This is a genomic window from Pseudomonas sp. D3 (genome assembly GCF_029320995.1).
GTDB classification, from domain to species: Bacteria; Pseudomonadota; Gammaproteobacteria; order Pseudomonadales; family Pseudomonadaceae; genus Aquipseudomonas; species Aquipseudomonas paraveronii.
Genome location: NZ_CP119772.1, coordinates 2,405,368 through 2,460,605, shown reverse-complemented (window position 1 = coordinate 2,460,605; position 55,238 = coordinate 2,405,368). Strand labels below are relative to the sequence as shown.

Below are 55,238 nucleotides of genomic sequence, written 5' to 3'. Positions count from 1 at the left end.
GCAAATGCACTAGTGCGGCTAGTGCGAATTCGCCTTATTGCATGTCGGTGTAATGCTTAACCTTCCGGAGGTGGACACAGGGTTTCGAGGCTGTGTCGTCCTACTCGACACCCGGAAGGAATTAGCATGTTTACCCTGTCTCAACTGCGAAATTGCATCGAAGAAGGCCTATCGCCGCTGACCTGCGAATTCACCTTGTGCCGCGACGCCTCGCTGACCCTCAAAGTCTTCGACGCCGAAACCGGCCGCGTCGACCTGGTAGTCACAGGGATCAGCAACAAACAGCTGCAGACCCCACAAGAAGTGGACAAGATGGTCGAAGAATTACGCTACGAGTTGCAAAGCAACCACCTGGGCAAACTCACCCTGGATGACTTGCCTTCAGCCTCGCACCCATGAAATAGAACACCCCGCCACCGATGATAAACGCCCCCAGCATGTAGAACATGAACGGAGCCGGCTGACTGGACAACACCAGCCCGCACAGCACCGGCCCCAGCGCGGCGCCGAGGTTGGACAGGTTCTGCGCCCCGTAATACATGCCACGCAGGTGGTCCGGGGCAATGCGGTCGATAAACATATACTCGGCCGGAAACACGACGATTTCCCCCACGGTAAACACCGCCATCGCCAGCACCCACCACAGCACGCTGGTGGACAGCGCAAAGCCGATCAACCCCAGCATGAACATGCTCAAGCCGAAGATCAGCCACTGGCTCAGATAACGGTGCGAGATGCGGCGACCGATCACGTATTGCAGGGCAATCACCAACACCGCGTTGGTCGTAAGCACGGCGCTGATGACCTTGTAGGTGTATTCAGCAGTGGTGGTGGTCACCAGGTATTGCGACAGATAAGCCGTGAACTGGCCGAACACCACCGCACTAAGCAAGCCGCCAACGGTGAAGCACACCAGCCGCCGATCCTTTAACAGCACGCGGCCGACGGCTAGGAACGACACCGGCTTTTGCGTGGTATCGACAGTGGCCAGCGCACGATCGCCCCAGCGCCAGTACACCAGGAAAAACCCCGCCCCCAACAGCGCCGAGAGCATAAACGGCAAGCTGATATCCAGCTTGGCCACCATCGCGCCAAAGAACGGTCCCAGCGCATAGCCGATATTGGTCAGGGTGTACTTGATGGAAAACACTTCACTGCGCCCGTCTTCCGGCAGGAGGCTGGCAAAGCCGGCTTTGATCGCAATATCGATGACCGCGTAAGCCAGGTTGATCAAGATCAGGCAGCCATAGAACGCCCAGATATTCTGCGCGAGCAGCGTGCCGATAAAGCCCACCACAAACAGCGCGCTCAAGCCCAGCAGCAACCGATAGCTGCTGATGCGATCGACGAGAAACCCGCCGTACACGCTGAGCAACGATCCGACGATCAGCGAACTGCCGATCACCAGGCCGACCTGGATGATGTCCAGGGCAAAGTGTCGGGTGAGGTAGATAACCAGGTACGGAAAGGTGATTGCCTTGGCCAGCGTCAGCATCAACGTGGCGGACAGCAACAGGTTCACGGTGCGGGGGTAGTGTCTTAGTGTGGCAAGCATCCTGCTCTCATTCCATTAAGGTAACGCGACCATTGCAGCCGGTTACCTTACCCCAGGAACCTGAAAAAAAGCAGGCGTTTCCAGCGGATTATTGCGTGACCGGGGTGATCTCGAGGATGGTGCCGTTGGTGGTTTTGAGCAGCACAAACCTATTGCCGACACGGGCCCATTGGCTGTCCTCTTCGGGCTGCTTCAAGCCGCGTTTTTTCCAGTCACTGACCGCCAACTCCTTGCGCATCAGCATATCCGGCGCACGGTCGCCCTCTTTCAAGTCACGGGCATTGATGTTGGAAGGCTGCACGGTTTCCTGCGGGGTATCACCGGCCTGCACGACAACGCTGGCGGTGGACAGGCTGGCAGCGACCAGCAGGCAGGCGACGAGGGATTTGGACTTCATGGGTGCTCCTTCAAGTAATGAGGCGTACCCAGGTTCCGACCGCAGGCGTGTGGAATCATTCAGCCCAAAGCCGACCTCTTGGCTTCCCCCGCACCCTGTGGCGAGGGCGCTTGCTCCCGCTGGGCTGCGCAGCAGCTCCAAAAGGCCCGACCCCGAACCACCCGGACAAACGCGATGAATGGATGAGGCCAGCTTCGCTGCCCAACGGGAGCAAGCTCCCTCGCCACAAGGTGTTCGCCGCAGCGCCTGCGCCAGTGCGAATAAATGCTGCCCAACGCCATCACCCATTGCCATCGTGAAAATATTCATGTAATTTTTCATGAAATTTAACGAAATAAATTTCATGAACCAGCAAGAAGAACTCGAAGCCCTCGCGATCCTGATCCACGACCTGCGCAAGTACAAGAAACTCACCCTCGCGCAATTGGCACAAAAGATCGAGCGTTCGGTGGGCTTCCTGTCTCAGGTCGAACGCGGCCTGTCACGCCCGACAGTGGCGGACCTGACCGCCATCAGCCACGCCCTTGACGTGCCCACCACCTACTTCTACAGCCTGAGCAAGCCCAAGGCCATCAACTGGGTGACGCGCCCCAACGAGCGGCGCACGGTGTATTACGCCAATGGCATCACCGACATCCTGGTCTCCCCCAGTATGAACGGCGCATTTTCGATGCTCGACAGCCTGTTGGCCCCCGGCGCCAACAGCGGTGAGCAGACCATGAGCGACCGCGCCGAGCAGGCCGGTTTTGTACTGGAGGGTGAGTTGACGCTGTGGCGGGAAGGTGAAGCCGATTCGGTCACCCTGCGCCAAGGCGACAGTTTCCACCTGGCCAGTTTCGCCCGCTGCCGCTACGCCAACCTGACCGAACTGCCCGCCCGCGTGCTGTGGGTTTACAACTAGGAGCTACACCCGTGAAAAGCCATTCCTCCACGCTGCTGGCCGAAGTACGGAGCTTTCGCCAGAACCACCCCGACGTGCGTTACGTTGACCTGATCGCCCTGGACATCCCCGGGCATTTCTACGGCAAGCGCTACCCGGTGGAGATGCTGGAAAAAGTCGCCGCTGGCGGCCCGTTGAAGCTGCCGCAGAACGCCGTGCTGCTGGGGGTTCAGGGCGGCTTGTTCAAGATCGGTGACTACTGCTTCAACGACGGCGACCCCGACGCCAACCGCCGCCTGGTGCCGGGCACGCTCACACCAGTGAGCTGGGAATCGCAGCCACTGGGCCAGATGCTGATCACCTCGGACGGCACGCAAGCGCCTATCGAATTCGAACCGCGAGAAGTGTTGGCCAAGGTCCTGGAACGCCTGCACCACAAGGGCATTCATCCGGTGGTGGCCTTCGAACTGGAGTTTTACCTGTTCGACAAGAAGCTCGACAACGGCCTGCCGCAATTCGCCCGCGACCCGTTGAGTGAGGACGCCGACGACCAGCCCAACCTGCATATCGAGCGACTGTCGCGCTTCAGCGAGGTACTCGACGATATGGCACAAACCGCCAAGGACCAAGGCATCGACATCACGGTGATCACCGCCGAACTCGGCCCCGGCCAGTTCGAGATCAACTTCGGCCACTTGGACGATGGCCTGCGCGCCGCCGACTGGGCCGCCCTGTTCTGCCGCAGCACCCGTGGCGTGGCGCTAAAACACGGCTACCGCGCCAGCTTCATGGCCAAGCCCTACCTGCAATTCCCCGGCAGCGGCATGCACGTGCATGTCAGCCTGTACGACGGCGCCGGCAACAACTTGCTCGCCGCCCATCAACAGCAGCCCCTGCGCCACGCCGTCGCCGGTTGCCTGGAGCTGCTGCCGCACTGCATGCCGATCTTCTCGCCGAACCACAACGCCTTCCGCCGCCTGGGTGGTACGGTCAACGCGGCCACCCGTGCGAGCTGGGGCTTTGAAGACCGCGATGCGTGCGTGCGCATCCCGGAATCCGACCCGCGCAACCTGCGCATCGAACACCGCCTGGCCAGCGCCGATGCCAACCCCTATCTGGTGTTGGCGGCGATTCTAGCGGGGTTGGAGCACGGGCTTGAAGCCCAGCGCGAACCCATCGCCCCACTCAATGATGACCGCAACAGCGGCAGCGACTTCCCCCTGGAAATGCTCGAGGCCGTGCGCGCCATGCAACATCAAGCGGTATTGCGCGATAAGCTGGGCGCAGAATTTGTCGACGTGTACTGCGAGAACAAACGCCAGGACCACTTGGCGTTTCAACAGGAGATCAACACGCGGGAATACCGCTGGTTTCTCTAACCCCCCATGGAATCACCGATGACCGACCAAAGCGCCCCGGCCCTCAAGGAAATCTTCAACCTCGAACGCCTGCAACACATCGCCACCGAGATGACGGCGGTGTACCCGGCGTTCGACGCCAATGGGTTTCTCAAGCACGCCAAGGCCGGGCTGGCCGAGTTGTCGGTGATGCAGCGCATGGCGCGGGTCAGCGACAGCCTGCATGCGGTGATCCCGCTGGACTACCCGCAGACCCTCAAGCTGCTCTATGCGCTCGCACCGCGCTTGAACAGCGGGTTTGTCAGCCTGTTCCTGCCGCACTACGTGGCGAGTCATGGCCGGGATGACTTCGAGCGTTCCATGGCTGCACTCAAATACTTCACGACCTTTGGTTCCTCCGAATTCGCGATCCGGCACTTCTTGCTGCACGACTTCCAACGCACCCTGGCAGTGATGCAAGAGTGGTCGCTGGATGACAACGACCACGTGCGCCGCCTCGCCAGCGAAGGCTCGCGACCGCGACTGCCGTGGTCATTTCGCCTGGCCGACGTGCAGGCCAACCCCGCGCTGTGCGCGTCGATCCTCGACAGCCTCAAGGCCGACAGCAGCCTGTATGTGCGCAAGTCCGTGGCCAACCACCTCAACGACATCACCAAGGACCACCCCGATTGGGTGCTCAGCCTGATCGAAGGCTGGTCGCTGGATAACCCGCACACTGCGTGGATCGCGCGCCATGCGCTGCGCAGCTTGATCAAGCAAGGCAACACCCGCGCGCTGACGATCATCGGCGCAGGAGCCAAGGCCGAGGTCAAGATTCATCACCTGCGCGTCACCCCGGCGGTGATCAAACTGGGGGAGCGGATCAACCTGACCTTCAGCCTCGAATCCACCGCCGCTGCGCCACAGAAACTGGTGGTGGACTACGCCATCGACTATGTAAAAAGCGCCGGCCACAGCGCGGCCAAAGTGTTCAAGCTCAAGGCCTTTACCCTTGGCGCAGGCGAGCACCAGCGCATCAGCCGCGAACAACATATCCGTGAACTGACCACGCGCAAGCACTACCCCGGCAAGCACGCGGTGCATGTGCTGGTGAATGGGGAACGGTTGGGCAGTGCGGAATTCGAACTGCGCGACTGACTCAGTTCAAGCAACACCACAGATCCAATGTGGGAGGGGGCTTGCCCCGATAGCGGTGATGAAGTCATGCATGTTTTGGCTGACACACTGCTATCGGGAGCAAGCCCCCTCGCACATTTTTGATCCGGTTTCTTCAGGTGGACTCGCCGAGCAACAGCGGCTGCTCACGCGCGCACAACTCCACTACGTAATCCCACAGCACCCGCAGCCGCACCGACTTGTGCAGTTCCCTGCGCGAGCTGATCCAATAACTGCGCTCAATCCCCTCCCCCGGCAGCAACGACACCAACTCCGTGTCACTGGCCGCCATAAAGCACGGCAACACAGCAATCCCCAGGCCGGAACGTGCTGCCTGGTGCTGGGCGATCACACTGGTGCTGTGGAACACCACCTTGGGGTTGCGACAGAAACTGCTGAGGAATTTCAGTTCCTGGCTGAACAGCAGGTCATCGACGTAATCGATCCAGGCATGGCCGGCGAGGTCTTCACGTTTTTCAATCGGCGGATTGCGCGCCAGATAAGCGCGGCTGGCGTAGAGCGCCAGGCGATAGTCGGTGAGTTTGCGCGTGACCAGTTGATCGACGCTGGGACGTTCGAGGTGGATGCTGATTTCGGCTTCGCGGTTGAGGATGCTGACGAAACGCGGCACGGCCACCAGCTCCACTTCCAACCCCGGATAGCGCTCAAACAACCCGCCCATGCGGCTGGCGAGAAACATCACGCCCAGCCCTTCGGCCACGCCCAGGCGGATCTTGCCCAGGGGTGCGGCGGTGTGGGTCAGTTCGTCTTCGGCCAGCAGCGCGACGTTTTCCATGGCTTCGGCATGTTTGAGCAGGGCCTCGCCGGACGGCGTCAACTCATAGCCGTGGGCGTGCTGCACGAACAACGCGGTGCCGAGGCTTTTCTCAATGGCCTCGATATGCCGCGCCACGGTGGCGTGGGTGGTTTTCAGGCGTTGCGCGGCGGTGAGCAGGCGGCCGCTGCGCTGCAACTCGAGAAAATACCGCAGGTCATTCCAGTCGAACATAGCGCCTCCAATCCGTGAGCCTGGGCCGCACTATTTAAAAACGCACAGCGGCTGGGTAAAAACTAACATTTTTAAGACGAAAACTAACAACTAGGATGGAGCCAATAAGAAAAACAAGCGAGACCTCAGATGCCCACTGCAACTGCTGAATACGATTACATCGTCGTAGGCGCCGGCCCCGCAGGCTGCCTGCTGGCCAATCGACTGTCCGCCAACCCCGCCCACCGTGTGCTGTTGCTTGAAGCCGGTGGACGCGACAACTACCCCTGGATTCATATCCCCGTCGGCTACCTGTTCTGCATCGGCAACCCACGCACCGATTGGTGCTTCAAGACTGAAGCCCAAGCCGGCCTGCAAGGCCGTGCCCTGAGTTACCCACGGGGCAAGGTGCTCGGCGGTTGTTCGTCGATCAACGGCATGATCTACATGCGCGGCCAGGCCCAGGATTACGACGGCTGGGCAGCCGAAGGTAACGCCGGCTGGGCGTGGAAAGACGTGCTGCCGCTGTTCAAGCAAAGCGAAAACCATTTTGCCGGCGGTTCGGAATTTCACAGCGACGGCGGCGAATGGCGGGTTGAACAACAACGGCTGTCGTGGCCGATTCTGGATGCCTTCCGTGAGGCTGCGGCCCAAAGCGGCATCGCCAACATCAGCGACTTCAACCAGGGCGATAACGAAGGCTGCGGTTACTTCCAGGTCAACCAGAAGGCCGGCGTGCGCTGGAATGCGGCCAAGGCGTTCCTCAAGCCGATCCGCCGGCGGCCGAACCTGACCGTGTTGACCGACGTGGAAGTCGACCGCGTATTGCTGGAGAACGGCCGCGCCTCGGCAGTGCTCGGGCGTCAGCACGGCCAACAGCTCAGTTGGAAGGCGCGCAAGGAAATCGTGTTGTGCGCAGGCGCGGTGGGTTCGCCTGGCATTCTGCAGCGCTCGGGGATTGGCCCGGCCAACGTGCTCAAACCGCTCGGCATTGATGTGTTGCATGAACTGCCGGGCGTCGGCGGCAACCTGCAGGACCACCTGCAACTGCGGCTGATCTACAAGCTGGAAAACGCGCGCACCCTGAACCAGATCGCGGGCTCCGTGTGGGGCAAGATGGGCATGGGCCTGCGCTACCTGTATGACCGCAGCGGCCCGCTGTCGATGGCGCCCAGCCAGCTCGGCGCGTTTGCCCGCTCGGGCCCGGAACACACCTCGGCCAACCTTGAATACCATGTGCAACCGCTGTCCCTGGAGCGCTTTGGCGAGCCGTTGCACGCGTTCCCGGCGTTTACCGCGTCGGTTTGCGACCTGCGCCCGCAAAGCCGTGGGCGTGTCGATATTCGCTCGGCCAACCCGGCGGATGCGCCGCTGATCCAGCCCAATTATCTCAGCCATCCGCAAGACCTGCGGGTGGCCGCCGATGCGATTCGCCTGACTCGACGCATCGTCGCCGCGCCGGCCCTGAGCCCGTTCAAACCGGTGGAATACTTGCCCGGCGATGCACTGCAAACCGAAGAGCAACTGCACGAAGCCGCAGCGCGCATCGGCACGACGATTTTCCATCCGGTGGGCACCTGCCGCATGGGCAGTGACCAGGACGCGGTGGTCGACGCGCAACTGCGGGTCCACGGCGTGCCGGGGCTGCGCATCGCCGATGCCTCGATCATGCCCCGCATCACGTCCGGCAATACCTGCTCACCCACGCTGATGATCGCGGAGAAAGCCGCGCAACTGATCCTTTCGCCGAACACAAGGAGCCTTGCCCCGGAGAGAGAACTGGTCCATGCAATCTGAATAGCGGCGCCACACCTGGCGCCGACAGTGGAACAACAATAAATAATCACTGTGAGGGATACCCGATGTCAGAACATGCTCAAACCCTGAGCTCGGCGGTCAGCGCGAGCACCGGTAGCGAATCGAGAAAAGTCATCTTCGCCTCGTCCTTGGGGACGGTGTTCGAGTGGTATGACTTTTTCCTCTATGGCGCCCTCGCGGCGGTGATCAGCAAACAATTCTTTGCCGGGGTCAACGACACCACGGCGTTTATCTTTGCCTTGATGGCCTTCGCGGCCGGCTTTGTGGTGCGCCCGTTCGGTGCACTGGTGTTTGGTCGCCTGGGCGACATGATCGGGCGCAAGTACACGTTCCTCGTGACCATCATCCTGATGGGCGTGGCGACGTTCTGTGTCGGCCTGTTGCCGACGTATGCCAGCATCGGTATTGCCGCGCCGGTCATTCTGATCGCCCTGCGCATGCTGCAAGGCCTGGCGCTGGGCGGTGAATACGGCGGCGCAGCCACCTACGTGGCCGAACACGCCCCCGCCGGCAAGCGCGGCCTGCACACCAGTTGGATTCAATCCACCGCTACCCTGGGGTTGCTGCTGTCATTGCTGGTGGTGCTGGCCTGCCGCTACTTCACCGGTGACCAGTTCGAAGTGTGGGGCTGGCGCATTCCGTTCCTGTTTTCCATCGTATTGCTGGGCATTTCCACCTGGATTCGCATGAGCCTGCATGAATCGCCGGCGTTCCTGAAAATGAAAGAGGAAGGCAAGGCCAGCAAGGCACCGATCCGCGAATCCTTCGGCAAGTGGGAAAACCTCAAGGTGGTGCTGATTGCGCTGTTCAGCATCAACGGCGGACAAGCGGTGACCTTTTACGCGGCACAGTTCTATGTGCTGTTCTTCCTCACGCAGTTCCTGAAGATGGACCCGGCCCTGGCCAATATGCTGCTCATCATCAGCGTGGTGATTGGGGCACCGTTCTTTATCTTCTTCGGCTGGCTGTCGGACAAGGTCGGGCGCAAGCCGGTGCTGATGCTCGGCCTGCTGCTGGCGACCGCGCTGTACTTCCCGATCTTCAAGGGCCTGGCGCACTACACCAACCCGGCGATGGACCAGGCCAGCCGCCAAGCGCCGATCACCGTGCTGGCCGACCCGGCCACCTGCACCTTCCAGTTCGACCCGGTGGGCAAGGCGCGTTTTGATAGCCCGTGCGACAAGGTCAAAACCTTCCTGGTCAAGCAAGGCCTGCCCTACAGCAGCGCCGCCGCCCCTGCGAGCAGCCCGGTGCAGGTGAGCGTGGGCGACGTGCGCATCGATGGCTTTGACGAGGCGGCCCTGCGCGCTGCCGTGACCCTGGCCGGCTACCCGACATCGGCGGATGTGGCCCAGGTCAACAAGGTGATGGTGGTGGTGCTGATCGTTGTGCTGATCCTGATCGCGGCCATGTGCTACGGCCCGCTGGCGGCGCTGATGGTTGAACTGTTCCCGACACGCATCCGCTACACCTCGATGTCCCTGCCCTACCACATCGGCAACGGCTGGTTTGGCGGGTTCCTGCCGACCGTGTCGTTTGCCCTGGTGGTGTACACCGGCGATATCTTCTACGGCTTGTGGTATCCGGTGGTGGTGACCGGGGTGAGCCTGATTGTCGGGATGTTCTGCCTCAAGGAAACGCGGCACGTGGATATCGATAACAACTGACCCGACCTCCTGAACACCGTAGGTCCCCTGTGGGAGGGGGCTTGCTCCCGATGGCTTCAGTTATCTTTGCATTGACTGATAGGTCGCCATCGGGAGCAAGCCCCCTCCCACATCTGTTCTGCGGCGCCACACAAATTGCTGTACATCCATACAGATAATGGTTGCTCAAATCCCTCGGACTCCGCATCCTGCAAGGCATCAACCCGATCTGATGTGATGACCATGCGGCTGTTCCTCTGTGAAAAACCCTCCCAGGCCAAGGATATTGCGGCCGTGCTCGGCGCCACTCGCCGTGGCGACGGTTGCTGGCTGGGCAACGGGGTGACCGTCACCTGGTGCATCGGCCACCTGCTGGAAACCGCCCCGCCCGATGCCTACGACGCCAAGTACAAGCGCTGGGTGCTCGCCGACCTGCCGATCATCCCGGACAAATGGAAGATGCGGGTCAAGCCCAAGACCGCCAGCCAGTTCAAGGCCGTCAAGCGCCTGCTGGGCGAAGCCCAGGAGCTGGTGATCGCCACCGACGCCGACCGTGAGGGTGAAATGATCGCCCGCGAGCTGGTGGAGCATTGCCGCTATCGCGGGCCGATCCAGCGGCTATGGCTGTCGGCGCTGGACGACGCTTCCATTCGCAAGGCCCTGGCTGCGCTCAAACCCGGCGCCGAAACCTTCAGCCTGTACCACTCGGCCCTGGGCCGTTCCCGCGCCGACTGGCTAATCGGCATGAACATGAGCCGCCTGTTTACCTTGCTAGGCCGTCAATCCGGTTACCAGGGCGTGCTGCCGGTGGGCCGCGTGCAAACCCCGACCCTGCGCCTGGTGGTGGACCGTGACCGCAGCATCGCCGATTTCGTACCGGTGGCCTACTGGGCCATCGATGTCGACCTGCGCCACGCGCACATGACCTTCACCGCCCAATGGCGCGCCACCGACGACGCCTGTGACGATCAAGGCCGCTGCCTCAACCCGCAACTCGCCCGAGACGCCGCCGACGCCATGACCCACGCTGCCAGCGCGCGACTGGTGAAGTTGCGCACCGAACGCATGCGCGAGGTCGCCCCGCTGCCCTTCGACCTGGGTACGCTGCAGGAAATCTGCTCGAAGAAGCTCGGCCTCGGCGCCCAGGAAACCCTGGACATCGCCCAATCGCTCTACGAAACCCACAAGGCCATCACCTACCCACGCAGCGATTGCGGCTACCTGCCCTTGAGTCAGCATGGCGACGCGGCGAAGATCCTTGCCGCGTTGGGCCGTGCCGACGCGGCGGTCAACGAACTGATGCCGCATATCGATCCCCAACGCCGCTCGCGGGCGTGGAACGACGCCAAGGTCAGCGCCCACCATGGCATCATTCCCACCGGCGCCGGCAAGGATGTCGGGCAGCTCACCGGCAAGCATCGGGCGGTCTACACACTGATTCGCGCGCGCTACCTGGCGCAGTTTCTGCCCAACCATGAATATGATCGCACCCAGGCGGATTTCGACTGTGCAGGCCAGGCGCTGCGCGCGGTGGGCAAAGTCGTCATCGAAGCGGGCTGGAAGCGCGCGCTGCCCGAAGCCCTTGCACCGGCCAAGGGCCGTGAGGCGCCGGCACCGCAAGCCCTGCCGGCACTGGTGCAGGGCCAGGATTACGCCGTCGCCAAGGTCAACCTCAAGGACCTGTGGACCCAGCCGCCCAAACCCTTCACCGAAGGCGACCTAATCAAGGCGATGAAAAACGTCGCCAAGCTGGTGGAAGATCCGCTGCTCAAGCAAAAGCTCAAGGACACCACCGGCATCGGCACCGAAGCCACCCGCGCCGGGATCATCCAGGGCCTGCTGGACCGGGGCTACCTGATGAAGAACGGCAAGGCACTCTCGGCCACCCCGGCGGCGTTCAGCCTGATCGATGCAGTGCCCCGCGCCATCGCCGACCCGGGCACCACCGCGATCTGGGAACAGGCGCTGGACATGGTGCAAAGCGGCGAAATGAGCCTGGAAGAGTTCGTCGCCAAACAAGCGGCCTGGATGAGCAAGCAAGTGGCCCGCTGCAACGGCATGCGCATGACCATTACCGGCCCTGCCAGCCCGGCAGGCCGCGGCGCCACACCGTGGAAAAAGAAGCGCACGGCCGCACCCCGCAAGACGGCGGCCAGCCCGAAGCGAGCGAAAAAGCCGACAAGTACCGGGTAAACCATGAATAAATCCGGGGTATGACGTTTTTTGACGGGTTTAACGCCGCTTTGGTCCTTGCTACCGCGCGGGCCGTCTAGGATTCTGTAGGGGATTGCAGACGTCCCAACAACAATACCGGAGTGGCCGCCATGAAAACCGTCTCAGAAGTACTCAAAGCCAAAGACAAGCAAAACCAGGAAGTCCACACCATTGAATGGGACCACACCGTATTCGAAGCGTTAGTGGTGATGTCATCGAAAAATGTCGGGGCCTTGCCGGTCGTCAAGCAGGGCGAGGTGGTTGGCATCATCAGCGAACGTGACTACGCACGAAAACTGATACTCAAAGGCCTCTCTTCAGTCACCACCAAAGTCCATGAGGTCATGAGTTCTCCAGTCATAACGGTTGATGCCCATAAAACGGTCGAAGAATGCATGAACATCATGACCGACAGTCACCTGCGCCACTTGCCGGTGGTCGTCGACGGAAAACTGCTGGGTTTGCTCTCCATCGGCGATCTGGTCAAGGAGGCCATTGCCGAACAAGCCAACCTGATCAAGCAACTGGAGCAATACATTCGCGGCGAATAGGAGACCCCATGCTCGACTTGCTCGAACATCAGGAAGACCACCTCGATATCCTGCACCGGACCATGGCCGAACGGCGTTTTCTGGTGCTGACCGGGGCGGGAATCAGCACGTCGTCGGGTATCCCGGACTACCGGGACAGCGAAGGCATACGCCGGGGCAAGGCGCCGATGATGTACCAGGAGTTCCTCGCCACCCCACAAGCGCGCCGCCGTTATTGGGCACGGGCGATGCTGGGCTGGCCACGGGTGCGCATTGCGCAGCCGAACCAGGCGCACTTGGCTCTGGCCGCCTTGCAACACCGCCAGCGTATCAGCGGGCTGATCACGCAAAACGTCGACACGTTGCATGACCAGGCCGGTAGCCAGGATGTGATCGAGCTGCACGGCAGCTTGCATCGCGTGCTATGCCTGGATTGCCAGCGGCCCAGCGCACGCAATGTGATCCAACGGTTGATGGAAACCGAGAACCCCTACCTGGCCGGCGTCGATGCCGTGCAGGCACCCGACGGCGATACCCTGCTCGATCCTGCTTTTGAACAACGCTTTCGCGTGCCCCGCTGCCCCCACTGCAACGGCGAACGGCTGAAACCGGACGTCGTGTTCTTCGGCGAGAACGTTGCCCAGGCCACCGCAGCCAGGGCAATGGCGGCGGTGGAGCAAGCCGAGGGTTTATTGGTGGTGGGGTCGTCGCTGATGGCCTACTCGGCGTTTCGCCTGTGCAAGGCGATGGTCGAGCAAGGCAAGCCGGTGATTGCCATCAATCTGGGCAAGACCCGTGGGGATGAGTTGTTGCAGATGAAGATCGCGGCGTCCTGCGAGCGGTTGTTGCCGCTATTGGCAGAGCGCCTGGGATAACCAGAACACTGCGCATCAAAAATGAGTGGGGAACCCGGCCAGGCTAACGAGCTCCGGCGACCCACCGCACAAAAAATGACGCCCAAGTCACACTTCCCCGCACGGCCCCGTCGCCACGACGATTTATGTAGTGATCAAAAATAATCACTACATAACCGTTGACGTAACCTTTTTGTCCTTGCATGATCTAGACGTCTCCCGGATCGGGAGCGTTGGTAACAAGCGTTTTGAACAAGCTCGTCTGACCGCCGAGCTGTTTTTTCCGGATGTGCACTGCCCACAAGGCAGATTGATGAAGCTGACCGACCCAAAGGGTTCGGTACAAGGAGCTCAAACGCTACTTGTCTTCGTTATGAAACCATTGCGTAGCAGTTCATCAGCAAGACTACATGCATCAGGTTCAAGACCCTGCCCGTATTCGGCAGACCGTCACTGACGCCCGGTTTTCGGAACCGGAGACAACTAAGCAGTTTTAACGAATCAATTGATAGATCGCCAACTGGTCAAGGGGCTTACACATGAATCTGAACAACCAACCAACTATCGAACAATTGGCTGAGATGTTCGCAGCGCAGAAAGACACACTCGACGACCATATCCTGTGGATTGGTAAATCGGGCAAAGTCCAAATTGACTGCCTGGCGCCCCATACCGAAGAAGCCGAGTTCGACAGAAATAACCGTGAACTGGCGGCGCGCCTGAAGGTGTACCGCCGTGGCCAGGGTTATGTTGGCAAGAAAGCTGCGGCCGATCGCAACTTTATCGAGCAGGTGTTCGACACACTTAACCACGCGTGGGTATCTTTCAAAGACAGCGCGCAAGTTAAAGTAATCGATCGCTACTCCTAAGTACAACTCAACTAATGTGGGAACTGGCTTGCCAGTTCCCACATTTTTTTATGCAACTTCAAAAGTTGGGGTAACGGCCTTTCCCCGCCTCATCGCGAAAAATATCAAACAACACCTGTGCCGCCGCCGACAGTTCATGCCCCGGTTTGGTCAACACACCAATCGGCCGCTCGATCACCGGATCGGTCAAGGTGATGCAATGGGCGCCCGCCTCCTGCATCTGCTGCGCACATAAGGCCGGCACGGCGCTGACGCCCAGGCCACTGGCAACCATCTTGCCCACCGTCGCCAATTGGTGACTCTCCAACGCCACCGGCAATTTCATCTGCAAGGCACCCAGGTGTTCCTCCAGCATTACCCGCACTGTAGAGGGTCGTTGCAAGGTAATGAACGGTTGCTCCAATAGGCTTTTCCATTCGATTTCAGCGCGCTGTGCCAAGGGTGAATCCGCAGGCACTACGGCAATAAAACGATCCAGGTATAACGGCGTAAACGCCAGCGACGAACCTTCGGACGGTTCGAACGCCACGCCCAACTCGACCTGGCGATCACGGACCATCTCCAGCACCTGTTCGTTGATCAGGTCATGCACCGTCACGTTCACATGGGGGTAACGCGCGCGGAATATCTTCAGGATCGGCGGCAACAGGTTGCCTGCAAACGACGGCATCGCTGCCACCGTCACCCGCCCGCGCTGCAGGGTGAAACGCTGGCGCAGTTCATCCTCGGCGTTGTCCCAATCGGCAATCAACCGACGCGCCAGCGGCAACAAGGATTCCCCTTCAGGGGTCAGCGCGACATTGCGGGTATTGCGGCTGAACAAGCGCCCGCCCAGCCCTTCTTCCAGGCCTTTGATGGTCAGGCTCAGTGCCGATTGAGAGAGGTGCAGCCGCTCGCAGGCAGCAGCAAAACTCAGGCTCTGTGCCACGGCCAGAAAGGCACGCATCTGTTTGACGGTCATGACGTTACTCCGGACGACGGCTCGACTATGCAGTTTTTTAAATCAATCAACCTTAAAAAACAACTTAACAAATCAATCCGTCAGCGCAACACTCGGAACATTGACTGGCCCACAAACAATAAAAGAGGTGCTATATGGCAGGTTTCGATAAACGCGTGGCGTCCTATGAAGAGGCACTGGCAGGCCTGGAAGACGGCATGACCGTGCTCGCCGGCGGCTTTGGCCTGTGCGGCATCCCGGAAAACCTCATCGCCGAGATCAAGCGCAAAGGCACCCGCGACCTGACGGTGGTTTCCAATAACTGCGGCGTCGACGGTTTTGGCCTGGGCGTGCTGTTGGAAGAAAAGCAGATCCGCAAAGTGATCGCGTCCTACGTGGGCGAAAACGCCCTGTTCGAGAAGCAACTGCTCAGCGGCGAGATCGAAGTGGTGCTCACCCCCCAAGGCACCCTGGCGGAAAAAATGCGCGCCGGCGGCGCCGGCATTCCGGCCTTCTTCACCGCCACCGGCGTCGGCACCCCGGTTGCCGAAGGCAAGGAAACCCGCGAATTCAACGGTCGCCCGTACCTGATGGAAGAATCCATCACCGGCGACTTCGCCATCGTCAAAGGCTGGAAAGCCGACCACTTCGGCAACGTCATCTACCGCCACACCGCCCAGAATTTCAACCCGCTGGCCGCCACCGCAGGCAAGATCACCGTGGTTGAAGTCGAGGAAATCGTCGAACCGGGCGAGCTGGAACCGTCGCAGATCCACACCCCTGGCATCTACGTCGACCGGATCATCTGCGGCACCTTCGAGAAGCGCATCGAACAGCGCACTGTCCGCAAATAATCCCTCCAGCCCGAAGAGAATAAGAGGAACAGCACCATGGCTCTCACCCGCGAACAAATGGCTCAACGCGTCGCCCGCGAAATGCAGGACGGTTTCTACGTCAACCTGGGCATCGGCATTCCGACCCTGGTGGCCAACTACATCCCCGAAGGCATGGAAGTGATGCTGCAATCGGAAAACGGCCTGCTCGGCATGGGCCCGTTTCCCACTGAAGAGACCATCGATGCCGACATGATAAACGCCGGCAAACAAACCGTGACCGCGCGCATCGGCGCCTCGATCTTCTCCTCCGCCGAATCCTTCGCGATGATTCGCGGTGGCCATGTCGACCTCACCGTGCTCGGCGCGTTTGAAGTGGACGTACAGGGCAACATCGCCTCATGGATGATCCCCGGCAAGCTGGTCAAGGGTATGGGCGGCGCCATGGACCTGGTGGCCGGCGCGGAAAACATCATCGTGATCATGACCCACGCGTCCAAGGACGGTGAGTCCAAGTTGCTCAGCCAATGCACCCTTCCGCTGACCGGTGCCCACTGCATCAAACGCGTACTGACGGACCTCGCATACCTGGAAATCGACAACGGCGCCTTTATCCTAAAGGAGCGTGCCCCTGGGGTCAGTATTGAAGAGATTGTCAGCAAGACAGCCGGTAAACTGATCGTCCCCGACCACGTTCCGGAAATGCAATTCCAGTGAGGACACATTCCATGCAAGACGTTGTGATTGTTGCTGCCACCCGTACTGCGGTAGGCAGCTTTCAAGGATCGCTCGCGGCCATCCCGGCACCGGAGTTGGGCGCTGCCGTGATCCGTCGCCTACTGGAGCAAACCGGCCTCGACCCGGCCCAGGTGGATGAAGTGATCCTCGGTCACGTGCTCACTGCGGGCTCAGGCCAGAACCCGGCGCGCCAGGCGTCGATCCTCGCTGGCTTGCCCCATGCCGTACCCGCGATGACCTTGAACAAGGTCTGCGGTTCGGGCCTCAAGGCCCTGCACCTGGGCGCCCAGGCCATCCGCTGTGGCGATGCCGACGTGATCATTGCCGGCGGCATGGAGAACATGAGCCTGGCCCCCTACGTATTGCCCGCCGCGCGCACCGGTTTGCGCATGGGCCACGCCAAGATGATCGACAGCATGATCACCGACGGCCTGTGGGATGCATTCAACGACTACCACATGGGCATCACCGCCGAGAACCTGGTGGACAAGTACGGCATCAGCCGTGAAGCCCAGGACGCCTTCGCCGCCGAGTCCCAGCAAAAAGCCGTCGCCGCCATCGAAGCCGGCCGCTTTGCCGATGAGATCACCCCGATTCTGATCCCGCAGCGCAAGGGCGACCCGGTGGCCTTCGCCGTGGATGAACAACCGCGCGCCGGCACCACCGCCGAGTCGTTGGCCAAGCTCAAACCCGCGTTCAAGAAAGACGGCAGCGTCACCGCCGGCAACGCGTCCAGCCTCAACGACGGTGCCGCCGCCGTGCTGCTGATGAGCGCCGACAAGGCCAAGGCCCTCGGCCTGCCCGTGCTGGCGCGTATTGCCAGCTACGCCAATGCCGGCGTCGACCCGGCCATCATGGGCATAGGCCCGGTCGCGGCCACCCGCCGTTGCCTGGAGAAAGCCGGCTGGAACGTGGCCGACCTGGATCTGGTCGAAGCCAACGAAGCCTTTGCCGCGCAATCCCTGGCGGTGGCCAAAGAGCTGGAATGGGACGCCGACAAGGTCAACGTCAACGGCGGCGCGATCGCCATTGGCCACCCGATCGGCGCGTCAGGCTGCCGCATTCTGGTGACCCTGCTGCACGAAATGATCAAACGCGACGCCAAGAAAGGCCTGGCGACGCTGTGCATCGGCGGCGGCCAAGGGGTAGCCCTGGCCCTTGAGCGCAGCTGATTCAAGAGCAACACACGAAAAGGCCCGGCTCCACGAAAAACCGGGCCTTTTTTTCGCCTTCAGTCCGCACGCGCCACCGCAAACACCGCGTTCGCCCGCGCCACGATTTTGTCCCCCACCTGCAGACTCACCGTGGCAAATGCCATTTGCCGGCCACGCTTGTGATGCTCCAGTCGTACCACCATCCACTCCCCCACTTGCACCGCGCCCAGGTAATCCACAGTCATGCTCGCGGTAAGCAACGGCAACGGCGGCTCACTGGAAAACGCCATCGCATAGCCCATGCCGATATCCGCCAAGGTTGCCAACACCCCGCCATGCACCGTGCCACGGCCATTGGCGTGACGGTTGTCGGCGCGCAGGCCGATTTCCAGTTGCAAGCCTTCACCCCGGCAATAGGCCGGGCCTAACAAGTCGAGGAGCGGGCTGCTGCGCGGCAATGAGACAAAACCTTCGGGCACGGCGTGAGCGATCATCGCGGGTTCTTCCTTGGAGTCAGCCATGAGGTGTACCCCAGGCCCCACACAGCGACCATTATCATCAACCGCGCATATCCTCTGCGATGCCTGGGGCTAATTCACCAACCCCGTTCAGGAATGACCTCAGCGCTTCATACAGCGCTGATAGCGCTCATCTACGCGCTGGGCGAACCAGGCGGTGGTCAGGTTGCGGGTGATCTTCGGGCTTTTGAGCACAATGCCCGGCAGGATCGCCCGTGGCAGCGGTTTGCCCGCCGCTGTCTCGGCCAGGGCAAACACGCGTTTGTAGAGCGTGGTCTGCTCAAAATCCAATTGCTCGCCCTGCTCCAACTGACTGCGGATGCTGGGGTTGCGCATGTCCAGCCTGGCGCCGAGGGAACGCACCGCCAATTCGGTGCTGCCGGGCAGCAGCGAGCCGTAGCGGATCAAATCCCCGTCCAGCGCCAACTCGGTGCCTGAGACGCGGCTGACGGCGGCCTGGAACGCAGCGTTGCGGCTGGCGTACCAGCCAGCGTTGAAGTCGGCAAAACGGTATAGCGTCCGGTCATAACTCACCGGGTAGCCGAGCAAATGGACGATGCCGAAGTACATACCGCCACGTCGGGTGAACACTTCCCGACGGATCGTGCCGTCCACCGTGTAGGGATAACCCCGCGACTGCTTCTGCGCAAACTCGATGCTCACTTGCATCGGGCCGGCGGTGTGTACCGGGTTGAAACCACCAAACAGCGTGTTGCCCAACGGCACCATGCTGATGAAGTCATCGAAGATCCCGCTCAAGTCCTTCTCCGTGCGTGCAGCGCTCAACCGATCGGCGTAGGACTTACCGGTGGGCGAACGCAGTTGCAGTGCAGTGCGGACCAACACCGCCGGCACATGCACCTTACCGGCACGGCGCAGGATTTCATCCTGGGCGATCTTGCCCATATTCGGCACGGGGGGATCGACCTGGTAAGTGGACTCTTGCTCGGTCACCGCCAGCACGGCGCAGATGTTTTCGGTACTGGGGTAGATGTGCTGGGTGTCGAAAGCGGTGTAGATATCCTGGGCCCAACCATTGCGATCGGCGACCTTGGCGGGCAGCAGGCGCACGATCTGCGCCTTGACCTCGGCTTCGCTGCGCTCCGGCTGTTGCGGGCCGCGTGAGGTCGCGCAACCGGCCAGTACCAGCAAGGGCGTGAGACACAGGATCAGGCGGCGTAGATGCATGGGGCTTCCTTGGAGGGCGATGGGCCGGGCATTGCAGATATCGACCGGTAAGTCTAACGCGGGTTCGCCCTATGCCTCCCCTCGCCAACACATTGCGAATATGACAGGATTTGTCATCGACCATTCGTACAAGGAGTTTGAATGCCATGCTCAGCATGAACTTTTTCATCACCTGTCTGATCGTCGTGCTGATCCCTGGCACCGGCGTGATCTTTACCGTGTCCACAGGCCTCACGGCCGGTAAGCGCGCCAGCGTGTTCGCCGCGCTGGGCTGCACCGCCGGGATCATCCCGCACTTGTTGGCATCCATCCTCGGCCTTTCCGCGCTGTTGCACACCAGCGCCTTGGCGTTCGAAGCACTGAAATTCGCCGGGGCCGCCTACTTGCTGTACCTGGCCTATGCCACCTGGCGCGATCGTTCGGCCTTTGCGATGAATGATGCGCCAACGACAACCACGGCGCGCAGCCTGATGCTGCGCGGTTTTTTGCTGAATATTCTGAACCCCAAGCTGACGATTTTCTTCCTGGCCTTCCTACCCCAGTTCGTCACACCGGCCAGCACGGCGCCGGCCTTGCAAATGCTGGTGCTAAGCGGCGTGTTCATGGCCATGACGTTTGCGGTGTTTGTGGTATATGGCCTGCTGGCCAATGTGTTTCGCCGCGCGGTGATCGAGTCACCACGGGTACAGAATTGGCTGCGGCGCAGTTTTGCGGCGGCCTTCGCGGGGTTGGGGTTGAACCTGGCGCTTGCACAGCGCTGAAAAACGCTACAACCCACTGTGGAAGCGGGGGTTGCCCGCTCCCACAAGTGGGGTGTTTTAGATGCCTGCCAGCGCCAGGTCCATGGCGAAGTAAGTGAAGATCAGGTCCGCGCCGGCGCGCTTGATCGAACCCAGGGTTTCCCGCACCACCCGGTCCTCATCGATCGCGCCCGCCTGGGCCCCGAACTTGATCATCGCGTACTCGCCGCTGACCTGATACGCCGCCACCGGCAGGCGCGAGGCTTCGCGGATGTCGCGGATGATGTCGAGGTAGGCACCGGCCGGTTTGACCATCAGCGCATCCGCGCCTTCCTGCTCGTCCAGCAGCGATTCACGCACGGCTTCGCGGCGGTTCATCGGGTTCATCTGGTAGCTTTTGCGGTCGCCCTTGAGCGCGCTACCACCCGCTTCACGGAACGGACCGTAAAGGGCCGAAGCGAATTTGGTGGAGTAGGCCATGATCGGAATATGCGTGAAACCGGCGTCATCCAACGCCCGGCGAATGGCCTGGACCTGGCCGTCCATCGCCGCCGAAGGCGCAATCACATCGGCACCGGCACGGGCAGCCGCCACGGCTTGCTTGCCGAGGTTAACCAACGTTGCGTCGTTGTCGACATGGGCGCCATGCATCACGCCGCAATGGCCGTGGTCGGTGTATTCGCAGAAACAGGTGTCGGACATCACGATCATTTCCGGCACGGCATCCTTGATGATCGAGGACATGCGCGAGACCAGGCCGCGCTCTTTCCAAGTGTCGCTACCACTGGCGTCCAGGTGGTGGGACACGCCAAAGGTCATCACCGATTTGATCCCGGCGCGAGCATAACGCTCGATTTCCCCGGCCAGCTTTTTCTCAGGGATGCGCAGCACACCCGGCATGCTGGTGATCGGCACGAAATCATCGATTTCTTCTTCGACGAAAATCGGCAGCACCAGATCGTTGAGGGTGAACTCCGTTTCCTGAAACAAGCTACGCAACTCCGGGGAGCGGCGCAGGCGGCGTGGGCGGGCTTGGGGGAACTGGCTGGTCATGGCTGTCCTGAATATGGCTAAAAACTTTGGGGCGAAAGCGTATGCCCCCCGCGCCCGGCAGCACAAACGCCAGGCAACCAATAGTTTATTGCAATGCACGCAACAATTGCATTGATCTAGAGCTGTAGACGTCCTTCGATACACACCGCGACGGCACCGCCGACCCAGATTTCATCGTCCTGGCGCTCGATGCGGATACGCCCCGCGCGCCCCATCGCCGTGCCCTGGCTGACCACGTAGCGGCTCGGCGCCAGGCCTTCGCCCAATAACCATTGGGCCACCCCGGCATTCAAGCTGCCGGTGGCCGGGTCTTCGGGGGCTCCGTCGCCGGCGATGAACGCGCGCACTTCAAAGTGCGCGTCTACAGCGTCGCGCGCTGGATCGCAGGGTGCAATCACGCCCACCGCCAGACCGAGCAATTGCGCATAATCGGGCTGCAGATCGAGCACCGCCTGGCGGTCGGACAGCATCACCGCCAGCCAACCCGCGCCGTTGTCGACCCACTGGCTGCGCACAATGGCCTCGGGCGCCAGGCCCAACCCCAGGCGCACGCGCTCCAGCAACGCGGCATCCAGCGGGCCCGAACGCAACAACGGCGGCGCGATAAACGCCAGCTCATCGCCTTGGCGACGGATACGCACCAGGCCGATTTCGCACTCCTGGATAATCTCCTCCCCTTGCGCACCCCCCCCCGCCTGCAGCCACGCGTGGCAACTGCCCAACGTCGGGTGCCCGGCGAACGGCAGCTCCTGCAAGGTGGTGAAGATTCTCACCCGGTAGTCAGCCCGTGGATCGCGGGGCGTGAGTAAAAACGTGGTTTCGCTGAGGTTGGTCCACTTGGCGAAGTCGGCCATCTGTTGCTCGCTGAGGCTGTCGGCGCCCAGCACTACCGCCAGCGGGTTGCCTTTGAGCGACACGCTGCTGAAGACATCCAGTTGTTTGAAATCGAAAGTCGGCATGGGCTCAGCTCGGAATGTTCAAGCCACGGATCACCGCCGGACGTGCGACAAAGCCGTCCAGCGCGCGCAGCACATTGGGGAAATCGGCGATGCCGACCAAGTCGCCGGATTCGTAGAAACCGATCAGGTTACGGATCCACGGAAACGTCGCGATGTCCGCGATGCTGTAGTCGTCGCCCATGATCCAAGTGCGGCCCAGCAGGCGTTTTTCCAACACGTCCAGCAAGCGCCGGGACTCGGCGACGTAGCGGTCACGCGGGCGCTTGTCTTCGTAGGCCTTGCCAGCGAACTTGTTGAAGAACCCCACCTGGCCAAACATCGGGCCGATGCCGGACATCTGGAACATCAGCCACTGAATGGTTTCATAACGTGTGGCTGGATCTTCGGAAAGCAACTGGCTGGTTTTTTCCGCCAGGTACAGCAGGATCGCACCGGACTCGAACAGCGCCAACGGCTGACCGCCGGGGCCGTTGGGGTCGATGATCGCGGGAATCTTGTTGTTCGGGTTCAGCGACAGGAACTCGGGCGACAGCTGGTCCTGGGTCTCGAAGCTGACCTTGTGCGCCTCGTAGGGCAGGCCAAGCTCTTCGAGCATGATCGAAACTTTTACCCCGTTGGGCGTGGGCAACGAATACAGTTGCAGACGCTCCGGATGCTGGGCGGGCCATTTGCGGTTGATCGGGAAAGCGGCGAGTGAGTTCATCGGGATATCCCTCGGCGGAAAGCCCCCATGATAATCATCTGCCCGGTATCCTGCATGGGTCATCATTACGCAACATCCCCTCGCTAATCTCCCCCACGGGCGAACCAAAGCGGCCTCGCGGACTCTTAAGTGCGCCTGAACGGTGAATGGAGGCACCTTGCTATAACACTAGGAGCACCGCAGGACGCAGCATGTGTCACTGGCGCCGGGCTTGTCCGCCTTAATCCAACGCACTGAAGACTCGAATCTAATGACAATAAAGCCTCTGTGCCTTACGCGACGCCTCAAACGATATTCATACATCATATTGCCTTTGTTGCTGGTGGGCGGCGTCCTCGGCCTGACCCTGCAATCGCGCATCAGCAGCGCCGAGCCGGTGGACGGCGTGCAAACCCTGGTGTTCCTGCGCCACGGTGAAAAACCCGCCGGCGGCCTGGGCCAGCTCAACTGCCAGGGCCTGAACCGTGCGATGAACCTGGCCACCGTGTTGCCGGAAAAGTTCGGCAAGGCCAACTTCGTCTTCGCCGCCAACCCGACGCGCAATGTCGAGGAAGGCGAAAAAGACAATTCCTACAGCTACATTCGCCCACTCATGACCATCAGCCCCAGCGCAATCAAGCTCGGCTTGCCGGTAAACATCAAGTTTTCGGCAAATGACACCAGCGCCCTCGCCGACGAACTGGTGGAAAATAAGTACCATAACGCCATCATCTACACTGCCTGGTCCCATGGTTATCTGCCGGAATTGATCAACAAGGTAGCCAGTGAAGCGGTGGGCGAAAAGCACACCATCACCGAAGACTGGTCCGGTAATGACTACGACACGCTGTATGTGCTGACACTCACCTGGCATAACGGCAAGGCATCGCTGCTGAGCCGCAACTACAAGCAGGGCCTGAACAACGGCGAACAAACCTGCCCACCGGCGACGCAGGTCAGCGCAGATATCTGAAGGCTAGGCGATAGGGGCGTATGATGCGCGGCTATTGACTCATCTACGGATCAACACCATGTCCAACCTCGCCTCCACCCAGCCCAACCGGGGCTGGTCGTTCTGGTGGAAACCAGCACTGTTCGTGCTGGTCGCCTGCATCGGCCTTTACTACGTGAAGTGGTCTCCCTACTACTTCAAGGCATTTGTCGCCGCCGACAACCACAGCATCGGCGCCTCGATTCTCAATGACCAGCAAACCTCGCCCCTGGCAGCAGCGCTGGCCTATGCCCAGGTGTATTTCCTGGCAATCTGGAAAGCCGCCGTTCTGGCGGTGATCCTCGGCTCGTTGCTGCAAGTGTTGATCCCCCGCGACTGGCTGCTGCGCCTGTTCGGTCGTGCCGGGCTGGGTTCGACCCTGCGCGGCGGGCTGTTCGCCTTGCCCGGAATGATGTGCAGTTGCTGCGCGGCACCGGTGGCGGCGGGCATGCGTCGGCAGCAGGTGTCGGTGGGCGCGGCGCTGGCGTTCTGGATCGCCAACCCGGTACTGAATCCGGCCACCTTGGTATTCATGGGGTTTGTGCTGGGTTGGGGCTTCACGGCGTTAAGGCTGGTGGCAGGGATTGTGCTGGTGGTCGGCGTGTCCCTGGTGGCCCAGCGTATCGCGCGCCCGGAGCAAGTACCGGAAGCGGCGCTGGGGGCGGTGGCCGAGGCCAGCGTGATCGAGTCGCAACCGTTTTTCAGCCGCTGGTTGCGCACCCTGTGGCAACTGTTCTGGAGCACGATCCCGGTCTATATCCTGGCGGTGCTGGTATTGGGCGCGGCGCGGGTCTGGTTGTTTCCCCATGTGGATGGGGCGATGAGCAACAGCCTGCTGTGGCTGGTGCCACTGGCGATTGTCGGCACGCTGTTCGTGATTCCGACCGCCGCGGAGATTCCTATCGTACAAACCATGATGACGCTGGGCATGGGCAGCGGCCCGGCCGTGGCCTTGTTGATGACCCTGCCGAGCGTGAGCCTGCCGTCACTGCTGATGTTGCGCAAGGATTTCGACGCGCGGGTGCTGGTCACGGTGGCCGGTTTGACCATGCTGCTGGGCGTGGTCTGCGGCTTGATTGGAGCGGCGATTCTGTAGGTGGCGGGCGGGGTTGAGGGCCTTATTGCAGGCAAGCATCAACCTCGCAACACACCACGCTCGCGCAAATACTCCAGCACCGCTGCCTGCTCCCCGACAAACTCGATGCGCGCGCCTTTGCTTTCACGCTGGAAGGCGTACATCGGGTCGTAGTACTCGCGCAGCAACCCTTCAATCCATACGCGGTGCAGGTCCACAGCGCCGCTGCGGGCCTGTTCCGCCAGGGCGTCCTGCAGAATCGCCTGCAATCGCTGGAAGCGCTCGCCGCCCAGGCGCTTGTGGATATTGGCCAGGCTCTGGGTCAGGCGCTCACCAAACAGTACGTAGCCGGTTTCGCCAAATACCGCGATGAATTCAGCGCAAAGGTCGACCACGTAATCGCGCAGGATACGTTCGACCCGGCCTTCGACAGTGTCTTCCAACCACACCATCGCGAAGGTCTGCATGCCCTTGTGCAACGGCAACGGCAGCGCACAACTGCCGATCATGCGGCTTTCATCCTCGACCACAAACTGCTCGATGCCGCCCGCGCGTTTTTTCAGCAGGTCCACCGCCAGGCGGTTCTCGAAGTCGATGTTGGACGGTTGCACCGTGGCCCGCTTGCCGAAGCTGGAACCGCGATGGTTGGCGTGGCCTTCCAGGTCCAGCGCATTGCGCAGTTGGCCAAGCACTTCGGTCTTGCCGGTGCCGGTCATGCCGCCCAGCAACACGAAGTCACACTCGGCGACCGCCTGTTCGACGGTGTCCAGCAAAAAGCTGCGCATGGCTTTGTAGCCGCCGCCGACGCGGGGGTACTCGATACCGGCTTCGGTTTTCAGCCATTGCTGCACGATCTGCGAACGCAGACCGCCACGAAAGCAGTACAGATAGCCGTCCGGATTGGCCTGGGCGAACCGCGCCCATTGCTCGATGCGCCCGGCCTTGATTGCTCCGGACACCAGCTCGTGTCCGAGCACGATAGCCGCTTGCTGGCCCTGCTGTTTGTAGCAAGTGCCGACCCGCTGACGCTCGTCATCGGTCATCAGTGGCAGGTTGACCACGCCTGGGAAGGCGCCCTTGGTGAACTCGACCGGCGCGCGGGTATCCATCATCGGGCGGTCGTTGAGGAAGATGTCGCGGTAGTCGGTGATGTCAGTCGCCATCAAAACACCTCTACCGCGTGGGTCTGTCGCTCAACTAATTCACCGATGGGCTCAAGGGTCAGGCCCAGTTCGCGGGCGATCGCATGAAACTCGGCGTCGCCCTCGGGCGTAACGGCGATCAACAGGCCGCCGCTGGTCTGCGGGTCACACAGCACGCGCTTGTGCAGCTCCTGCAGGCGCCCGAGTTTGCTCGCATAACTGTCGAAGTTGCGCAAGGTGCCGCCCGGCATGCAGCCCTGGTCCAGGTAGTCCTCGATCCCGGGCAGGCGTGGGACTTTGTTATATTCGATGCGTGCCGTCACGCCGCTGCCGTCAGCCATTTCCACCAAATGGCCCAAAAGACCGAAGCCGGTGACGTCAGTCATTGCCGTTACACCGGCCAATTTGCCGAAGCGGCTGCCAGGCTTGTTGAGGGTACACATCCAATCACGAGCCAGACCAATATCCGTATCACGTAATTTGCCTTTCTTTTCGGCGGTGGTCAGGATGCCGATGCCCAGGGGTTTGGTCAGGTACAAACGGCAGCCGACGGTGGCGGTGTCGTTGCGCTTCATATGGCGCTTTTGCACGATACCGGTCACGGCGAGGCCGAAAATGGGCTCCGGCGCATCGATGGAGTGACCGCCGGCCAGGGGAATACCGGCCTCGTCGCACACGGAGCGGCCGCCACGGATCACTTCGCGGGCGACCTCCGGAGCCAATACATTTACCGGCCAGCCCAGAATGGCGATAGCCATCAACGGGTCGCCGCCCATCGCGTAGATGTCGCTGATCGCGTTGGTGGCGGCAATCCGGCCGAAATCGAACGGGTCATCGACAATCGGCATGAAAAAATCAGTGGTGGAGACCACGCCGCGCTCGTCGTCGATGGCGTACACCGCCGCATCGTCGCGCGAGGCGTTGCCCACCCACAGGTTCGGGTCAAGGTTCTGTGCGCCGCTGCCAGCGAGGATCACTTCCAATACCTGGGGCGAAATCTTGCAGCCACATCCCGCGCCATGACTGTACTGGGTAAGGCGAATCGGCTCGTTCATGGTGGACCTCAAGCTATCAAGTGCGCGGATTCTAACAGACGGCAAAAAGCCGGCGGGACTCTTACGAGCACAGCCGGCCTTTTTGGGGTTGCTGCGATTACTGACGAGCGGCCAGCAAACGCTTGTGGCGGTTGCGCCGGGCGATGTTCAAGCACTCGATCGCCGCCGAGAACGCCATGGCCGCATACACGTAGCCTTTGGGCACATGGGCACCGAAGCCTTCGGCGATCAGGGTCATACCGATCATGATCAGGAAGCCCAGGGCCAGCATCACCACGGTCGGGTTGTCGTTGATGAACTTGGCCAGCGGCTCAGCCGCCACCAGCATCACGATGACCGAGGTCACCACGGCAACGATCATGATCGGCAAATGCTCGGTCATACCCACGGCGGTGATGATGCTGTCGATGGAGAACACCAGGTCGAGCATCAAGATCTGGCCGATGGCCGCAGCAAAGCCGATGGACACGGCATTGCTGGTGCTGGCCTTCTCTTCAGGCTCCGGGTCCATGCTGTGATGGATCTCGGTGGTTGCCTTCCAGACCAGGAACAGGCCACCGGCGATCAGGATCATGTCCTTCCACGAAAACGCCTGGCCGAAAATTTCAAACACCGGCGTGGTCAACTGCACGATGAACGCAATGGTGCTCAACAGACCCAGGCGCAATACCAACGCCATGCTGATACCGATGCGTCGTGCCTTGGCCCGGTGCTGCTCGGGCAATTTGTTGGTGAGGATCGAGATAAAAATCAGGTTATCGATGCCCAGCACGATTTCCATCACGATCAAGGTGGCCAGTGCGACCCAGGCGGTGGGGCTGGCGGCCAGTTGTACAAGGTAGTCCATAGATCAATCCTGACGTTGTGCTGGGAAATTAGGCTTCTTTACGCGTCGATTCAGACTCGTTTTGCGGCTGATCGTCTTTTTTCTGCGGACTGATCAGGCCTTGGGTCGCTTCACTCAACGCCTGCTCGGCGGCCTTATGGGTTTCGTCGATCACTTGCTTGGCCGACTCGGTGGCCTTGCCCATCACCTGTTGTGCGCTTTTTTCGACCTGATCACAGCCGCTGACCACCACCAATGAAAGCGCAAGCAACGATGCCGCGCCCAGGGAATTGAGTTTCATGATGTTTTCCTCGTTAGAACCATTGGGTCCAAATAGTGGCCCCTCGATAGCGACGCATTCTAGGCAGAGGGACACTTCAGGAAAATTCGTATTTTTCTCGCGTATACTTCGGTTTTAACGAAGTGTAGGCCGGCATGCTCAATTACCGACAGTTGCATTACTTCTGGGTGGTGGCCAAGACCGGCAGCATCGTGCGCGCCTGTGAGCAATTGAACCTCACGCCCCAGACCATCAGCGGACAGATCAGCCTGTTGGAACAAACCTTCGGCATCGCCCTGTTTCAGCGGGTAGGCCGCCAGTTGGAGCTGACCGAGGCCGGGCGCCAGGCCCTGCCCTACGCCGAGCAGATGTTCCAGACCGGCAATGAACTGGAGGCGATGTTGCGCGCGCAGCCGGATGAACAGCAGATCTTGTTTCGGGTCGGGGTGGCGGATGTGGTGCCAAAATCCATCGTCTACCGGCTGATCGCGCCGACGATGGAGCTCAGCGAGCCAATCCGCATCACCTGCCGCGAAGACAAACTCGAACGCCTGCTCGCCGATCTGGCGATCCAGCGCCTCGATCTGGTGATTTCCGACAGCCCCATGCCCACGCATTTGGACATCAAGGGCTACAGCCAGAAGTTGGGCGAATGCGGCATCAGTTTTTTCGCCACTCAAGCGTTGGCTGACCGGCACGGCGGCGTTTTCCCACAGTGTTTGCAGGGGGCGCCATTGTTGATTCCGGGGGCGGAGACGGTGGTGCGCAGCCGCTTGCTGCGCTGGTTTGCCGAGCAGCAGATCCAACCGAAGATCATCGGCGAGTTCGACGACAGTGCATTGATGCAGGCATTCGGCCAATCCGGCAGCGGGATCTTTATCGCCCCCAGCGTGATTGCCGATGAGGTGGTGCGCCAGTATGGCGTCGCGCTGATTGGCCAGACGGATGCGGTGACCGAGTCGTTCTATGCGATTTCGGTAGAACGCAAGGTCAAGCACCCCGGCATCGTGGCGATAACCGAAGGTGCCAGGCGGGAACTGTTCACCGCTCTGCCCTGAGGGTTCAGGCGCTGGTCGGCAGCGGTTTGGCGCTCATCAGCCACAGCGCCAGCAGGATCGACACCAGGATAAACCCCGACGCGGCCAAGCCCAGGCTGGCCAGGCCCAGGGTGTCGATCACATGCCCACCGACCAAGGCACCAAGACCGATACCCAGGTTGGCCCCGGCAATATTCAGCGACGCGGCAAACGCCGGCGCATGCGGTGCGGCCTTCATCAGCCGCACGTGGCTGACCAGGAACATCGCCGCCTGGGTCACGCCCCACACGGCCATCGCCGCGGCCAGGCCGATGGTGGAGTGAATCGCGGGCACCACGGCGACCATGCCGGCTATCATGAACCCGCAGAACACCATCGACGCGATCAAGGGGTGGCGATCCACCGCGCGCCCGCCCAGCGAGTTGCCGATCAGCCCGACCGCGCCAAAACCCATCAGGCACCAGCCGACCAGCGTACCGTCGAACCCGGCCAGGCGTTCAAGGATGTCCGCCAGGTAGGTGTAGGCGGTAAACATGCCGCTGAAGACCAGGATCGACAGCAGGATATGCCCCTGCATCAACGGGCTGCGCAGCAGCTTGAATTGCGAGCGTAACGTCACCTGCGCGTTCTTCGCCTGTGTCACCGGCAGGTAGATAAACAGCAGCAGCGCCTTGGCCAACGCAATCACCGCGAGGATTGCAAACGCGCTGCGCCAGCCGAACATATCGGAAATCAGCGTGCCCACCGGAATGCCGAAGACGGTGGCGCAGACGATCCCGAAGCCGATCTTCTCGATGGCGCGACCGGCGTATTCCGGGCCGACGATGTCCACCGCCGTTTCACTGGCCAAGGCCCAGAACACCGGCAAGCCCAACGCTGGAATCAAGCGCGCCAGGGACATCACCCAGATGTTCGGCGCCAGTGCCGCCACGGTATTTGCCACGGCGAACATGATCAAAATCGTGATGAACAGGCGCTTGCGCTGGAACCGCGCGCAGTAGGCAGTGAGGAACGGGCCGAACGCCGCCACGGTGAACGCAAACAGCGTCACCAGCAGGCCGGCCTGGGACACGCTGACATTCAGGTCCCGGGCGATCGACGGCAACAGGCCGACGATTATGAATTCTGTGGTCAGCACGGTAAAACCGGCGGCCGACAGCAGCAGGATGGGAAACAACATGAAAACTCCAGAAACGACGACATCAACGAAAGCCCGTGGGCCCGCTGACAGATAGGAAAGATTAGAGGCGGCCATGCTAACAGAATCTGTGCGAATTGGCCGCAAATGGGTGACGGAATGCCGCATCAATCGGGACATTTCCTACAGCATGATAGACTCCGCGCCCGCTTCCTACAGCGCCCTCCACCTGTAATGCTGCGTCCTACTAAAAAAACCAGAGACAACCGTTTATGACTGCTGCCCCCTCCCTTTTCCAACGACTCGCGCGCGTCAGCCTGGTCACGCAAATCGTCATCGGCCTGATCGCCGGCATTCTGCTGGCCTTCGTGCTGCCCGAGGCCGCAAAGGCCAGTGGTTTCATTGGCAAAGTGTTTGTCACCGCGCTGAAGGCCGTGGCGCCGATCCTGGTGTTCGTGCTGGTGATGGCGTCGATCGCCAACCATAAGCACGGCCAGGAAACCCACATCAAGCCGATCCTGTTCCTGTACCTGCTGGGCACCTTCGCGGCCGCCGTGGTTGCGGTGATCGCCAGCACGCTGTTTCCCTCGCCGCTGGTGCTCGCTACCCACGACGCCACCGTGAGCGCGCCCGGCGGCATCGGCGAGGTGTTGCAGAGCCTGTTGCTGAGCGTGGTGGATAACCCGGTGAGTGCGCTGATGAACGCCAACTTTATCGGCATTCTGGCGTGGGCCATCGGCATGGGTATAGCGATTCGTCATGCTGGCGAAACCACCCGCACGGTGCTCGATGACCTGTCCAACGGCGTGACCTTGATCGTGCGCGTGGTGATCCGCTTCGCCCCCCTGGGGATTTTCGGCCTGGTAGCCTCGACCCTCGCCACCTCCGGCTTCGGTGCCCTGCTCGGCTACGCCCACCTGTTGGTGGTGCTGATCGGCTGCATGCTGTTCGTGGCGCTGGTGATCAACCCGGCCATCGTGTTCTGGAAACTGCGCCGCAACCCCTACCCGCTGGTATTGCTGTGCCTGCGTGAAAGCGGCATCACGGCGTTCTTCACCCGTAGTTCGGCGGCGAACATTCCGGTGAACCTGGCGTTGAGCAAGCGCCTGGGCCTGCATGAAGACACCTACTCGGTGTCGATCCCCCTGGGCGCCACCATCAATATGGCGGGTGCGGCGATCACCATCACCGTATTGACCCTGGCGGCCGTGCACACCCTGGGCATCACCGTAGACCTGCCCACCGCCGTGCTGCTCAGCGTAGTCGCCGCCATTTGCGCGTGCGGTGCGTCGGGCGTGGCCGGTGGTTCGCTGCTGCTGATTCCACTGGCATGCAGCCTGTTCGGCATTCCCAGCGATATCGCCATGCAGGTAGTCGCTGTAGGTTTCATCATCGGCGTGTTGCAGGACTCTGCGGAAACCGCACTCAACTCGTCCACCGATGTGCTGTTTACCGCAGCGGCATGCCTGGGCAAGGAAGAGCAGCCGGTTTAAACAGCGCTCGCAAAAAAGCCCGGGGCCGTTCTCAAAGGAACGACCCCGGGCTTTTTTCTATGCGCTCAGAACACAGCTATTCAGAAAGCGCCCATGTAATCACGCTTGCCCACTTCCACACCGTTGTGACGCAGCAGGGCGTAGGCGGTGGTGACGTGGAAGAAGAACTGCGGCAGGCCGTAGGTCAGCAGGTAGGACTGGCCGCTGAAGCGCTTTTCTTTCGGGGTGCCGGGGCGAGTGATGATCTCGATCCCTTCTTTGCCGTCGATTTGCTCGGGCTTGATGGTGTCCATAAACGCCAGGACCTTGGCGATCAGCGCCTGCAGGTCGGCGAAGGTCGCTTCGTTGTCTTCGTATTTCGGCAGTTCGATCTCGGCCAGACGCGCGGAAACGCCCTTGGCGAAGTCGACGGCGATCTGCACCTGGCGCACCAGTTGGAACATGTCAGGGAACAGGCGCGCTTGCAGCAAGGCGTTGGGTTCGATGTTCTTCGCAGTGGCGTGGGCTTCAGCTTTTTCCAGCACACCACTCAAGGCGCTGAGCATTTGCTTGAAGACTGGGACGGAAGCGGCGTACAGGGAAATAGTCATGACGGTCTCATCGGTAAGGGCGGGGTTGGAACCAGCGGCGATTATAGCCATGCCGGCCGCTTGTCTTTTATTTTTTCAGGATTAGGCTAGTGCGTTCACTGCATAGGGAAAGCGCGATGACCGCTGAGCACGATACCGACACCCCTGAACCGCGCCTGAACAGCACGGAAATCCGCATCCTGGGCTGCCTGATCGAAAAACAGGCGACCAACCCGGAAACCTACCCCCTGACCCTCAACGCCGTGGTCCTGGCCTGCAACCAGAAGACCAGCCGCGAGCCGGTGATGAACCTCAGCCAAGGCCAGGTCGGCCAAAGCCTGCGCGTGCTGGAAGGCCAGGGGTTCACCCGCCTGGTCATGGGCAGCCGCGCCGACCGTTGGGAACACCGGGTCGACAAGGCCCTGGAATTGGTGCCGGCCCAGGTGATCCTGACCGGGCTGCTGTTTCTGCGTGGGCCGCAGACGGTCAACGAGTTGCTGACCCGCAGCGGGCGCATGCATGATTTCGAAGACGCCGAGCAGGTCGTCCACCAACTGGAACGCCTGATTGCGCGCGGATTGGCCGTACTGGTGCCGCGCCAGGCGGGGCAGCGCGAGGATCGCTATACCCACGCGCTGGGCGACCCGGCGGATATCGAGGCGATTATCGCGGCGCGCGGCAGCCCGGTGGAACGCGGGGCCGGCGGGGTCTCAGTCGAGCGCATCGAAGAGCTGGAAGCGCGGATTGCGGCGCTGGAAGAACGGCTGGCACAGCTGGAGGCCTGACACGGTCAAAACCCTGTAGGCGCCGGCTTGCCTGCGCCTACAGTTGATGTGCAATGTGCTTCAGCCTCGCGCAAAAGCGACGGCTTTTTCGAACTGTGCCTGGGTCGGCCGCACGCCTGTGTACAACACAAACTGCTCCAGAGCCTGGATCGCGATCACTTCCAGCCCGGTGATCACACGCTTGCCTTGGGCACGTCCACGCACGATCAACGGCGTTTCCGCAGGGATCGCTACCACATCGAACAGCGTCTGCGCCTGGTCCACAGCGTCAGCCTCGAAAGCCAGCTGATCGGCCTCGGCCCCGCCGGTCATGCCGATCGGCGTGACGTTGATCAACATCTGCGGGCGCAGATCGCCCAATTGCGCCTGCCATTGATAGCCCAGGCTCTGCGCCAGCGCCCTGCCCGCCGCTTCGTTACGCGCCACGATCACGCCATTGGCGTACCCGCCGTCACGCAGGGCACTGGCCACGGCCTTGGCCATGCCGCCGCTGCCGCGCAGGGCAAAGGTCGACTCTGTCGGTACTGCGTGTGTTTTCAGCAGTTGCTCGATGGCGATGTAGTCGGTGTTGTAGGCCTTGAGGTGGCCGGCCGTGTTGACGATGGTGTTGAGGGATGCGATGGCTTTGACCGAGCTGTCCAGTTCGTCCACCAGGGCAATGCTGGCCTCTTTGAACGGCATCGACACCCCGCAACCGCGAATCCCCAACGCTCGGATACCGCCGATCGCGCCAGCTAAATCCTGGCTGCTGAAGGCTTTATAGTAGAAGTTCAGACCCAGCTGTTCATACAAATGGTTATGAAATCGCAGGCCGAAATTCCCGGGACGCGCCGACAGTGACATGCACAGTTGGGTATCCTTATTGGGGTGCATCTGCATGGGTAACTCCTTGAAGTAAGCAAATCGGTACAGACCTTACACAACCTTTACCTATCGGCCGTGCTGTTTTTCAGAAATACGTTGTCTTAAAAGTATCCCCGCGACATTACTTGAGCCCATTGATTGCAGGCCACAAGCGCAGGGGCTAACCGAGGAATGACCATGATTCGTAAAATCCCCAAGATCGCCTTGCTTATCGGTGCACTCGCTATGGCAGGCCAAGCCTCCGCCCACGGTGGTGGATGGGGTGGTCCGGCCGTCTTGGGTGCGTTAGTCGGCGCCGCTGTCGTGGGCTCCGTGGTTGCCAGCCAACCCCGTGAGGTCTACGTGCAGCAGCAGCCAGTGTATGTACAACCGCAACCGGTTTACGCTGCACCACCGCCGGTGTACTACGCACCGCCACCGCCGGTATATGTGCAACAACAGGTCTATTACCGCCCGGCGCCGGTGTATTACGGCCCACCGCGTGGCTATTACGGCCCTCCCCACGGCTACTACGGCCGCGGCTGGTAAGTTTGAATCGATCTGCCTGAACAGGCCTCGCCCACTCGCGGGGCCTTTTTTTGCATGGTGGTTTATCGCAAATCGTCCGGTTTGATCGCACCAAGGTCGCTATGAGGACAATGGCCGCGCCGCAATCCCACATCATTGAAGCCGAAAGTCTACTTGCCCGACCGGGTCTCGCGCTGTCATGTTTGTGTCACGACTCACTTTCACTATCCCACCTCTGAACCCGATAACAACAAGGACGGCTGACCATGCCCACCCAAAACCCACACCACGTTGCCGGACTCTGTACATCCAGCAAGGTCTACAGCGCACTGACCGAACTCAAGCACCTGGAAGGCCACCGCAACGCAAAATTCCTCGCACTGCTGGCCGAAAGCCTGGTGCGCAAAGGCCTGCTCAATGAGCAGGAAGTGGTGAACATGCTCGACCAAGTGGTGGAGTGACGCCTGGCGTTGATGTCGACTATCAAGCCGGGTGATTTTTCCTCGACGCTGGCACCCCGTAAGGTGACCCCATAGCGATTGGAGGTCCTTATGCCCACTGTTCAGATCATGTCCGTCATCGGCAGCGCCGTTCCTGCCCCCCTGCGCAAGCTGGGTGTACTCGCCTGCTGGTACCTGATGCACGATGGCGAGCCCGTCAGCGGCCCGCTCACTTCGTTATCGGCTGCCGAACAACAAGCGGCAACCTTCAGGCTCCGTGCCTGAAGCCTAGGGCAACGGCAACTTGACCCGTGGCTTGCTTTCGACAAATAGCGCCCAGCTGGACATGAACAACGCCGCCACCAGCGGCCCGATCACAAAGCCGTTCAGGCCGAACACCGACAGGCCGCCCAGGGTCGAGATCAGAATCAGGTAGTCCGGCATCTTGGTGTCCTTGCCCACCAGAATCGGGCGCAGCACGTTATCCACCAGGCCGATGACGAATACGCCGAACAGGCCCAGCACCACGCCTTGCCAGATCGCCCCGCTCAACAGGAAGTATGCCGCCACCGGCCCCCACACGATCCCTGCGCCCACCGCCGGCAGCAGCGAGAGAAACGCCATCAACACCGCCCAGAGCAACGCGCTGGGAATGTCCAGAAACCAGAAGATCAAACCGCCCAACGCCCCTTGGGTCACGGCAACCAGCACGTTGCCCTTGACCGTGGCGCGCACCACGCGGTTGAACTTGAGTTGCAGACGGCGCTTTTGCGGCTCGGCCAGCGGCACCGCTGTGCGGACTTTACGCACCAGCTCCGGGCCGTCACGCAGCAGGAAAAACAGCAGATACAGCATGATGAAAAAGCTCACCAGGAAATCGAACGTACCCTGGCCAAAGCTGAACGCCTGGCTGGCAAAGAACTGGCTGCCCTGCATCGCGCTCTTGACGATTTTCTCGCGCAGGCCTTCCAGGTTACCCATGCCGAAGCGGTCCAGAAGGTGCTGAAAGTAAGGTGGCAGGAAGTTCTTGAACTGTTCGATATACCCGGCCACGTCCAGCTTGCCGCTTTCGACATTTTTGTACAGCGTGGCCCCCTCCTGCACCAGCAAGGCGCTGGTGATGATCACCGGCAGAATCGCAATCACCAGGCACACCATCAGGGTGGCCAGGGAAGTCAGGTTGCGGTTCCAGCCGACTTTCACCTGCAGACGCCGCTGCATCGGGGCAAAGATGATACCCAGGATGACTGCCCAGAACACCGCGCCGTAAAACGGCAGCAATATCCAGATAAAGGCGACGGTCACCAGGGCCAGCAGTAACAGCAGCGTTTTGAATTGCAGGTTGGTTTGATTCATGTCCGATCCATGTCAAAAAAGCCGGACGCGCGTTTGCGTCCAAATGCTTAGTCCATCGCAATCGCTGGGAGTGCCCTCTTTGTTGCAGCAAGCGTAGACCTGGATCAATAAATCCCTGTACGCCTTCGGCTACGCTCGCGACCTTTTGGGTCCCACTCCCTATGTCTCTCGTCCTTGCCCCCGAACTGCTCGCCCCCGCTGGCACCCTGAAAAACATGCGCTACGCCTTCGCCTATGGCGCCGATGCGGTATACGCCGGCCAGCCGCGCTACAGCCTGCGCGTGCGCAACAACGAATTCGACCACGCCAACCTGGCCCTGGGTATCGAGGAAGCCCATGCGCTGGGCAAGCGGTTCTACGTGGTGGTGAACATCGCGCCGCACAACGCCAAGCTGAAGACCTTCCTCAAGGACTTGGCCCCGGTGATCGCCATGGGCCCGGATGCGCTGATCATGTCCGACCCGGGGCTGATCATGCTGGTGCGTCGCCACTTCCCGATGATGCCCATCCACTTGTCGGTGCAGGCCAATACCGTGAACTGGGCCAGTGTGGAATTCTGGCAACAGCAAGGGATCTGCCGGGTGATTCTGTCGCGGGAATTGTCCCTGGAAGAGATCGGCGAAATCCGTGAGCAGGTGCCGGCCATGGAGCTGGAAGTGTTTGTCCACGGCGCCTTGTGCATGGCCTATTCCGGGCGCTGCCTGCTCTCGGGCTATATGAACAAGCGCGACGCCAACCAAGGCACCTGCACCAACGCCTGTCGCTGGAAATACCAGGCCACGCCGGCAGTGGAAAACGCCACCGGCGATATCGTCCAGCAATACCGGCCGCAACCCACACTGGGCATTGGTGCACCGACCGATCAGGTGTTCCTGTTGCAGGAAGCCAACCGCCCGGATGAACAGATGCCCGCCTTCGAAGACGAGCACGGCACCTACATCATGAACGCCAAGGACCTGCGCGCAGTGCAGCATGTGGAGCGCCTGACGCGTATGGGTGTGCATTCGTTGAAGATCGAAGGCCGTACCAAGTCCCACTTCTACTGCGCGCGTACCACCCAGGTGTATCGCCAGGCCATCGATGATGCGGTGGCGGGTCGCGAGTTTGACCGCAGCCTGATGACCAACCTGGAGTCACTCGCGCAACGCGGCTACACCGAAGGTTTCCTGCGCCGCCATGTACACGACGAATACCAGAACTACCAGAACGGCAGTTCGGTGTCGGAGCGTCAGCAGTTCGTCGGGGAATTGACCGGCGAGCGCCGGGGCGAGCTGGCCGAGGTCAAGGTGAAAAACCGTTTTGCGTTGGGCAATCACCTGGAATTGATGACCCCCGCCGGCAATTTTCACTTCGACCTGGCCACACTGCACAACGCCAAGGGCGAAGCCATCGAGGTGGCGCCGGGGGATGGGCACACGGTGTATGTGCCCTTGCCGGCGGAGATGGATCTGCGCTTCGGCCTCTTGATGCGCGACGTCTTGTAGCCCTGTTCAGATCCTGAACTGGCCCACCAGTTGGCCCAAGCGCTGGCCGAGATCCGCCAGGCTGCGCGACGTCTGGGCCCCCAACTGGGTTTCATCGGCCACGCTGTCTACCGCCACGGCAATCTGATGCACGCTGCGGTTGATCTCTTCGGCCACGGCGGTCTGCTCTTCGGCGGCGCTGGCAATTTGCGCGTTCATCGAGTTGATGGTGCCGATCAACTGCGCGATGGTGTCCAACGACGCCCCGGCTTCGTTGGCCTGGACCGAGGTGCCGTCGCCGGCGTCGCTGGAACGGCGCATGGCCTCCACAGCGGCTACGGTGCCTTTTTGCAGGCGGTCGATCATGCCCTGGATTTCCTGGGTGCTGGTCTGGGTGCGGCTGGCCAGGGCGCGCACTTCGTCGGCGACCACGGCGAACCCGCGACCGGCCTCCCCCGCCCGCGCGGCTTCGATCGCGGCGTTAAGGGCCAACAGGTTGGTCTGTTCGGCAATCGAGCGGATGACGCTGAGCACGCTGACAATCGACGACACGTCCTGTTGCAGACTGTCGAGGGACACCCCGCTGCTGCGGATATCGTTCACCAACGCATGGATCTGCGCGATGCTGCGGTCCACCACGCGCTTGGCGGCTTGGCCCTCGACGTCGGTCTGTTGCGCCGCGACGGAGGCGCCTTGGGCACTGTGCGCAACTTCCTGGGCGGCGGCGGACATCTGATTGATCGCGGTGGCCACCTGGTCGGTCTCGTGACGCTGACGCTCCATGGCCTGTTCCGAGCGCTGCGCCTGGTCGGACACCTGGCCCACCAGCCCGGTGAGTTGCGCGGTCATTTCGGTGATCTGGCGTACAAGGCCGTGGATCTTGTCGACAAAACGGTTGAAAGCCCCGGCCAGATCGCCAAGCTCATCCTGGCTGGTGATAGCCAGGCGCCGCGTCAGGTCGCCTTCGCCGGCGGCGATGTCGTCGAGGTTGGCTTTCATCAGGTGCAGCGGACGCAGGATGGTATTGGCCAGGACCATGCCCGCCGCAGCAATCACCAGCAGCACCAGCACGGCCACGCCGAGGATACTCAGCAATACGCCCTCCATGCGTTTCTCGACCTTGGCCTCGACCACCGCCACCTGGGCGTCGATGCCATCCAGGTTGACCGAGGTGCCGATGACCATGTCCCACTTGGGCAGGTACTCGGTGTAGCCCAGTTTGGGCACCAGTTCGGTCTGCCCGGGCTGGGTCGAGCTGTATTGCAGGTAGTGGGTGCCGTCCTTGCCGACCTTGACCAGGTCGCGGTTGACGTAGACCCCATTGGGGTCGCGGTTGTCCTTGAAACTCTTGCCCACGCCGTCCGGGCTGTTGCCCTTGAACAGGCGGATGGTCTCGGAGTCGTAGCCGAAGAAGTAGCCGTCCTTGCCGTAGCTGGTATTGGACAGCAGCTTAACCACCTCGGCACGCACCGCCGTATCACCCGGGGCGGCGGCGTCGTAGAGCGGCTTGATCGTGGTCATTGCCACTTCCACATAGCTCTGCAGAGTGGCCTTGGCGGCGTCGAGCAAGTGCTGGCGGGTCTCATCCACCTCGTTGCGCGCTTGCCCCTGCAGTATCCACACCGTGGTCAGGCTGATCACCAGGGCGAACAACAGCACGGGCACTATGGCAAGGGACAGGACTTTGACCTTCAGGCTCAGACGCATGGCTTTTCTCTCTTATTCATGGCGACTTAAGAGGTTATCGGCCCACTGCGCGGATTCTGTAGGGCTACCTCGTCAGAGCGTCATCGCCGCCACCCAGCCAAACACCAGCAGCGGAATGTTGTAATGCAGGAACGTCGGCACCACAGTGTCCCAGATGTGGTGGTGCTGGCCGTCGATATTGAGGCCGGAGGTGGGGCCCAGGGTCGAATCCGACGCCGGCGAACCGGCATCGCCCAAGGCACCGGCCGTGCCGACGATGCAGACGATGGCCAGCGGGCTGAAACCCAATTGCACACACAGCGGCACGAAAATCGCGGCCAGGATCGGCACCGTGGAAAACGACGAGCCGATCCCCATGGTCACCAGCAACCCCACCAGCAGCATCAGCAACGCGCCTACCCCACGGCTATGGCCGATGAACGCCGCCGACGTTTCCACCAGCGAGCGCACGTCACCGGTGGCCTTGAGCACTTCGGCAAACCCTGAGGAGGCGATCATGATGAAGCCGATCATCGCCATCATCTTCATGCCTTCGGTGAACAAATCGTCCGTCTCGCGCCAGCGCACGATGCCCGACACCGAAAAAATCAGGAACCCGGCCAGGGCGCCGATGATCATCGAGTCCAGCCACAACTGAATGATGAACGCCGAGGCAATCGCCAGGCCGGCCACCAACAGGGTCAGCGGGTTGTACTGCACCGCGACCTGTTCGACCCGCTCGATTTTCTCCAGGTCGTACACACGTTTTTTGCGGTAGCTGACAAACACCGCCACCAGCAGGCCGACCACCATGCCCAGCGCTGGCAGGCCCATGGCGTGGGTCACGTTGACCTGGCTGATGTCCACGCCGCTCTTGGCCACATTGGCCAGCAGGATCTGGTTGAGGAAGATGTTGCCGAAGCCCACCGGCAGGAACATGTAAGGCGTGATCAAACCGAAGGTCATCACGCAGGCGATCAGGCGGCGGTCCAGTTGCAGTTTGGTCAGCACGTATAACAACGGCGGCACCAGCAGCGGGATAAACGCGATATGAATCGGCAGGATGTTTTGCGACGCAATCGCCACCACCCACAGCAAGCCGATCAGTAACCATTTGACATGGCTGCCGCCGCTGGCTTCCTGGCGATCGACCAGCAGGAGCGCCTTGTCCGCCAGGGCATGCGCCAGGCCGGACTTGGCAATCGCTACCGCGAAAGCGCCGAGCAATGCGTAGGACAAAGCCACCGTCGCGCCACCACCCAGCCCACCGTTGAAGGCCTTGAGCGTAGCGTCGATGCCCAGGCCACCCGTCAGCCCGCCCACCAGGGCGCCGACGATAATGGCGATGACCACATGCACGCGGGACAGGCTGAGCACCAGCATGGTGCCGACTGCGGCGATGACTGCGTTAATCATGGTTACCTCAAGCAAAAAATCAAACAACAGGCATACCCGCGCCCTAGCGGCCATTGTGGATGACTGCCGGCGTACAGGCTTAAAGGAGGTCTTATTAGAGGGCGCGCACTTTGCAGCAGGCGCGCCCGCATGTCAAAAAACGGCGTCGCTTACAGATTTAAATTGAACGTTTGAATAAAGAAAAAATTACAGCCGCCGATACTAAGGGCTCTCTATGTTTTCAGGTTAAGGATGCCCCGCGATGTCCCTCAGACAGCTGTCCATTCAATGGAAAATCACCCTGCTCGCAGGCCTCTGCCTGCTGGGGATCGTGACCCTGCTGGTGGGTCTGTCGCTGTATCGCATGGAACAGAGTTCGCAACGGGTCAAAGCCTCCAGCATGCACATGCTCGATGAAGCGGCCCAGGCGCGTATCGAAGCCCAGGGCGAAGCGCAGGCGCTGGGCATCCGCCGGCAGTTCATGGATGCCTATCAATACGGTCATGGGTTTTCCCGCCAGGTGCTGTTCCTGCGCGAACAGGCGGAAAAACGCTTCCTCGACGCCTTCGACACCCGTGAAGACTTGACCCGCCAGGTCAAGGCCGCTTTGCAGGCCAACCCCGACCTGCTCGGGTTGTCCCTGGTGTTCGAAGCCAATGCCCTGGACGGCAAGGATGAGCTGTTCGTCAACCAGGCAGAGCTGGGCAGCAACGACAAAGGCCGGTTCGCCCTCTATTGGTCACAGCCGACGCCCGGCACACTCACCGCCATGTCGCTGCCCGAAAGCGACATGTCCGACACCCGCATCGGTCCGAGCGGCGAAAAGGCCAACGCCTGGTTCACCTGCCCGCGCACCACCCTCAAACCGTGCGTGATCGAACCGTACTTCTATGTCATCGACGGCCAAAACGTGCTGATGACCAGCCTCGTGTTCCCGCTGACGGTGAATGGCAAAGTCATCGCCTCGCTGTCGGTGGACATCAACCTCAACAGCCTACAGGCGGTGAGCCAGCAGACGAGCCACAAGCTGTATGACGGCCAGACCCAAGTCAGCATTCTCAGCCCCACCGGCTTACTGGCCGGCTACAGCGCGGATGCGAGCAAGCTCAGCCAGCGCCTGGACCAGGTCGACCCCGCCAGCGGCGCGCAATTGATCAGCGCCCTGGCCGGCAGCGCGCGGATCAGCAGCCTGCGGGCCGACCATCGACTCAAGGTCTTGGCGCCGTTCGCGCCGATCCCCGACGGCAAACCGTGGGGCGTGTTGCTGGATGTGCCGGAAAAAATCCTGGTGGGCCCGGCCGAAGCGCTCAAGGCGCAACTGGACGCCGATAACACCCGAGGCACCTTGCTCGAATTGAGCCTGGGCCTGCTCGCCGCCGTAATCGGCCTGGGGCTGGTGTGGCTGATGGCGCGAAGCGTGACCCGGCCGATCCTGGGCGTGGCGCACATGCTCGAAGACATCGCCAGCGGCGAAGGCGACCTGACCCGCCGCCTGGCCTACGACAAACAGGACGAGCTGGGGCAGTTGGCCGGCTGGTTCAACCGTTTCCTCGACAAGCTGCAACCGATCATCGCCGAGGTCAAACGCTCGGTGCAGGACGCCCGTGGCACCGCCGACCAATCCGCCGCGATCGCCAGCGAGACCAGCGCCGGCATGGAACAGCAATACCGCCAGGTAGATCAGGTGGCCACCGCCTCCCATGAAATGAGCGCCACCGCCCAGGACGTCGCCCGCAGCGCGGCTCAGGCCGCCCAAGCCGCACGCGATGCGGACCAGGCCACCCGTGATGGCCTGAAAGTCATCGACCGCACCACCACTAACATCGGCCATCTGGCAGCGGACATGAGCACCGCCATGACCCAGGTTGAAGGCCTGGCGACCAACAGCGCGCAGATCGGCTCTGTGCTCGAAGTGATTCGCGGCATCGCCGAGCAGACCAACCTGCTGGCCCTCAACGCCGCCATCGAAGCCGCCCGCGCCGGTGAGGCCGGCCGTGGGTTTGCGGTGGTGGCCGACGAAGTGCGCAACCTCGCCCGACGAACCCAGGAATCGGTGGAAGAAACCCGCCTGGTGATCGAGCAACTGCAAAGCGGCACCACCGATGTGGTCGGCGCCATGGGCAACAGCTATCGCCAGGCCCAGGGCAGCGTCGAACAAGTCGGCGAGGCGGTCACCGCCCTACGCCAGATCGGCGAAGCGGTCACGGTGATCAGCGACATGAACCTGCAGATCGCCAGTGCCGCCGAAGAGCAAAGCGCGGTGGCCGAAGAGATCAACAGCAACGTGGCGACGATCCGCGATGTGACCGAGTCGCTGTCGGAGCAGGCCAACGAATCGGCGCGGGTCAGCCAGGCGTTGAACAGCCTGGCCAATCAGCAACAGCGGTTGATGGATCATTTCAAAGTGTGAGCGACCGACACCGCGCCTGAAGGAGATCCCATGTGGGAGGGGGCTTGCCCCTCCCCCATTTTTAACCGGCCCTAGCGTTTGGGCAGTTCGATCAGCACCTTGAGCCCGCCCAGTTCGCTTTCCTGCAACTGCAACACCCCGCCCCACACCTCGACGATATCGCGCACGATCCCCAGGCCCAGGCCGTGGCCGTCGATCTGTTCATCCAGGCGCGTGCCACGGCTGAACACCTGGTCACGCTGGGCCTCGGGAATGCCGGGGCCGTCGTCTTCCACCGCCAGCAGGTAACTGTGCGGCGTCTCGCTGACGCTCAGGCGCACCTCGGCATCCGCCCATTTGCAGGCGTTGTCCAGCAGGTTGCCGAGCAGCTCCAGCAAGTCTTCGCGATCCCAGGGCAATTGCAGATCTGGGGCGGCGTGGTGGCTCAAGTCCAGGTGGTCGCCGTGGACCATGTTCAGGGTCGCCAGCAAGCCCGGCAGCTCTTTCGCGCAATCAAACAAGGCGCCCGGCAGGGTTTCGCCGGCCAGGCGCGCGCGATTGAGTTCGCGGTTGAGGCGCTGTTGCACCTGTTCAAGCTGCTCGTGCAACAGCGTGCGCAAGTGCGGCTGATCCTTGAGCGCTTCGCTCGATGCCGCGCTCAACAGCACCGCCAGCGGGGTTTTCAGCGCGTGGCCAAGGTTGCCCAGGGCATTGCGTGAACGCTTGAGGCTGTCTTCGGTGTGGGCCAGCAGGTGATTGATCTGCGCCACCAGCGGCTCCAGCTCCTGCGGCACCTGGGTGTCGAGTTGCGAGCGCTGGCCCTGTTGCAACTGGGCGATCTGGTTGCGCGCAATTTCCAGCGGGCGCAACGCGCGACGGACCGTGACCCGTTGTAGGATCAACACCAGCAACAGGGCCGCCCCTCCCAGCACCAGGCCGATCTGACGCATCAGCCGAAAGCTTTCCCGCACGGGCGTGTAGTCCTGGGCCACGCTGATGGAAATCGATTGGCCGAAGCGCTTGTAGTCCGAGCGCAGTACCAACAGTTGCTGACGTTCCGGCCCCAGTTGCAGGTTGCCCTTGAGCCCGGCCTCGGGCAGGCGTGGCAGCTCTTGGTCCCACAATGAGCGGGAGCGCCAGTGGGTGTCGGCGAAATCGATACGAAAATAATGCCCCGAGAACGGCCGCTGATAGGCCGGCGACAAGCGTTGCTCGTCGAGTTGCACACCATTCGGCCCGCGCACCAGCGCGACCAGCAGGTTCTCGCTGTCGTTGCGCAAACCGGCTTCCAAATAGCGCTGCAAACCGGCTTCGAACAACCATAGGCTGGTTTGCGCCAGCACCACACCGACCACCACCATCACGCTGATCAGCCCCAGGCTCAGCTGCCGCTGGATCGACCTCATGCAGGACTGGCGCCAAACAGATACCCCTGGCCGCGCCGGGTTTCGATCACACTGCGGCCCAATTTCCGGCGCAGGTGGTTGACGTGGACTTCGAGCACATTGGAGTCGCGCTCGGTCTCGCCGTCATATAAGTGCTCGGCCAGATGGCTTTTCGAGAGGATCTGCTCCGGGTGCAGCATGAAATAGCGCAGCAGGCGGAACTCGGCGGCGGTCAGCTGGATTTCGTCGCCGTCGCGCAGCACGCATTGACGCCCTTCATCCAGGTGCAGGCCGGCCGCTTGCAAGGTCGGCTGGTTAGCCTGGCCGTGGGAGCGACGCAACAGCGCCTGGACGCGCAGGTGCAGCTCTTCGGGATGAAACGGTTTGCTCAGGTAATCGTCGGCCCCGGCCTTGAGCCCTTCGATGCGCTCGGCCCAGGAGTCGCGGGCGGTTAGGATCAGCACCGGGGTGGCCAGCGCGGCGGCGCGCCATTGCGCCAGCACCTCAAGCCCGGGCAAGCCGGGCAGGCCGAGGTCAAGGATGATCAAGTCATAGGGTTCGCTGCGGCCCTGGTACGCAGCATCGCGCCCATCGGCCAGCCAATCGACGGCATAGCCCTGGCGCTGCAGGCCGGCCAGCAGTTCATCGGCCAGCGGTACATTGTCTTCCACCAACAGCAGGCGCATCAGTCGTCTTCCTTATCTTTGAGCAACTCACCGGTGCTGGCGTCGAGCTCGATTTCGCGCACCACCCCTTCGACGGTCAGCAATTCGATTTCATAGATATAGCGCACCGGACGATCCTTGTGCTCTTCAAGCTCGGCATCCAGCAGTTTGGCGCCTGGGTAGCGCTCGAACGCAGGCCCCAGCAAGTGTTCCAGCGCGGCGATAACGCCCTTCTGGCGCAGGTGCAAGGCTTCGTCCTGACCAAGATCATGGGCCGACAGGCTTGAGCTGGTTAGCAGCAATACCAGCGCCACCTGACTGCACGCGCGTAGATTTACCTTCATTACGTGTCCTGATGTTCCTTGAGGGTGGCCCGGTTACGGGCGTGGCCCAAATAGGCAATGGGGCAATGATACGGGTGGAGAACAAAATCGTGAGGGTTTTCACGTAAGCCTCCATTTCCGCTTGAATGTCCTACACCGCACCAACGTAACCGTGGCAACTTAACTGAAACTGAATTGCCACCATGGCAATTCAAGCCAGCCGTTTTCCCTCATCGTGCAAGATTTTCTATACTGCCCTGCTCGCTTCAACAGAGACCGGTATGACAGCCATCCACATCAAGTTTCCCGCCCTGACACTCAAGGCCGGCAAGCGCGCCTTTGCGCGCATTCGAGAGCAAGGCCTCACGCCTGCCGATGTCGGTATCCTTCCCGGTGCGGCAGGCGGGCCCAAGGCCTTGGGCATTCAGGGCCTGGACCTGGCGCTGTTCGGCGACTGGCTGCCCCGCGCGCCGCGCGAACGTGCGCTGATCGGTGCCTCCATCGGTTCCTGGCGGTTTGCCAGCGCCTGCCTGCCCGACCCGGTGCAAGGCTTGCTCGACCTCGGCCGCCTGTACAACGAGCAACGCTTTGCCAAAGGCGTGACCATGGCCGAGGTCAGCCAGAGCTGCCGGCGCATGCTCGATGACCTGCTGGCTGGACGCGATGCGCGGGTGCTGGACAACCCCGACTATCGGCTGAACATCATGGTGGTCAAGAGCCACGGCCTGCTCGCCGACGATCACCGCGGGCGCCTGGGCCTGGGCTTGTCGTCGGTGATTGCCGACAACCTGCGCGGCCGCGCACGGCTGGCGCGGCATTTCGAACGGCTGATCATCCATGACCCACGCCAGGCGCCGCCAGTGCATGCGCTGCAGGATTTCCCGTCGCGCTTCCTCGACCTGAACCTGGGCAACCTGCGCCAGGCGCTGCTGGCGTCCGGCTCGATCCCCATGGTGATGCAAGGCGTGCGCGACCTGCCTGGCGCTGGCGCGGGCACCTACCGCGACGGCGGCCTGCTGGATTACCACCTCGACCTGCCCTACCACGGCGATGACATCGTGCTGTACCCGCACTTCACCGACCGCGTCATCCCCGGCTGGTTCGACAAGGGCCTGCCGTGGCGACGCAGCAATCAACAAGGCTTGCAGGACGTGTTGCTGCTGGCACCGTCGAAGGACTACCTGGCCCGCCTGCCCCACGGCAAACTGCCGGACCGCAGCGACTTCAAGCGCTTTCTGGGCGATGACGCGAGTCGCAACAAGTACTGGCAAACCGCAATGAGCGAGAGCCGGCGCCTGGGCGATGAGTTTCTGCAACTGGCCGACCAGGGTGGCCTGGGCGAGCGCTTGCAGGCGCTTTGACCCAGCGGTATGCGCGAGGCGCGATGTAGCTGTTAAACTCGCCGCCTGCCAGAAACCTGACCGAGCTGAAAAATACTGTGGAAATCTTCAAGGAATTTACATTCGAATCCGCCCACCGCCTGCCCCACGTGCCAGACGGCCACAAGTGCGGGCGCCTGCATGGGCATTCGTTCAAGGTGGCGATCCACCTGAGCGGCGACCTGGACCCCCATACCGGCTGGATTCGCGACTTCTCGGAGATCAAGGCGATTTTCAAGCCGCTCTATGAACGCCTCGACCACAACTACCTGAACGACATCCCCGGCCTGGAAAACCCCACCAGCGAAGTACTGGCCAAGTGGATCTGGACCGAATTGAAACCCCTGCTGCCCGAACTCAGCGCGATTCGCATCCATGAAACCTGCACCAGCGGCTGCATCTATCACGGCGAGTAAACCTCACGTCAACGCCCTGTCGGAGCGCCCTATGGAAAACACCTGGCTGGCCCAGGCCAAACGCTTACAGGCATTGGCTTCCACGGGGCTGCATTTTTGCACCGACGACTTCGAACGCGAGCGCCTGGAGGAAATTGCCGAGATCGCCCACAGCATGCTCGCGCAATTGGGCAATGTGCCGCTGGAGCGCATCACCGGGCTGGTCTCGGATTTCGCCCAGCGCTACTCGACGCCGATGATCGATGTACGCGGCGCGGTGATCGACGGCGAGCGCATTCTGCTGGTGCGCGAGGCGACCGATGGTTGCTGGGCGCTGCCGGGGGGTTATGCCGATATCGGTTTGTCGGCGGCGGAAAACATCATCAAGGAAATCCGCGAGGAAGCTGGGCTGACGGTGACGGCGCGGGCGCTCTATAGCGTCACGCACAAGGCCAAGGGCTTGTACCGCGCAGATGTGCGGGACTTCTACAAACTGTATTTCCTGTGTGAACGGGTCGACCAACTGGCGCCGACGGCCGGGTTCGAAACCACCGAGGTGGGGTTTTTCGCCCTCGACAACCTGCCGCCGCTGTCCCGTGGGCGCACCATCGAAAGTGATCTTGAGGCGGCCTTTGCGTTTCATCGCGGCGAGACCACGCAGACGGTGTTCGACTGATCCAATGTGTATCACCGCTGCACCGCTTTCGTGCCCGATTGGGCACCGCGACCACTCCCGCCCGTGCTCCGCCCCTGTTTGGCGATAAAACCTGTGCACACTGCACAACGCCCACCGTGCGCCCGTCACTGCTGCTCAATTGGCACGCGCGGTGCAACAGGCCTGCGTCACTCATTCAGGGAGCAAGGCACATGACGCAGCAAGAACCAGGTAACGATTACCCCCTCAGCGAAGTCCCGATGCATGCGCGCAAGGGCCTGGCGTCCACCGCCATGGTGCTGCTGGGCTTTACCTTTTTTACCGCAACCATGTTTGCCGGCGGCAAGCTGGGCGTGGCGTTCAGTTTCGTCGACATGCTCGGCGTCGTGGCCTTGGGTAACCTGCTGTTGGGCATTTATGCCGCAGGCTTGGGTTACATCGCATTCAAGAGCGGCCTGAACTCGGTGTTGATGGGGCGCTTCTGTTTTGGCGAAGTCGGCAGCAAGCTCAGTGATTTGATCCTCGGTTTCACCCAGATCGGCTGGTACGCCTGGGGCACCGCTACGGCCGCCGTGGTGTTGGGCAAATATTTCGAGCTGAGCCAGGGCAACGTGCTGGCGCTGATGGTGGTGTTTGGCCTGCTGTTCTGCGCCACGGCCTACGTGGGGTATCGCGGGCTGGAGATTTTGTCCTACATCGCCGTGCCGGCCATGGGCATTCTGTTGTGCCTGTCGATGTGGGTCGCCACGGTGAAAGTCGGCGGGCTGCAGGGGTTGCTGGCGGTGGTGCCAACGTCAGAGCTGGACTTGTCGACGGCGATCACGTTGGTGTTCGGCACCTTTGTCAGCGGCGCGACCCAGGCGACCAACTGGACGCGTTTTTCCCGCTCGGCCAAGGTCGCGGTGCTCGCCAGCCTGATCGGTTTCTTTGTCGGCAACGGCTTAATGGTGCTGATCGGGGCCTATGGCGCCATCGTCTATCAACAACCCGACGTGGTGGAGGTGTTGCTGCTGCAAGGCTTTGCCATGGCCGCGATGGCCATGTTGCTGCTCAATATCTGGAGCACTCAGGACAACACCATCTACAACTTCGCCGTGGCCGGTTGCAACCTGCTGCGCACCCGCCGCCGCAAGACAGTCACCCTGGCCGGTGCGGTGATCGGCACGCTGCTGGCGTTGCTCGGCATGTACGACATGCTGGTGCCGTACCTGATCCTGCTGGGCACGGTGATTCCACCGATTGGCGGGGTGATCATGGCGGACTTCTTCTATCGCTATCGCGGCCACTACCCGCGCCTGGCCGATGCGCGCCTGCCCGCGTTCAACTGGCCGGGGCTGACGGCCTACGCCGTGGGCACCGTACTGGCGTTCAATTCGCCCTGGGTGGCACCGTTGGTGGGGATCGTGGCCGCGTCGCTGACCTACATGGCGCTCACCGCCGTACTGCGCGGGCGGACAGCGTTGGCTGACGCACAGGCATGAGCCTGACCATCGCCGATGTGCTCGCCCTGCCGGGGCTCGAGTCTCTGTGCCTGCGCGCCGGGGCGGCGGGTCTGGAGAATGCCGTGCGCTGGCCGTATGTCGCGGAAAACAGTGGCATCGCCGAGTGGGTGCTGGGCGGCGAACTGGTGTTCGTCACCGGTATCAATCACCCACGGGACGAGGCCAACTTGCTGCAACTGCTGGAGGAAGCCTGCCTGCGTCAGGTGGCCGGGTTGGTGATTCTCACCGGGCCGGCCTATATCCAGGCGATTCCCCAGCGCTTGCTGGAGGCGGCCGAAGCCGCCGACATGCCGCTGATCGAACAGCCTTACTCGCTGAAAATGGTGCTGGTGACCCAGGCGATCGGTTCAGCGTTGATCCATTCGGAGCAATTGGGCCGCTCGCGGCACGATGTGCTGGAGCGGTTGCTGGCCGGTGACTATCAATCATTGGATCTGCTGCTGCACCGCGCCGCACAGTTGGGTATGCCCCTGGCCGGCCAGTGGCAAATCGTGCAGTTGCAGTTGGAGGGCAGCGACGCGTTATTTACCCAGGGTGAGGCCGCGTACATGGAAGCGCAGTTGGCTCGGCAACACGACAGCATTACCCGGCGCTTGCGGCAGTTGTCGGCCTCGGTGCCGGTACTCGGGCGAGCCGGGCAATGGACGTTGCTGCTGCCGGCCGCCGATGCCGTCGCGGCGCTGGCTAACCGTGAGCAACTGGCCGGTTGGTTGAAGCCGCTGAACCTGCGCCTGGCGCCGCTGAAACTGTTTATCGGCCTGAGCGCCGCCGCCCACCCGCCCGCGCGCCTGGCCCAGGCTCAGGATGAAGCGCGCCAGGCGTTGGCCGCTGCGCGGCGCTTCAGCGAGCGCGCCGGGCTGTGCGTGTATGACGAACTCGGCGTATTGAAGCTGCTCAGCGGCGTGCGCGATCGCGCGCTGCTCGACCAGTTTCTCAATGAACGCCTGGGCCCGCTGCTACGTCACGACCTGCACCATGGGCCGAGCCTGATGCCGACCCTCGAAGCCTGGTTCCACGAGAATGGTAACCTTGTGGCTGCCGCCCAGCGCCTGGCCGTACACCGCAATACCCTGACGCACCGCGTCCAGCGCATCGAGGCCCTGTGCGGGCTGAAGCTGGATGATTCATATGACCGCCTGGACATCGGCATCGCGCTGATGATCTGGCGGCTGTCAGCCTGATTGTTTTTAGCCAAGAGGAACTTGCCCATGCACATCATCAACGCCCGCCTGCGCAACCGTGAAGGCCTGCATGATCTGCACCTGGAACACGGCCGGATCGCCAGCATCACACCGCAAACCACAGCGCCCACGGCAGCGCCCGACGACCTGGACGCCGCCGGCAACCTGGTGATACCGCCCTTCGTCGAACCGCACATCCACCTCGACGCCACCCTCACCGCCGGCGAACCGCGCTGGAACATGAGCGGCACCCTGTTCGAAGGGATCGAGTGCTGGGGCGAACGCAAAGCCACCATCACCCACGAAGACACCAAGGCCCGCGCCAAAAAAACCATCCAGGCCCTCGCCGCCCATGGCATCCAGCATGTGCGCACCCACGTCGACGTCACCGACCCGAACCTCACCGCACTCAAAGCCATGCTCGAAGTGCGCGAAGACAGTACGCACCTGATCGACCTGCAAATCGTCGCCTTTCCCCAGGAGGGCATCGAGTCGTACCGCAACGGCCGCGAGCTGATGGAGGAAGCCATTCGCCTGGGCGCCGACGTGATCGGCGGCATCCCTCACTTTGAATACACCCGCGACCAGGGCGTGAGTTCGGTGAAGTTCCTGATGGACCTGGCCGAACGCAGCGGTTGCCTGGTGGACGTTCACTGCGACGAAACTGACGACCCGCACTCGCGCTTCCTCGAAGTGCTGGCCGAAGAAGCCCGCAGCCGCGGCATGGGCGCCCGCGTCACCGCCAGCCACACCACGGCCATGGGCTCCTACGACAACGCCTACTGCGCCAAACTGTTCCGCCTGCTCGGGCATTCGGGTATCAGCTTTGTCTCCTGCCCCACCGAAAGCATTCACCTGCAAGGGCGCTTCGACAGCTTCCCGAAACGGCGCGGCGTGACCCGCGTCAACGAGCTGCTGGAAGCCGGCATGAACGTGTGCTTCGGCCAGGACTCCATCGTCGATCCGTGGTACCCCCTGGGCAACGGCAACATCCTGCGGGTGCTCGAAGCCGGGTTGCACATCTGCCACATGCTCGGTTACCGCAACCTGCAAAGCGCGCTGGACCTGGTCACGGACAACAGCGCCAAGGCCATGGCCCTCGGTGATCGCTACGGCCTGGAGCCCGGCCGGCCGGCCAACCTGTTGATCCTTTCGGCAGACAGCGACTACGAGGTGATTCGCAGCCAGGGCCAGGCGCTGTACTCGATCCGCAACGGCAAGGTATTGATGAAGCGCCAGCCGGCGCAGGTAGAGTTTTTGTAGATCGCCGGGGGGCCGACGATCGAATCGAGTACGCGGTGTTTGCGACTCGAATCGATCAGCCGCGCGGCCCTGCCTCGATCTGCGGCCGTGCAGCCCCGAACAGGCTGACGCTCAGCACTGTCTCAGCCTGGGTCTGCAGCCGAACCGGCACCGTACCGCCCGGCATCACCACCGCGACCTCCGCGCCCCCGACCCAACCCGCGCGCCACGCCGCGCACGCCACCGCACAGGCGCTGGTCCCGGAGGATGCCGTCGGCCCCTCTCCCCGCTCGAATACCCGCGCGAGTACTCGATTGCCGGACGCCCGGGCGGCCCATTGCAAATTGACCCCGGCCACGCAGGGCTGGCCACGCCCGGCAGGTGGCGCAAACGCAATCGCCTGCAATGACTCGAACAGCGCGGGCTGGTGCATCGGCTGATTGTCCGGCAGTGCAGCGGCCTGCGTCACCAACGTCACACAATGGGGGTTGCCCACCCGGACAAACTGGCTGCGCGTCCATTGCGGGTTGATTGCCGCCAGCGCGGGCACATGGCTGAACGCACAACCCTGGGCGACAAGCGGGTCTACGCCCACCGCGCCGACCGCCAGCGGGCCGAACGCCGGCTGCCCCAAGGCCAGCCAGAACCCGCGAACCTGCTCGTACAGCGCCGGCTCTACAAAAGTCGCCAGCGGCGACCTCGCATCCTGTTTGTCGTGATGCACCCGTAGCTCGCAGCCCTGCGTCATCAAACCCTGATCGCTCAGCGCCTGGGCAAAGATGGTCAGACCATTGCCACTGCGCTCCGCGAGAGAGCCGTCCGTGTTGACGATCAACAGATCAAACGGCGGCGCCGCCTGAAACGGTCCCACCAACAACCCATCACACCGGTGCGCCTTGGCACCGGCCGGACGCGGCGAAGGCCCCCAGCCACATTCGGCGGCAATCGCCGGCAGTGCCCACGCGTCCCGCCTGCTCGCCGCGAGGGCCGCATTGTCGGGCACCTCGACACCGTGGCGGCGCAAACAGGCCGGGCTGACTACTCCATAGATGTTGCCGCGGGCATCGTAGAACCGGGTCATGTTGTCGCCTGCCTGAAAGTCCTTCATCGCTTCGTCCGTCAAGTCACCAGCACACAGAAGCAGCAGCGTATTACAGAACGGTCGACGTGTGGGAAGTGGTCTGGAAGGTGCGTCATCCACCGCAAGAGGCCTGGGGTTCAGCAATTCTCACGGGGATTACGCACCTTCCAGAACACCTCCTACAGCGCGATGACCTCTAAGTGGCTGCGAGCGTCCAGAGCGTTCCGTGATGGAAAAAATAAAATCTGCAGTCGGCGTGAACCCCGCGCGAACCTGGCTCGCTCGCTGGGGCTTGATGTGCAAGGATGTCGCGCCGGACATCGTTCGCTGAACGCAAAACCAAGGATTTTCCATGACTGCCATCCCCACCCCAGCGCCCGTGGTTCCCGGGCGGCTGGAGCAAATGTCGACCCGTATCGCCTTCTTCATCGCCGGCTTCAGCATCGCTGCCTGGGCACCGCTGGTGCCGTATGCCAAGGCCCGCGCCCAACTCAACGAGGGCACCCTGGGCCTGTTGCTGTTGTGCCTGGGCGTCGGGTCAATCATCGCCATGCCGATGGCCGGCGCACTGGCCTCTCGTTATGGTTGCCGGCGCGTACTGAGCGCCGGGACGATCCTGCTCTGTCTGGCCCTGCCCATGCTGGCCACCGTCAGTTCGATCCCGTTGCTGATCGCCGCTCTGTTCCTGTTCGGCGCGGGCCTGGGCACGGTTGATTCCACGGTCAACCTGCAAGCGGTGATCGTTGAGCGCGCCAGCGGCAAAACCATGATGTCGGGCTTCCATGGGTTGTTCAGCCTGGGCGGCATCGTCGGCGCAGCGGGGGTCTCCGGGCTGCTGGGGTTGGGGTTTTCGCCGCTGCAGGCGACGCTGGTGGTGATCATCATCATGGCGCTGGCGCTGCTCAAGGCCGGCCCGCATTTGTTGCCCTACGGCAGTGAAAGCTCAGGGCCGCCGTTCGCCATTCCCCATGGCGTGGTGCTGTTTATCGGTTGCTTGTGTTTTATCGTATTTTTGGCCGAAGGCGCCGTGCTCGACTGGAGTGCAGTGTTCCTCAGCGCTGAACGCGGCCTGGATGAAGCCTATGCCGGCCTGGGTTATGCGGCCTTTGCCCTGACCATGACCGCCGGGCGCCTGAGCGGTGACCGGATTGTCCGTCGACTGGGGGCTGCGCGGGTGATCGTCGCAGGCGGGGCGCTGGCGGCGGCCGGGATCTTCCTCGCCACCCTGTCGCCAGCCTGGGAAATGTCTCTGCTGGGCTACGCATTGGTCGGCGCCGGCTGCTCAAATATCGTCCCGGTGCTCTACTCCGCGGTCGGCAAACAGACCGTCATGCCGGAACACATTGCCGTGCCGGCCATCACCACCCTCGGGTATGCCGGCATTCTGGCCGGGCCTGCGGTGATCGGCTTCATTGCCCATGGGAGCAGCCTGGCGACCGCCTTCCTGCTGATCGGGGGATTGCTGGCCGCGGTGGCGGTCAGCGGCAAAATACTGCGGGTCTGAACAAAAGACATGAGCGGCCTGAATCCTTCAAGTAGCTCATGCACGCCTGATCGCTTTTTCTCTGCCTTATCGTTTTCCCAGGCAGCACGTTACAACGGCTAGCCTAAATGCCGGTCGGCGTCATTGGCGGGACGACAGGACAACTTGCTCCATAAACCGGCGAGCGTTGAAAGCACAGGGCTGGACACCGGTTCTTCCATGAACGCTCGAGAACCTTTATCGAAATCTTCGGCAGTGGGCGCCCTGAAGCTGAACTTCGGCGACGACGTGAGGTTGAGCGCCTGCGAACGGGATTTGCTTTGGGCTCCTGCTTCCCGTGCAGGAATCGCCAAGGTCGCAACAGTGTACTGGGAGGGTTGAGATTCA

Annotated in this window: 55 protein-coding genes (1 of these 55 running past the window's edge); 31 read left to right on the top strand and 24 right to left on the bottom strand. The window is 61.8% G+C overall.

What is annotated here, in order from left to right; translation table 11 throughout:
* Positions 1-126 precede the first annotated feature (126 nt).
* Positions 127-399: a DUF1652 domain-containing protein gene (locus P3S72_RS11390; RefSeq protein WP_247398235.1), complete on the top strand. Its 273-nt coding sequence runs from the start codon at positions 127-129 to the stop codon at positions 397-399.
* Here the strand turns inward: P3S72_RS11390 and P3S72_RS11385 are convergent.
* Positions 362-1,555, bottom strand: coding sequence for an MFS transporter (locus P3S72_RS11385; protein ID WP_276197394.1), 1,194 nt, complete (start codon positions 1,553-1,555; stop codon positions 362-364). The genes P3S72_RS11390 and P3S72_RS11385 overlap by 38 nt on opposite strands.
* 88 nt (positions 1,556-1,643) lie before the next feature.
* Positions 1,644-1,952 carry an RcnB family protein gene (locus P3S72_RS11380; RefSeq protein WP_247398232.1) on the bottom strand — a complete coding sequence of 103 codons (309 nt, stop codon included), beginning with the start codon at positions 1,950-1,952 and terminating at the stop codon, positions 1,644-1,646.
* A 343-nt stretch (positions 1,953-2,295) separates the two neighbouring features.
* Here P3S72_RS11380 and P3S72_RS11375 point away from each other — a divergent pair, with 343 nt between their 5' ends.
* The 3 genes from P3S72_RS11375 to P3S72_RS11365 are packed head-to-tail and all read left to right on the top strand — an operon-like array spanning position 2,296 to position 5,327.
* Positions 2,296-2,853 (top strand): XRE family transcriptional regulator, encoded by a 558-nt coding sequence (locus P3S72_RS11375; protein ID WP_247398230.1) that lies wholly within the window; start codon positions 2,296-2,298, stop codon positions 2,851-2,853.
* Positions 2,854-2,864: 11 nt separating this feature from the next.
* Positions 2,865-4,211, top strand: a complete 1,347-nt coding sequence (locus P3S72_RS11370) for a glutamine synthetase family protein (protein ID WP_276197393.1) — start codon at positions 2,865-2,867, stop codon at positions 4,209-4,211.
* An 18-nt stretch (positions 4,212-4,229) separates the two neighbouring features.
* Complete coding sequence (locus P3S72_RS11365; RefSeq protein WP_276197392.1) at positions 4,230-5,327, top strand: DNA alkylation repair protein; 1,098 nt, start codon at positions 4,230-4,232, stop codon at positions 5,325-5,327.
* A gap of 133 nt (positions 5,328-5,460) precedes the next feature.
* On the opposite strand, the gene P3S72_RS11360 is transcribed toward P3S72_RS11365, so the two are convergent.
* Positions 5,461-6,354: a LysR family transcriptional regulator gene (locus P3S72_RS11360; RefSeq protein ID WP_247398224.1), complete on the bottom strand. Its 894-nt coding sequence runs from the start codon at positions 6,352-6,354 to the stop codon at positions 5,461-5,463.
* Between the two features lie 129 nt (positions 6,355-6,483).
* On the opposite strand from P3S72_RS11360, the gene P3S72_RS11355 reads away from it, so the two are divergent.
* The 6 genes from P3S72_RS11355 to P3S72_RS11330 all read left to right on the top strand — a co-directional run bounded on the left by P3S72_RS11355 (position 6,484) and on the right by P3S72_RS11330 (position 14,264).
* On the top strand, positions 6,484-8,130 hold the full coding sequence (locus P3S72_RS11355; protein WP_247398222.1) for a GMC family oxidoreductase N-terminal domain-containing protein: 1,647 nt from the start codon (positions 6,484-6,486) through the stop codon (positions 8,128-8,130).
* Positions 8,131-8,195: 65 nt separating this feature from the next.
* On the top strand, positions 8,196-9,818 hold the full coding sequence (locus P3S72_RS11350) for an MFS transporter (RefSeq protein ID WP_276197391.1): 1,623 nt from the start codon (positions 8,196-8,198) through the stop codon (positions 9,816-9,818).
* A 222-nt stretch (positions 9,819-10,040) separates the two neighbouring features.
* Positions 10,041-11,990, top strand: a complete 1,950-nt coding sequence (locus P3S72_RS11345; RefSeq protein WP_276197390.1) for a DNA topoisomerase III — start codon at positions 10,041-10,043, stop codon at positions 11,988-11,990.
* A gap of 131 nt (positions 11,991-12,121) precedes the next feature.
* Positions 12,122-12,562: a CBS domain-containing protein gene (locus P3S72_RS11340; RefSeq protein WP_253394661.1), complete on the top strand. Its 441-nt coding sequence runs from the start codon at positions 12,122-12,124 to the stop codon at positions 12,560-12,562.
* Positions 12,563-12,570: 8 nt separating this feature from the next.
* Positions 12,571-13,416 (top strand): NAD-dependent protein deacetylase, encoded by an 846-nt coding sequence (locus tag P3S72_RS11335; protein ID WP_247406436.1) that lies wholly within the window; start codon positions 12,571-12,573, stop codon positions 13,414-13,416.
* Between the two features lie 518 nt (positions 13,417-13,934).
* Positions 13,935-14,264 (top strand): hypothetical protein, encoded by a 330-nt coding sequence (locus P3S72_RS11330; RefSeq protein WP_247406437.1) that lies wholly within the window; start codon positions 13,935-13,937, stop codon positions 14,262-14,264.
* A 58-nt stretch (positions 14,265-14,322) separates the two neighbouring features.
* On the opposite strand, the gene P3S72_RS11325 is transcribed toward P3S72_RS11330, so the two are convergent.
* On the bottom strand, positions 14,323-15,225 hold the full coding sequence (locus P3S72_RS11325; RefSeq protein ID WP_247406439.1) for a LysR family transcriptional regulator: 903 nt from the start codon (positions 15,223-15,225) through the stop codon (positions 14,323-14,325).
* Positions 15,226-15,359: 134 nt separating this feature from the next.
* Between P3S72_RS11325 and P3S72_RS11320 the strand changes: the two genes are divergently transcribed.
* The 3 genes from P3S72_RS11320 to P3S72_RS11310 are packed head-to-tail and all read left to right on the top strand — an operon-like array spanning position 15,360 to position 17,947.
* Entirely contained in the window at positions 15,360-16,058 is a 699-nt protein-coding gene (locus P3S72_RS11320) for a CoA transferase subunit A (RefSeq protein WP_010566044.1), read from the top strand.
* 36 nt (positions 16,059-16,094) lie between these two features.
* Entirely contained in the window at positions 16,095-16,754 is a 660-nt protein-coding gene (locus P3S72_RS11315) for a CoA transferase subunit B (protein ID WP_253394655.1), read from the top strand.
* 11 nt (positions 16,755-16,765) lie between these two features.
* Positions 16,766-17,947 (top strand): acetyl-CoA C-acetyltransferase, encoded by a 1,182-nt coding sequence (locus P3S72_RS11310; RefSeq protein WP_276197389.1) that lies wholly within the window; start codon positions 16,766-16,768, stop codon positions 17,945-17,947.
* A gap of 59 nt (positions 17,948-18,006) precedes the next feature.
* Here P3S72_RS11310 and P3S72_RS11305 read toward each other — a convergent pair whose 3' ends face one another.
* Positions 18,007-18,423: a PaaI family thioesterase gene (locus P3S72_RS11305; RefSeq protein WP_276197922.1), complete on the bottom strand. Its 417-nt coding sequence runs from the start codon at positions 18,421-18,423 to the stop codon at positions 18,007-18,009.
* A gap of 126 nt (positions 18,424-18,549) precedes the next feature.
* On the bottom strand, positions 18,550-19,635 hold the full coding sequence (locus P3S72_RS11300; protein ID WP_276197388.1) for a DUF1615 domain-containing protein: 1,086 nt from the start codon (positions 19,633-19,635) through the stop codon (positions 18,550-18,552).
* A 146-nt stretch (positions 19,636-19,781) separates the two neighbouring features.
* Here P3S72_RS11300 and P3S72_RS11295 point away from each other — a divergent pair, with 146 nt between their 5' ends.
* Entirely contained in the window at positions 19,782-20,396 is a 615-nt protein-coding gene (locus P3S72_RS11295) for a LysE family translocator (RefSeq protein ID WP_276197387.1), read from the top strand.
* 57 nt (positions 20,397-20,453) lie between these two features.
* On the opposite strand, the gene hemB is transcribed toward P3S72_RS11295, so the two are convergent.
* From hemB to P3S72_RS11280, 3 genes are all read right to left on the bottom strand, one after another.
* Positions 20,454-21,428: a porphobilinogen synthase gene (gene hemB, locus P3S72_RS11290; RefSeq protein ID WP_017847039.1), complete on the bottom strand. Its 975-nt coding sequence runs from the start codon at positions 21,426-21,428 to the stop codon at positions 20,454-20,456.
* A gap of 116 nt (positions 21,429-21,544) precedes the next feature.
* A complete protein-coding gene (locus tag P3S72_RS11285) occupies positions 21,545-22,387 on the bottom strand; it encodes a PhzF family phenazine biosynthesis protein (RefSeq protein ID WP_276197386.1) in 843 nt (280 codons plus the stop codon).
* A gap of 4 nt (positions 22,388-22,391) precedes the next feature.
* Positions 22,392-23,090, bottom strand: coding sequence for a glutathione S-transferase N-terminal domain-containing protein (locus P3S72_RS11280; RefSeq protein WP_276197385.1), 699 nt, complete (start codon positions 23,088-23,090; stop codon positions 22,392-22,394).
* A gap of 250 nt (positions 23,091-23,340) precedes the next feature.
* Here P3S72_RS11280 and P3S72_RS11275 point away from each other — a divergent pair, with 250 nt between their 5' ends.
* Together P3S72_RS11275 and P3S72_RS11270 are read left to right on the top strand one after the other, a co-directional pair.
* Positions 23,341-24,042 carry a histidine phosphatase family protein gene (locus P3S72_RS11275; protein ID WP_276197384.1) on the top strand — a complete coding sequence of 234 codons (702 nt, stop codon included), beginning with the start codon at positions 23,341-23,343 and terminating at the stop codon, positions 24,040-24,042.
* A 58-nt stretch (positions 24,043-24,100) separates the two neighbouring features.
* Positions 24,101-25,156, top strand: coding sequence for a permease (locus P3S72_RS11270; RefSeq protein ID WP_276197383.1), 1,056 nt, complete (start codon positions 24,101-24,103; stop codon positions 25,154-25,156).
* A 38-nt stretch (positions 25,157-25,194) separates the two neighbouring features.
* Here P3S72_RS11270 and mnmH read toward each other — a convergent pair whose 3' ends face one another.
* From mnmH to P3S72_RS11250, 4 genes are all read right to left on the bottom strand, one after another.
* The gene (mnmH, locus tag P3S72_RS11265) at positions 25,195-26,298 is read right to left on the bottom strand and encodes a tRNA 2-selenouridine(34) synthase MnmH (protein ID WP_276197382.1); all 1,104 of its coding nucleotides are present in this window, start codon (positions 26,296-26,298) and stop codon (positions 25,195-25,197) included.
* Positions 26,298-27,332 carry a selenide, water dikinase SelD gene (gene selD, locus P3S72_RS11260; protein WP_276197381.1) on the bottom strand — a complete coding sequence of 345 codons (1,035 nt, stop codon included), beginning with the start codon at positions 27,330-27,332 and terminating at the stop codon, positions 26,298-26,300. Before selD ends, mnmH begins: the two co-directional genes overlap by 1 nt.
* 97 nt (positions 27,333-27,429) lie before the next feature.
* A complete protein-coding gene (locus P3S72_RS11255; RefSeq protein WP_276197380.1) occupies positions 27,430-28,179 on the bottom strand; it encodes a TerC family protein in 750 nt (249 codons plus the stop codon).
* Positions 28,180-28,207: 28 nt separating this feature from the next.
* Positions 28,208-28,459: a hypothetical protein gene (locus P3S72_RS11250; RefSeq protein WP_247404422.1), complete on the bottom strand. Its 252-nt coding sequence runs from the start codon at positions 28,457-28,459 to the stop codon at positions 28,208-28,210.
* Positions 28,460-28,593: 134 nt separating this feature from the next.
* On the opposite strand from P3S72_RS11250, the gene nhaR reads away from it, so the two are divergent.
* A complete protein-coding gene (gene nhaR, locus P3S72_RS11245; protein WP_247404425.1) occupies positions 28,594-29,496 on the top strand; it encodes a transcriptional activator NhaR in 903 nt (300 codons plus the stop codon).
* Positions 29,497-29,500: 4 nt separating this feature from the next.
* On the opposite strand, the gene P3S72_RS11240 is transcribed toward nhaR, so the two are convergent.
* Complete coding sequence (locus tag P3S72_RS11240) at positions 29,501-30,655, bottom strand: MFS transporter (RefSeq protein WP_276197379.1); 1,155 nt, start codon at positions 30,653-30,655, stop codon at positions 29,501-29,503.
* A 230-nt stretch (positions 30,656-30,885) separates the two neighbouring features.
* Between P3S72_RS11240 and sstT the strand changes: the two genes are divergently transcribed.
* Positions 30,886-32,106, top strand: coding sequence for a serine/threonine transporter SstT (gene sstT, locus P3S72_RS11235; protein WP_276197378.1), 1,221 nt, complete (start codon positions 30,886-30,888; stop codon positions 32,104-32,106).
* An 80-nt stretch (positions 32,107-32,186) separates the two neighbouring features.
* Here sstT and P3S72_RS11230 read toward each other — a convergent pair whose 3' ends face one another.
* The gene (locus P3S72_RS11230; RefSeq protein WP_276197377.1) at positions 32,187-32,696 is read right to left on the bottom strand and encodes a DUF1993 domain-containing protein; all 510 of its coding nucleotides are present in this window, start codon (positions 32,694-32,696) and stop codon (positions 32,187-32,189) included.
* Positions 32,697-32,812: 116 nt separating this feature from the next.
* Here P3S72_RS11230 and P3S72_RS11225 point away from each other — a divergent pair, with 116 nt between their 5' ends.
* Entirely contained in the window at positions 32,813-33,460 is a 648-nt protein-coding gene (locus tag P3S72_RS11225) for a DUF480 domain-containing protein (protein ID WP_276197376.1), read from the top strand.
* Between the two features lie 60 nt (positions 33,461-33,520).
* Here P3S72_RS11225 and P3S72_RS11220 read toward each other — a convergent pair whose 3' ends face one another.
* Complete coding sequence (locus tag P3S72_RS11220; RefSeq protein WP_276197375.1) at positions 33,521-34,339, bottom strand: shikimate 5-dehydrogenase; 819 nt, start codon at positions 34,337-34,339, stop codon at positions 33,521-33,523.
* A 156-nt stretch (positions 34,340-34,495) separates the two neighbouring features.
* Here P3S72_RS11220 and P3S72_RS11215 point away from each other — a divergent pair, with 156 nt between their 5' ends.
* The 3 genes from P3S72_RS11215 (at position 34,496) to P3S72_RS11205 (ending at position 35,556) form a co-directional block, all read left to right on the top strand.
* The gene (locus P3S72_RS11215; protein ID WP_122538658.1) at positions 34,496-34,852 is read left to right on the top strand and encodes a hypothetical protein; all 357 of its coding nucleotides are present in this window, start codon (positions 34,496-34,498) and stop codon (positions 34,850-34,852) included.
* Between the two features lie 245 nt (positions 34,853-35,097).
* Positions 35,098-35,292 (top strand): hypothetical protein, encoded by a 195-nt coding sequence (locus P3S72_RS11210; RefSeq protein WP_247406676.1) that lies wholly within the window; start codon positions 35,098-35,100, stop codon positions 35,290-35,292.
* Between the two features lie 90 nt (positions 35,293-35,382).
* Complete coding sequence (locus P3S72_RS11205; RefSeq protein ID WP_247406673.1) at positions 35,383-35,556, top strand: hypothetical protein; 174 nt, start codon at positions 35,383-35,385, stop codon at positions 35,554-35,556.
* 3 nt (positions 35,557-35,559) lie between these two features.
* On the opposite strand, the gene P3S72_RS11200 is transcribed toward P3S72_RS11205, so the two are convergent.
* The gene (locus P3S72_RS11200) at positions 35,560-36,627 is read right to left on the bottom strand and encodes an AI-2E family transporter (RefSeq protein ID WP_247406671.1); all 1,068 of its coding nucleotides are present in this window, start codon (positions 36,625-36,627) and stop codon (positions 35,560-35,562) included.
* 161 nt (positions 36,628-36,788) lie between these two features.
* On the opposite strand from P3S72_RS11200, the gene yegQ reads away from it, so the two are divergent.
* Positions 36,789-38,111, top strand: a complete 1,323-nt coding sequence (yegQ, locus tag P3S72_RS11195; RefSeq protein ID WP_247406669.1) for a tRNA 5-hydroxyuridine modification protein YegQ — start codon at positions 36,789-36,791, stop codon at positions 38,109-38,111.
* Positions 38,112-38,117: 6 nt separating this feature from the next.
* On the opposite strand, the gene P3S72_RS11190 is transcribed toward yegQ, so the two are convergent.
* On the bottom strand, positions 38,118-39,797 hold the full coding sequence (locus P3S72_RS11190) for a methyl-accepting chemotaxis protein (protein ID WP_276197374.1): 1,680 nt from the start codon (positions 39,795-39,797) through the stop codon (positions 38,118-38,120).
* Between the two features lie 72 nt (positions 39,798-39,869).
* The gene (locus P3S72_RS11185) at positions 39,870-41,189 is read right to left on the bottom strand and encodes a Na+/H+ antiporter NhaC family protein (RefSeq protein ID WP_276197921.1); all 1,320 of its coding nucleotides are present in this window, start codon (positions 41,187-41,189) and stop codon (positions 39,870-39,872) included.
* Between the two features lie 244 nt (positions 41,190-41,433).
* On the opposite strand from P3S72_RS11185, the gene P3S72_RS11180 reads away from it, so the two are divergent.
* Positions 41,434-43,581, top strand: a complete 2,148-nt coding sequence (locus P3S72_RS11180) for a methyl-accepting chemotaxis protein (protein ID WP_276197373.1) — start codon at positions 41,434-41,436, stop codon at positions 43,579-43,581.
* 71 nt (positions 43,582-43,652) lie between these two features.
* On the opposite strand, the gene P3S72_RS11175 is transcribed toward P3S72_RS11180, so the two are convergent.
* From P3S72_RS11175 to P3S72_RS11165, 3 genes are read right to left on the bottom strand one after another with little or no spacing between them, the layout of a single operon-like run.
* The gene (locus P3S72_RS11175) at positions 43,653-44,966 is read right to left on the bottom strand and encodes a sensor histidine kinase (protein WP_276197372.1); all 1,314 of its coding nucleotides are present in this window, start codon (positions 44,964-44,966) and stop codon (positions 43,653-43,655) included.
* The gene (locus tag P3S72_RS11170; RefSeq protein ID WP_276197371.1) at positions 44,963-45,631 is read right to left on the bottom strand and encodes a response regulator transcription factor; all 669 of its coding nucleotides are present in this window, start codon (positions 45,629-45,631) and stop codon (positions 44,963-44,965) included. Before P3S72_RS11170 ends, P3S72_RS11175 begins: the two co-directional genes overlap by 4 nt.
* Positions 45,631-45,954: a PepSY domain-containing protein gene (locus P3S72_RS11165; RefSeq protein ID WP_247407674.1), complete on the bottom strand. Its 324-nt coding sequence runs from the start codon at positions 45,952-45,954 to the stop codon at positions 45,631-45,633. The genes P3S72_RS11170 and P3S72_RS11165 overlap by 1 nt, the downstream gene beginning before the upstream one ends.
* Before the next feature lie 260 nt (positions 45,955-46,214).
* Between P3S72_RS11165 and P3S72_RS11160 the strand changes: the two genes are divergently transcribed.
* The 6 genes from P3S72_RS11160 to codA all read left to right on the top strand — a co-directional run bounded on the left by P3S72_RS11160 (position 46,215) and on the right by codA (position 52,308).
* On the top strand, positions 46,215-47,294 hold the full coding sequence (locus P3S72_RS11160; RefSeq protein WP_276197370.1) for a patatin-like phospholipase family protein: 1,080 nt from the start codon (positions 46,215-46,217) through the stop codon (positions 47,292-47,294).
* Between the two features lie 77 nt (positions 47,295-47,371).
* Complete coding sequence (queD, locus tag P3S72_RS11155) at positions 47,372-47,728, top strand: 6-carboxytetrahydropterin synthase QueD (protein ID WP_201190933.1); 357 nt, start codon at positions 47,372-47,374, stop codon at positions 47,726-47,728.
* A gap of 31 nt (positions 47,729-47,759) precedes the next feature.
* Positions 47,760-48,383, top strand: a complete 624-nt coding sequence (locus P3S72_RS11150) for an NUDIX hydrolase (protein ID WP_276197369.1) — start codon at positions 47,760-47,762, stop codon at positions 48,381-48,383.
* Between the two features lie 191 nt (positions 48,384-48,574).
* A complete protein-coding gene (codB, locus tag P3S72_RS11145; protein WP_276197368.1) occupies positions 48,575-49,843 on the top strand; it encodes a cytosine permease in 1,269 nt (422 codons plus the stop codon).
* Positions 49,840-51,045, top strand: coding sequence for a PucR family transcriptional regulator (locus P3S72_RS11140; RefSeq protein WP_276197367.1), 1,206 nt, complete (start codon positions 49,840-49,842; stop codon positions 51,043-51,045). The genes codB and P3S72_RS11140 overlap by 4 nt, the downstream gene beginning before the upstream one ends.
* A gap of 27 nt (positions 51,046-51,072) precedes the next feature.
* A complete protein-coding gene (codA, locus tag P3S72_RS11135) occupies positions 51,073-52,308 on the top strand; it encodes a cytosine deaminase (protein WP_276197366.1) in 1,236 nt (411 codons plus the stop codon).
* Positions 52,309-52,363: 55 nt separating this feature from the next.
* Here the strand turns inward: codA and P3S72_RS11130 are convergent, their stop codons facing one another.
* A complete protein-coding gene (locus P3S72_RS11130; RefSeq protein ID WP_276197920.1) occupies positions 52,364-53,368 on the bottom strand; it encodes a diaminopimelate epimerase in 1,005 nt (334 codons plus the stop codon).
* A 352-nt stretch (positions 53,369-53,720) separates the two neighbouring features.
* On the opposite strand from P3S72_RS11130, the gene P3S72_RS11125 reads away from it, so the two are divergent.
* Entirely contained in the window at positions 53,721-54,872 is a 1,152-nt protein-coding gene (locus tag P3S72_RS11125) for an MFS transporter (protein ID WP_276197365.1), read from the top strand.
* A 98-nt stretch (positions 54,873-54,970) separates the two neighbouring features.
* On the opposite strand, the gene P3S72_RS11120 is transcribed toward P3S72_RS11125, so the two are convergent.
* A protein-coding gene (locus P3S72_RS11120; protein ID WP_276197364.1) for a hypothetical protein crosses the window boundary here: on the bottom strand, positions 54,971-55,238 show its 3' portion. The gene runs 17 nt beyond the window's last position; the window shows 268 of its 285 coding nt (coding positions 18-285); its start codon lies beyond the right edge, outside the window; its stop codon occupies positions 54,971-54,973.

What these genes read in the sequence shown, in the direction of transcription:
- P3S72_RS11380 (WP_247398232.1), bottom strand. Translation starts at nt 1,952, where the DNA reads ATGAAGTCCAAATCCCTCGTCGCCTGCCTGCTGGTCGCTGCCAGCCTG.
- P3S72_RS11365 (WP_276197392.1), top strand. Translation starts at nt 4,230, where the DNA reads ATGACCGACCAAAGCGCCCCGGCCCTCAAGGAAATCTTCAACCTCGAA.
- P3S72_RS11385 (WP_276197394.1), bottom strand. Translation starts at nt 1,555, where the DNA reads ATGCTTGCCACACTAAGACACTACCCCCGCACCGTGAACCTGTTGCTG.
- P3S72_RS11295 (WP_276197387.1), top strand. Translation starts at nt 19,782, where the DNA reads ATGCTCAGCATGAACTTTTTCATCACCTGTCTGATCGTCGTGCTGATC.
- P3S72_RS11150 (WP_276197369.1), top strand. Translation starts at nt 47,760, where the DNA reads ATGGAAAACACCTGGCTGGCCCAGGCCAAACGCTTACAGGCATTGGCT.
- P3S72_RS11320 (WP_010566044.1), top strand. Translation starts at nt 15,360, where the DNA reads ATGGCAGGTTTCGATAAACGCGTGGCGTCCTATGAAGAGGCACTGGCA.
- P3S72_RS11335 (WP_247406436.1), top strand. Translation starts at nt 12,571, where the DNA reads ATGCTCGACTTGCTCGAACATCAGGAAGACCACCTCGATATCCTGCAC.
- codB (WP_276197368.1), top strand. Translation starts at nt 48,575, where the DNA reads ATGACGCAGCAAGAACCAGGTAACGATTACCCCCTCAGCGAAGTCCCG.
- P3S72_RS11360 (WP_247398224.1), bottom strand. Translation starts at nt 6,354, where the DNA reads ATGTTCGACTGGAATGACCTGCGGTATTTTCTCGAGTTGCAGCGCAGC.
- P3S72_RS11205 (WP_247406673.1), top strand. Translation starts at nt 35,383, where the DNA reads ATGCCCACTGTTCAGATCATGTCCGTCATCGGCAGCGCCGTTCCTGCC.
- P3S72_RS11285 (WP_276197386.1), bottom strand. Translation starts at nt 22,387, where the DNA reads ATGCCGACTTTCGATTTCAAACAACTGGATGTCTTCAGCAGCGTGTCG.
- P3S72_RS11270 (WP_276197383.1), top strand. Translation starts at nt 24,101, where the DNA reads ATGTCCAACCTCGCCTCCACCCAGCCCAACCGGGGCTGGTCGTTCTGG.
- P3S72_RS11325 (WP_247406439.1), bottom strand. Translation starts at nt 15,225, where the DNA reads ATGACCGTCAAACAGATGCGTGCCTTTCTGGCCGTGGCACAGAGCCTG.
- P3S72_RS11230 (WP_276197377.1), bottom strand. Translation starts at nt 32,696, where the DNA reads ATGACTATTTCCCTGTACGCCGCTTCCGTCCCAGTCTTCAAGCAAATG.
- P3S72_RS11125 (WP_276197365.1), top strand. Translation starts at nt 53,721, where the DNA reads ATGACTGCCATCCCCACCCCAGCGCCCGTGGTTCCCGGGCGGCTGGAG.
- P3S72_RS11165 (WP_247407674.1), bottom strand. Translation starts at nt 45,954, where the DNA reads ATGAAGGTAAATCTACGCGCGTGCAGTCAGGTGGCGCTGGTATTGCTG.
- yegQ (WP_247406669.1), top strand. Translation starts at nt 36,789, where the DNA reads ATGTCTCTCGTCCTTGCCCCCGAACTGCTCGCCCCCGCTGGCACCCTG.
- P3S72_RS11280 (WP_276197385.1), bottom strand. Translation starts at nt 23,090, where the DNA reads ATGAACTCACTCGCCGCTTTCCCGATCAACCGCAAATGGCCCGCCCAG.
- P3S72_RS11350 (WP_276197391.1), top strand. Translation starts at nt 8,196, where the DNA reads ATGTCAGAACATGCTCAAACCCTGAGCTCGGCGGTCAGCGCGAGCACC.
- codA (WP_276197366.1), top strand. Translation starts at nt 51,073, where the DNA reads ATGCACATCATCAACGCCCGCCTGCGCAACCGTGAAGGCCTGCATGAT.
- P3S72_RS11160 (WP_276197370.1), top strand. Translation starts at nt 46,215, where the DNA reads ATGACAGCCATCCACATCAAGTTTCCCGCCCTGACACTCAAGGCCGGC.
- P3S72_RS11220 (WP_276197375.1), bottom strand. Translation starts at nt 34,339, where the DNA reads ATGCAGATGCACCCCAATAAGGATACCCAACTGTGCATGTCACTGTCG.
- P3S72_RS11215 (WP_122538658.1), top strand. Translation starts at nt 34,496, where the DNA reads ATGACCATGATTCGTAAAATCCCCAAGATCGCCTTGCTTATCGGTGCA.
- P3S72_RS11345 (WP_276197390.1), top strand. Translation starts at nt 10,041, where the DNA reads ATGCGGCTGTTCCTCTGTGAAAAACCCTCCCAGGCCAAGGATATTGCG.
- P3S72_RS11190 (WP_276197374.1), bottom strand. Translation starts at nt 39,797, where the DNA reads ATGCGTCTGAGCCTGAAGGTCAAAGTCCTGTCCCTTGCCATAGTGCCC.
- nhaR (WP_247404425.1), top strand. Translation starts at nt 28,594, where the DNA reads ATGCTCAATTACCGACAGTTGCATTACTTCTGGGTGGTGGCCAAGACC.
- mnmH (WP_276197382.1), bottom strand. Translation starts at nt 26,298, where the DNA reads ATGGCGACTGACATCACCGACTACCGCGACATCTTCCTCAACGACCGC.
- selD (WP_276197381.1), bottom strand. Translation starts at nt 27,332, where the DNA reads ATGAACGAGCCGATTCGCCTTACCCAGTACAGTCATGGCGCGGGATGT.
- P3S72_RS11390 (WP_247398235.1), top strand. Translation starts at nt 127, where the DNA reads ATGTTTACCCTGTCTCAACTGCGAAATTGCATCGAAGAAGGCCTATCG.
- P3S72_RS11310 (WP_276197389.1), top strand. Translation starts at nt 16,766, where the DNA reads ATGCAAGACGTTGTGATTGTTGCTGCCACCCGTACTGCGGTAGGCAGC.
- P3S72_RS11140 (WP_276197367.1), top strand. Translation starts at nt 49,840, where the DNA reads ATGAGCCTGACCATCGCCGATGTGCTCGCCCTGCCGGGGCTCGAGTCT.
- P3S72_RS11330 (WP_247406437.1), top strand. Translation starts at nt 13,935, where the DNA reads ATGAATCTGAACAACCAACCAACTATCGAACAATTGGCTGAGATGTTC.
- P3S72_RS11210 (WP_247406676.1), top strand. Translation starts at nt 35,098, where the DNA reads ATGCCCACCCAAAACCCACACCACGTTGCCGGACTCTGTACATCCAGC.
- sstT (WP_276197378.1), top strand. Translation starts at nt 30,886, where the DNA reads ATGACTGCTGCCCCCTCCCTTTTCCAACGACTCGCGCGCGTCAGCCTG.
- P3S72_RS11225 (WP_276197376.1), top strand. Translation starts at nt 32,813, where the DNA reads ATGACCGCTGAGCACGATACCGACACCCCTGAACCGCGCCTGAACAGC.
- P3S72_RS11300 (WP_276197388.1), bottom strand. Translation starts at nt 19,635, where the DNA reads ATGCATCTACGCCGCCTGATCCTGTGTCTCACGCCCTTGCTGGTACTG.
- P3S72_RS11315 (WP_253394655.1), top strand. Translation starts at nt 16,095, where the DNA reads ATGGCTCTCACCCGCGAACAAATGGCTCAACGCGTCGCCCGCGAAATG.
- P3S72_RS11355 (WP_247398222.1), top strand. Translation starts at nt 6,484, where the DNA reads ATGCCCACTGCAACTGCTGAATACGATTACATCGTCGTAGGCGCCGGC.
- P3S72_RS11200 (WP_247406671.1), bottom strand. Translation starts at nt 36,627, where the DNA reads ATGAATCAAACCAACCTGCAATTCAAAACGCTGCTGTTACTGCTGGCC.
- P3S72_RS11180 (WP_276197373.1), top strand. Translation starts at nt 41,434, where the DNA reads ATGTCCCTCAGACAGCTGTCCATTCAATGGAAAATCACCCTGCTCGCA.
- hemB (WP_017847039.1), bottom strand. Translation starts at nt 21,428, where the DNA reads ATGACCAGCCAGTTCCCCCAAGCCCGCCCACGCCGCCTGCGCCGCTCC.
- P3S72_RS11275 (WP_276197384.1), top strand. Translation starts at nt 23,341, where the DNA reads ATGACAATAAAGCCTCTGTGCCTTACGCGACGCCTCAAACGATATTCA.
- P3S72_RS11250 (WP_247404422.1), bottom strand. Translation starts at nt 28,459, where the DNA reads ATGAAACTCAATTCCCTGGGCGCGGCATCGTTGCTTGCGCTTTCATTG.
- P3S72_RS11175 (WP_276197372.1), bottom strand. Translation starts at nt 44,966, where the DNA reads ATGAGGTCGATCCAGCGGCAGCTGAGCCTGGGGCTGATCAGCGTGATG.
- P3S72_RS11240 (WP_276197379.1), bottom strand. Translation starts at nt 30,655, where the DNA reads ATGTTGTTTCCCATCCTGCTGCTGTCGGCCGCCGGTTTTACCGTGCTG.
- P3S72_RS11130 (WP_276197920.1), bottom strand. Translation starts at nt 53,368, where the DNA reads ATGACCCGGTTCTACGATGCCCGCGGCAACATCTATGGAGTAGTCAGC.
- P3S72_RS11375 (WP_247398230.1), top strand. Translation starts at nt 2,296, where the DNA reads ATGAACCAGCAAGAAGAACTCGAAGCCCTCGCGATCCTGATCCACGAC.
- P3S72_RS11170 (WP_276197371.1), bottom strand. Translation starts at nt 45,631, where the DNA reads ATGCGCCTGCTGTTGGTGGAAGACAATGTACCGCTGGCCGATGAACTG.
- P3S72_RS11255 (WP_276197380.1), bottom strand. Translation starts at nt 28,179, where the DNA reads ATGGACTACCTTGTACAACTGGCCGCCAGCCCCACCGCCTGGGTCGCA.
- P3S72_RS11305 (WP_276197922.1), bottom strand. Translation starts at nt 18,423, where the DNA reads ATGATCGCTCACGCCGTGCCCGAAGGTTTTGTCTCATTGCCGCGCAGC.
- P3S72_RS11340 (WP_253394661.1), top strand. Translation starts at nt 12,122, where the DNA reads ATGAAAACCGTCTCAGAAGTACTCAAAGCCAAAGACAAGCAAAACCAG.